At 70.9% G+C, this 55,447-nt stretch carries 57 protein-coding genes, 3 pseudogenes and 1 riboswitch (2 of these 61 running past the window's edge); of the genes and pseudogenes, 21 read left to right on the plus strand and 39 right to left on the minus strand.

What is annotated here, in order from left to right:
- Positions 1-55 carry the final stretch of a hypothetical protein gene (locus tag OVA21_RS11600; protein WP_167457827.1) on the plus strand. 107 nt of this gene lie to the left of the window's left edge, so the window shows 55 of its 162 coding nt (coding positions 108-162); its start codon lies beyond the left edge, outside the window; its stop codon occupies positions 53-55.
- 72 nt (positions 56-127) lie between these two features.
- Here the strand turns inward: OVA21_RS11600 and OVA21_RS11605 are convergent, their stop codons facing one another.
- The 6 genes from OVA21_RS11605 to OVA21_RS11630 all read right to left on the minus strand — a co-directional run bounded on the left by OVA21_RS11605 (position 128) and on the right by OVA21_RS11630 (position 3,923).
- Positions 128-652, minus strand: a complete 525-nt coding sequence (locus tag OVA21_RS11605; protein WP_069390182.1) for an arsenate reductase/protein-tyrosine-phosphatase family protein — start codon at positions 650-652, stop codon at positions 128-130.
- 27 nt (positions 653-679) lie between these two features.
- Positions 680-1,456, minus strand: coding sequence for an enoyl-CoA hydratase (locus tag OVA21_RS11610; RefSeq protein WP_069390183.1), 777 nt, complete (start codon positions 1,454-1,456; stop codon positions 680-682).
- Between the two features lie 174 nt (positions 1,457-1,630).
- Complete coding sequence (locus OVA21_RS11615) at positions 1,631-1,765, minus strand: hypothetical protein (protein ID WP_256385633.1); 135 nt, start codon at positions 1,763-1,765, stop codon at positions 1,631-1,633.
- Positions 1,766-1,820: 55 nt separating this feature from the next.
- Positions 1,821-2,480, minus strand: a complete 660-nt coding sequence (gene rfbC / locus OVA21_RS11620) for a dTDP-4-dehydrorhamnose 3,5-epimerase (protein WP_096906977.1) — start codon at positions 2,478-2,480, stop codon at positions 1,821-1,823.
- Between the two features lie 64 nt (positions 2,481-2,544).
- Positions 2,545-3,096: an LpqN/LpqT family lipoprotein gene (locus OVA21_RS11625; RefSeq protein ID WP_067716929.1), complete on the minus strand. Its 552-nt coding sequence runs from the start codon at positions 3,094-3,096 to the stop codon at positions 2,545-2,547.
- A 20-nt stretch (positions 3,097-3,116) separates the two neighbouring features.
- On the minus strand, positions 3,117-3,923 hold the full coding sequence (locus OVA21_RS11630; RefSeq protein WP_268092441.1) for an SDR family oxidoreductase: 807 nt from the start codon (positions 3,921-3,923) through the stop codon (positions 3,117-3,119).
- Between the two features lie 249 nt (positions 3,924-4,172).
- Between OVA21_RS11630 and OVA21_RS11635 the strand changes: the two genes are divergently transcribed.
- Positions 4,173-5,000, plus strand: coding sequence for an oxygenase MpaB family protein (locus OVA21_RS11635; RefSeq protein ID WP_096906975.1), 828 nt, complete (start codon positions 4,173-4,175; stop codon positions 4,998-5,000).
- 36 nt (positions 5,001-5,036) lie between these two features.
- Here the strand turns inward: OVA21_RS11635 and OVA21_RS11640 are convergent, their stop codons facing one another.
- The 7 genes from OVA21_RS11640 to OVA21_RS11670 all read right to left on the minus strand — a co-directional run bounded on the left by OVA21_RS11640 (position 5,037) and on the right by OVA21_RS11670 (position 11,698).
- Entirely contained in the window at positions 5,037-5,600 is a 564-nt protein-coding gene (locus OVA21_RS11640) for a YdcF family protein (RefSeq protein WP_067716934.1), read from the minus strand.
- A complete protein-coding gene (rfbD, locus tag OVA21_RS11645; RefSeq protein WP_096906974.1) occupies positions 5,597-6,583 on the minus strand; it encodes a dTDP-4-dehydrorhamnose reductase in 987 nt (328 codons plus the stop codon). Before rfbD ends, OVA21_RS11640 begins: the two co-directional genes overlap by 4 nt.
- The gene (rfbA, locus tag OVA21_RS11650) at positions 6,580-7,461 is read right to left on the minus strand and encodes a glucose-1-phosphate thymidylyltransferase RfbA (RefSeq protein ID WP_096906973.1); all 882 of its coding nucleotides are present in this window, start codon (positions 7,459-7,461) and stop codon (positions 6,580-6,582) included. Before rfbA ends, rfbD begins: the two co-directional genes overlap by 4 nt.
- The gene (gene rfbB, locus OVA21_RS11655) at positions 7,458-8,510 is read right to left on the minus strand and encodes a dTDP-glucose 4,6-dehydratase (RefSeq protein WP_067716939.1); all 1,053 of its coding nucleotides are present in this window, start codon (positions 8,508-8,510) and stop codon (positions 7,458-7,460) included. The genes rfbA and rfbB overlap by 4 nt, the downstream gene beginning before the upstream one ends.
- A gap of 22 nt (positions 8,511-8,532) precedes the next feature.
- Positions 8,533-9,444, minus strand: coding sequence for a hypothetical protein (locus OVA21_RS11660; RefSeq protein ID WP_132063085.1), 912 nt, complete (start codon positions 9,442-9,444; stop codon positions 8,533-8,535).
- A gap of 28 nt (positions 9,445-9,472) precedes the next feature.
- Complete coding sequence (locus tag OVA21_RS11665) at positions 9,473-10,546, minus strand: YihY/virulence factor BrkB family protein (protein WP_096906971.1); 1,074 nt, start codon at positions 10,544-10,546, stop codon at positions 9,473-9,475.
- A gap of 78 nt (positions 10,547-10,624) precedes the next feature.
- A complete protein-coding gene (locus OVA21_RS11670; RefSeq protein ID WP_067716947.1) occupies positions 10,625-11,698 on the minus strand; it encodes a YihY/virulence factor BrkB family protein in 1,074 nt (357 codons plus the stop codon).
- A 168-nt stretch (positions 11,699-11,866) separates the two neighbouring features.
- On the opposite strand from OVA21_RS11670, the gene OVA21_RS11675 reads away from it, so the two are divergent.
- Both OVA21_RS11675 and OVA21_RS11680 read left to right on the plus strand, forming a co-directional pair.
- Positions 11,867-12,262: a hypothetical protein gene (locus OVA21_RS11675; protein WP_067716950.1), complete on the plus strand. Its 396-nt coding sequence runs from the start codon at positions 11,867-11,869 to the stop codon at positions 12,260-12,262.
- Positions 12,263-12,473: 211 nt separating this feature from the next.
- Positions 12,474-13,598 (plus strand): NAD-dependent epimerase/dehydratase family protein, encoded by a 1,125-nt coding sequence (locus OVA21_RS11680; RefSeq protein WP_268092442.1) that lies wholly within the window; start codon positions 12,474-12,476, stop codon positions 13,596-13,598.
- Positions 13,599-13,650: 52 nt separating this feature from the next.
- Here OVA21_RS11680 and OVA21_RS11685 read toward each other — a convergent pair whose 3' ends face one another.
- Together OVA21_RS11685 and OVA21_RS11690 are read right to left on the minus strand one after the other, a co-directional pair.
- The gene (locus OVA21_RS11685) at positions 13,651-14,478 is read right to left on the minus strand and encodes a 3'(2'),5'-bisphosphate nucleotidase CysQ (RefSeq protein ID WP_096906970.1); all 828 of its coding nucleotides are present in this window, start codon (positions 14,476-14,478) and stop codon (positions 13,651-13,653) included.
- A gap of 43 nt (positions 14,479-14,521) precedes the next feature.
- On the minus strand, positions 14,522-14,737 hold the full coding sequence (locus OVA21_RS11690; protein WP_067716955.1) for a hypothetical protein: 216 nt from the start codon (positions 14,735-14,737) through the stop codon (positions 14,522-14,524).
- A 250-nt stretch (positions 14,738-14,987) separates the two neighbouring features.
- Between OVA21_RS11690 and OVA21_RS11695 the strand changes: the two genes are divergently transcribed.
- Complete coding sequence (locus OVA21_RS11695; protein ID WP_096907515.1) at positions 14,988-15,929, plus strand: sulfite exporter TauE/SafE family protein; 942 nt, start codon at positions 14,988-14,990, stop codon at positions 15,927-15,929.
- Positions 15,930-15,975: 46 nt separating this feature from the next.
- Complete coding sequence (locus tag OVA21_RS11700; RefSeq protein WP_096907514.1) at positions 15,976-16,458, plus strand: RrF2 family transcriptional regulator; 483 nt, start codon at positions 15,976-15,978, stop codon at positions 16,456-16,458.
- Between the two features lie 40 nt (positions 16,459-16,498).
- On the opposite strand, the gene OVA21_RS11705 is transcribed toward OVA21_RS11700, so the two are convergent.
- From OVA21_RS11705 to cysD, 4 genes are read right to left on the minus strand one after another with little or no spacing between them, the layout of a single operon-like run.
- Positions 16,499-17,773 carry a cation:proton antiporter gene (locus tag OVA21_RS11705; RefSeq protein WP_096906969.1) on the minus strand — a complete coding sequence of 425 codons (1,275 nt, stop codon included), beginning with the start codon at positions 17,771-17,773 and terminating at the stop codon, positions 16,499-16,501.
- Between the two features lie 57 nt (positions 17,774-17,830).
- On the minus strand, positions 17,831-18,739 hold the full coding sequence (locus OVA21_RS11710) for a sulfite exporter TauE/SafE family protein (protein WP_096906968.1): 909 nt from the start codon (positions 18,737-18,739) through the stop codon (positions 17,831-17,833).
- A gap of 4 nt (positions 18,740-18,743) precedes the next feature.
- Positions 18,744-20,684: an adenylyl-sulfate kinase gene (cysC, locus tag OVA21_RS11715; protein ID WP_268092443.1), complete on the minus strand. Its 1,941-nt coding sequence runs from the start codon at positions 20,682-20,684 to the stop codon at positions 18,744-18,746.
- Positions 20,684-21,601 (minus strand): sulfate adenylyltransferase subunit CysD, encoded by a 918-nt coding sequence (gene cysD, locus OVA21_RS11720; RefSeq protein ID WP_067716962.1) that lies wholly within the window; start codon positions 21,599-21,601, stop codon positions 20,684-20,686. Before cysD ends, cysC begins: the two co-directional genes overlap by 1 nt.
- A 166-nt stretch (positions 21,602-21,767) precedes the next feature.
- Here cysD and OVA21_RS11725 point away from each other — a divergent pair, with 166 nt between their 5' ends.
- From OVA21_RS11725 to OVA21_RS11740, 4 genes and pseudogenes are all read left to right on the plus strand, one after another.
- Entirely contained in the window at positions 21,768-22,706 is a 939-nt protein-coding gene (locus OVA21_RS11725; RefSeq protein ID WP_067716965.1) for an IclR family transcriptional regulator, read from the plus strand.
- A gap of 161 nt (positions 22,707-22,867) precedes the next feature.
- Positions 22,868-24,574, plus strand: a complete 1,707-nt coding sequence (locus OVA21_RS11730; protein WP_096906967.1) for a helix-turn-helix domain-containing protein — start codon at positions 22,868-22,870, stop codon at positions 24,572-24,574.
- A 121-nt stretch (positions 24,575-24,695) separates the two neighbouring features.
- Positions 24,696-26,237, plus strand: a complete 1,542-nt coding sequence (locus OVA21_RS11735) for an aldehyde dehydrogenase family protein (protein ID WP_253695621.1) — start codon at positions 24,696-24,698, stop codon at positions 26,235-26,237.
- A gap of 148 nt (positions 26,238-26,385) precedes the next feature.
- A pseudogene (locus OVA21_RS11740) lies at positions 26,386-27,333 on the plus strand (NDMA-dependent alcohol dehydrogenase); the annotation flags it as partial.
- A gap of 46 nt (positions 27,334-27,379) precedes the next feature.
- Here OVA21_RS11740 and OVA21_RS11745 read toward each other — a convergent pair.
- Entirely contained in the window at positions 27,380-28,735 is a 1,356-nt protein-coding gene (locus tag OVA21_RS11745; protein ID WP_069388925.1) for an IS256 family transposase, read from the minus strand.
- 53 nt (positions 28,736-28,788) lie between these two features.
- Between OVA21_RS11745 and OVA21_RS11750 the strand changes: the two are divergent.
- A pseudogene (locus OVA21_RS11750) lies at positions 28,789-28,959 on the plus strand (alcohol dehydrogenase); the annotation flags it as partial.
- Between the two features lie 360 nt (positions 28,960-29,319).
- Here the strand turns inward: OVA21_RS11750 and OVA21_RS11755 are convergent.
- On the minus strand, positions 29,320-30,219 hold the full coding sequence (locus OVA21_RS11755) for an SDR family oxidoreductase (protein WP_069389416.1): 900 nt from the start codon (positions 30,217-30,219) through the stop codon (positions 29,320-29,322).
- Positions 30,209-30,808, minus strand: coding sequence for a hypothetical protein (locus tag OVA21_RS11760; RefSeq protein WP_069389415.1), 600 nt, complete (start codon positions 30,806-30,808; stop codon positions 30,209-30,211). The genes OVA21_RS11755 and OVA21_RS11760 overlap by 11 nt, the downstream gene beginning before the upstream one ends.
- A 108-nt stretch (positions 30,809-30,916) precedes the next feature.
- On the opposite strand from OVA21_RS11760, the gene OVA21_RS11765 reads away from it, so the two are divergent.
- Both OVA21_RS11765 and OVA21_RS11770 read left to right on the plus strand, forming a co-directional pair.
- Positions 30,917-32,524 (plus strand): alpha/beta hydrolase, encoded by a 1,608-nt coding sequence (locus tag OVA21_RS11765; protein WP_187701599.1) that lies wholly within the window; start codon positions 30,917-30,919, stop codon positions 32,522-32,524.
- Between the two features lie 147 nt (positions 32,525-32,671).
- Complete coding sequence (locus OVA21_RS11770) at positions 32,672-32,896, plus strand: hypothetical protein (protein WP_007627087.1); 225 nt, start codon at positions 32,672-32,674, stop codon at positions 32,894-32,896.
- Between the two features lie 105 nt (positions 32,897-33,001).
- Here the strand turns inward: OVA21_RS11770 and OVA21_RS11775 are convergent, their stop codons facing one another.
- The 7 genes from OVA21_RS11775 to OVA21_RS11805 form a co-directional block, all read right to left on the minus strand.
- On the minus strand, positions 33,002-33,646 hold the full coding sequence (locus OVA21_RS11775) for a response regulator transcription factor (RefSeq protein WP_096907512.1): 645 nt from the start codon (positions 33,644-33,646) through the stop codon (positions 33,002-33,004).
- Entirely contained in the window at positions 33,643-34,968 is a 1,326-nt protein-coding gene (locus tag OVA21_RS11780; protein ID WP_268092444.1) for a sensor histidine kinase, read from the minus strand. The genes OVA21_RS11775 and OVA21_RS11780 overlap by 4 nt, the downstream gene beginning before the upstream one ends.
- A 23-nt stretch (positions 34,969-34,991) precedes the next feature.
- Complete coding sequence (locus OVA21_RS11785) at positions 34,992-35,738, minus strand: ABC transporter (protein WP_067716973.1); 747 nt, start codon at positions 35,736-35,738, stop codon at positions 34,992-34,994.
- A complete protein-coding gene (locus OVA21_RS11790) occupies positions 35,735-36,766 on the minus strand; it encodes an ABC transporter ATP-binding protein (RefSeq protein WP_083249812.1) in 1,032 nt (343 codons plus the stop codon). The genes OVA21_RS11785 and OVA21_RS11790 overlap by 4 nt, the downstream gene beginning before the upstream one ends.
- A 126-nt stretch (positions 36,767-36,892) precedes the next feature.
- Positions 36,893-37,390: a hypothetical protein gene (locus tag OVA21_RS11795; RefSeq protein ID WP_096906962.1), complete on the minus strand. Its 498-nt coding sequence runs from the start codon at positions 37,388-37,390 to the stop codon at positions 36,893-36,895.
- A gap of 64 nt (positions 37,391-37,454) precedes the next feature.
- Positions 37,455-37,814, minus strand: coding sequence for a hypothetical protein (locus tag OVA21_RS11800; RefSeq protein WP_096906961.1), 360 nt, complete (start codon positions 37,812-37,814; stop codon positions 37,455-37,457).
- 130 nt (positions 37,815-37,944) lie between these two features.
- Positions 37,945-38,709: a 3-oxoacyl-ACP reductase gene (locus OVA21_RS11805; RefSeq protein WP_268092445.1), complete on the minus strand. Its 765-nt coding sequence runs from the start codon at positions 38,707-38,709 to the stop codon at positions 37,945-37,947.
- A gap of 87 nt (positions 38,710-38,796) precedes the next feature.
- Positions 38,797-38,894, minus strand: a riboswitch (TPP riboswitch).
- Between the two features lie 110 nt (positions 38,895-39,004).
- On the opposite strand from OVA21_RS11805, the gene OVA21_RS11810 reads away from it, so the two are divergent.
- Entirely contained in the window at positions 39,005-39,460 is a 456-nt protein-coding gene (locus tag OVA21_RS11810; protein WP_268092446.1) for a hypothetical protein, read from the plus strand.
- Positions 39,461-39,505: 45 nt separating this feature from the next.
- On the opposite strand, the gene fgd is transcribed toward OVA21_RS11810, so the two are convergent.
- The 3 genes and pseudogenes from fgd to OVA21_RS19350 form a co-directional block, all read right to left on the minus strand.
- Positions 39,506-40,525: a glucose-6-phosphate dehydrogenase (coenzyme-F420) gene (gene fgd / locus OVA21_RS11815; RefSeq protein ID WP_268092447.1), complete on the minus strand. Its 1,020-nt coding sequence runs from the start codon at positions 40,523-40,525 to the stop codon at positions 39,506-39,508.
- A 46-nt stretch (positions 40,526-40,571) separates the two neighbouring features.
- Positions 40,572-41,456 carry a TIGR03619 family F420-dependent LLM class oxidoreductase gene (locus tag OVA21_RS11820; RefSeq protein WP_268092448.1) on the minus strand — a complete coding sequence of 295 codons (885 nt, stop codon included), beginning with the start codon at positions 41,454-41,456 and terminating at the stop codon, positions 40,572-40,574.
- A gap of 39 nt (positions 41,457-41,495) precedes the next feature.
- A pseudogene (locus OVA21_RS19350) lies at positions 41,496-41,795 on the minus strand (SDR family oxidoreductase); the annotation flags it as partial.
- Between the two features lie 339 nt (positions 41,796-42,134).
- On the opposite strand from OVA21_RS19350, the gene pgi reads away from it, so the two are divergent.
- Entirely contained in the window at positions 42,135-43,832 is a 1,698-nt protein-coding gene (gene pgi / locus OVA21_RS11830; RefSeq protein WP_371607110.1) for a glucose-6-phosphate isomerase, read from the plus strand.
- On the opposite strand, the gene OVA21_RS11835 is transcribed toward pgi, so the two are convergent.
- Positions 43,829-44,305 carry an SRPBCC family protein gene (locus OVA21_RS11835; RefSeq protein ID WP_096906955.1) on the minus strand — a complete coding sequence of 159 codons (477 nt, stop codon included), beginning with the start codon at positions 44,303-44,305 and terminating at the stop codon, positions 43,829-43,831. The two genes, pgi and OVA21_RS11835, sit on opposite strands and share 4 nt — an antisense overlap.
- Before the next feature lie 79 nt (positions 44,306-44,384).
- Positions 44,385-44,600, minus strand: coding sequence for a hypothetical protein (locus tag OVA21_RS11840; protein ID WP_096906954.1), 216 nt, complete (start codon positions 44,598-44,600; stop codon positions 44,385-44,387).
- 154 nt (positions 44,601-44,754) lie between these two features.
- On the opposite strand from OVA21_RS11840, the gene OVA21_RS11845 reads away from it, so the two are divergent.
- Positions 44,755-45,054: an EthD family reductase gene (locus tag OVA21_RS11845; RefSeq protein ID WP_096906953.1), complete on the plus strand. Its 300-nt coding sequence runs from the start codon at positions 44,755-44,757 to the stop codon at positions 45,052-45,054.
- 22 nt (positions 45,055-45,076) lie between these two features.
- Here the strand turns inward: OVA21_RS11845 and OVA21_RS11850 are convergent, their stop codons facing one another.
- Both OVA21_RS11850 and OVA21_RS11855 read right to left on the minus strand, forming a co-directional pair.
- Entirely contained in the window at positions 45,077-45,736 is a 660-nt protein-coding gene (locus tag OVA21_RS11850; protein WP_096906952.1) for a TetR/AcrR family transcriptional regulator, read from the minus strand.
- A 56-nt stretch (positions 45,737-45,792) separates the two neighbouring features.
- Positions 45,793-47,631, minus strand: a complete 1,839-nt coding sequence (locus tag OVA21_RS11855; RefSeq protein ID WP_096906951.1) for a flavin-containing monooxygenase — start codon at positions 47,629-47,631, stop codon at positions 45,793-45,795.
- 214 nt (positions 47,632-47,845) lie between these two features.
- Between OVA21_RS11855 and OVA21_RS11860 the strand changes: the two genes are divergently transcribed.
- The 3 genes from OVA21_RS11860 to OVA21_RS11870 are packed head-to-tail and all read left to right on the plus strand — an operon-like array spanning position 47,846 to position 50,275.
- Positions 47,846-48,787 (plus strand): aspartate dehydrogenase domain-containing protein, encoded by a 942-nt coding sequence (locus OVA21_RS11860; RefSeq protein ID WP_096906950.1) that lies wholly within the window; start codon positions 47,846-47,848, stop codon positions 48,785-48,787.
- A 32-nt stretch (positions 48,788-48,819) separates the two neighbouring features.
- Positions 48,820-49,086, plus strand: coding sequence for a hypothetical protein (locus OVA21_RS11865; RefSeq protein WP_067716453.1), 267 nt, complete (start codon positions 48,820-48,822; stop codon positions 49,084-49,086).
- 4 nt (positions 49,087-49,090) lie between these two features.
- Entirely contained in the window at positions 49,091-50,275 is a 1,185-nt protein-coding gene (locus OVA21_RS11870; protein WP_096906949.1) for an NAD(P)/FAD-dependent oxidoreductase, read from the plus strand.
- A 25-nt stretch (positions 50,276-50,300) separates the two neighbouring features.
- Here the strand turns inward: OVA21_RS11870 and OVA21_RS11875 are convergent, their stop codons facing one another.
- Positions 50,301-52,694, minus strand: coding sequence for an arylsulfatase (locus tag OVA21_RS11875; RefSeq protein ID WP_268092449.1), 2,394 nt, complete (start codon positions 52,692-52,694; stop codon positions 50,301-50,303).
- Positions 52,691-53,590 carry a TauD/TfdA dioxygenase family protein gene (locus tag OVA21_RS11880; RefSeq protein ID WP_096906947.1) on the minus strand — a complete coding sequence of 300 codons (900 nt, stop codon included), beginning with the start codon at positions 53,588-53,590 and terminating at the stop codon, positions 52,691-52,693. Before OVA21_RS11880 ends, OVA21_RS11875 begins: the two co-directional genes overlap by 4 nt.
- Before the next feature lie 113 nt (positions 53,591-53,703).
- Here OVA21_RS11880 and OVA21_RS11885 point away from each other — a divergent pair, with 113 nt between their 5' ends.
- Together OVA21_RS11885 and OVA21_RS11890 are read left to right on the plus strand one after the other, a co-directional pair.
- The gene (locus OVA21_RS11885) at positions 53,704-54,288 is read left to right on the plus strand and encodes a TetR/AcrR family transcriptional regulator (protein ID WP_067716469.1); all 585 of its coding nucleotides are present in this window, start codon (positions 53,704-53,706) and stop codon (positions 54,286-54,288) included.
- Positions 54,285-55,253, plus strand: a complete 969-nt coding sequence (locus OVA21_RS11890; RefSeq protein WP_326493470.1) for a formylglycine-generating enzyme family protein — start codon at positions 54,285-54,287, stop codon at positions 55,251-55,253. Before OVA21_RS11885 ends, OVA21_RS11890 begins: the two co-directional genes overlap by 4 nt.
- Here the strand turns inward: OVA21_RS11890 and OVA21_RS11895 are convergent.
- On the minus strand, positions 55,209-55,447 hold the 3' portion of the coding sequence (locus OVA21_RS11895; RefSeq protein WP_067716442.1) for a TetR/AcrR family transcriptional regulator. It continues 466 nt past the right edge of the window; the window shows 239 of its 705 coding nt (coding positions 467-705); its start codon lies beyond the right edge, outside the window; the stop codon is at positions 55,209-55,211. The genes OVA21_RS11890 and OVA21_RS11895 overlap by 45 nt on opposite strands.

Here is a 55,447-nt window from a genome sequence, read left to right on the forward strand (position 1 = left end):
CGACGACCCTGATTTCCTACGGGATCTGGACCGTCGCAAACCGCTGGACCCCTGACGTCGGCAGCGCACGGGTCCCGGCGCAGCCCTGCCCGATGCAGCCCTGCCCGGACAGGTCTCGTCGGCCGGGTCAGTTGCGTGACAGCAGGCGGACGATGGAGTCCACGGCGTCGCTGATCTGCGCCCCCGTGCGGTCGAACACCTCCGGCTCCCGGCCGATCGGATCCTCCACGTCGAGCGCGGGATCGTCGGTGTCGATACCCAACCTCGCCCGCGACAGACCCGCGAGCGTGACGGACTCGTCGGAGTCGGCGAGCCGGGCGGCCTCCAGGATCGTGTAGGTCTTCTTCCACAGCAACGGCGCCAGTTCCTGCACGGCATCGCGGTGCGCCCGGGTCGCGGTGAGGACGAGGTCGCGTCCTGTCAGCAGCCGGGCTGTGAGCAGTCGCGACGCGAAGCCCCCGCCGTCTCCCCCGTACCCCTGCAGCACCCGCAGGGTCTCGCGGTGGATCTCGACGCCATTGGCCGCCCGCGTCCCCGCGGAGTCGACCGACACATCGAGTCCGGCTGCCGCGGTTCGCGCGGCCAACAGACGCTCGGCCAGCGGCGACCGACACATGTTGCCCGTACACACCGTCATCACCGAGATCGCCATGGCGACGATCCTAGTGCGCGCTGCGCGTCACTCCCCGCGCCACTGCGGGGCGCGCTTCTCGAGGAACGCGGACATGCCCTCCTGGGCGTCGCAGGTGACGGCGTTGGTGGCCATGGTCTCGGCCATCTCGCGGTACGCCTCGTCCTGGGGCAGATCGATCTGCCTGTAGAAGGCCTGCTTGCCGATCTCCAACGTCAGCGGGCTGGAGTCGGCGATCTGCAGCGCCAGCTCATCGACCCGAAAACGCAGGTGGCCCTCGGGCACCGCCTCGTTGACCAGCCCCCAGTCCACCGCGGTGGCGGCGTCGATCGTCTCACCGGTCAACAGCATCTGCATGGCCCGCTTACGGCCGATGGAGCGGGAGACCGCCACCATGGGGGTCGAGCAGAACAGGCCGATCTTCACGCCCGGGGTGCCGAAACGCGCGGTGTCGACCGCCACGGCCAGATCGCAGGTGGCGACGAGCTGACAGCCGGCGGCGATCGCGTGGCCCTGCACCTCGGCGATGACCGGCTGCCGGATCGCCTGGATGGTCTCCATGAGCTGCACGCACGTGGTGAAGACCTCGCGCTCCTGCGTGAGGGTGCGGTCGACCATTTCACCGATCTCGTGCCCGGCGGACAGTGCGGGGCCGGACCCGGTGAGCACGACGACCCCACAGTCCGGGTCGTCACCGAGGTCGCGGATCGCCGCCGTCGCCTCCCGCATCATCTGCAGGGAGAGCGGGTTGCGACGCTCGGGCCGATCGAGTGTGACGCGGGCGATCGGGCCGCTGCGCTCGACGAGGACGAAGGGGGTGCTCATGGGGCCTCCGGAGGGGATGAGGGGCTAGCCTCCGCTGGTTCTACCCCGCGGCGCCCGTCGACGGGCCGGGACGGGGCCGGGGCGCCCCCACCGGGGCGTGGCGAGGGGCGTGGCGCTCCCCTCTGGTCACCCCGGGCCCCGGGCCGGGCCCGGCTCGGACCGGACCGGACCGGGTCAGTTCGCGGCGGCCTCGTGCGTGCCGTCGCACCACTGCTCGGCGGGGACGGTGTCCTTGACCTGGTCGACATGCTGACCGCAGCCGTCCCACGTGGTCTTGCCGCAGACGGGGCAGGTGACGGGGTAACACATAAGAATCTCCTCAGATCCGACATCATACCCTAGGGGGTATGCCCGTAAGGGTATGTCAGTTCTCGTCCGGCCGCCACTCGGCGTCGACCCTGGGTGTGGCCTCACGCAGTCGTTCGACGTGGGCCCGGCACTCCTCCCACTGCGGGAGCCGGCCCGCAGCGGCGACGTCGAGCAGGCTCGGGGCGTCGCGGTCGCGCTCGCTCATGACGTGCTCGATCGAGGTGCCGTCGAGGGCCGATCCGGGCCAGTCGATCGCGATCTTGGGATCGAAGGCGTCGATGACGTGCTCGGCCCCGGGCCGCCAGCCCTCCGAACAGAAGTACATCACCGTGGATTGCGGCTCGAGGGCCAGGAAACCGTGCGCCACGCCCTCGGGGATGTAGATCGCCCGCTGCTCCACGGAGTCCAGGATGACCCCGGCCCACTCACCGAAGGTCGGCGAGCCCACGCGGACGTCCACGACCACGTCGAACACCGTGCCGGACGGGCACAGCACGTACTTGGCCTGACCGGGCGGGACCTCGGCGAAGTGCAGGCCGCGCAGGACCCCCTCCCCCGAGACCGACACGTTGACCTGCGCGAGATCGAAACGGTGGCCGGTCATCCGACGGAAGGTCTCGTCGGTGAACGCCTCGTGGAACACCCCGCGGTCGTCAGAGATCTGCCGGGGGGTGATCTCCCACGCCCCCGACACGCTGAGCTCGCGTAGCTGCACTCCGGTCCCGCCTTCCCGTTGTCTATCGATCCCGGTCGCCCCCGGCGCCCGGGTGACGACCACCCTAGCCGCGCATGGCGTCCACGATCTGCGCTGCCGTCCACTCGCCGATCAGCAGGCAGCCCATGGCGTCGTCGTGGACGGAGGCGTCCTCGTCCCAGCCGGTGACGACGAACTGGAAGATGTAGGTGGCCTCGTCGTCGCTCCATCCCACGATCAGACTCGAGGTCGCCATCCGGCCCGGCTCGGCCGTGTACATGCCCCGCAGGTAGCGGTAGACGCTGCGGACGGCGCCGGCGGACTCGTCCCCTTCACCGGCGACCTGCTCGAGCAGAGTCCAGTCGGGCAGTGCGTCGGCGGTGGCGACGATCATCTCGACCGCCTGCTCGGTGTCCATCGCGGGCGCGACACGGGCGCAGGTGGCCACCGCGTTGGGTGAGAACCCGTCACGGTGCGCACCCGGGTCCACGTAGATCACCGCGGACGGCTCGGGCGATTCGATGCGCTGCCACGGCGGGCTGTCCACCCAGGTCAGCGGCTGTGCGGCCACGGCCATCGGTGGGCTCGCCTCGAGAATGCGACCGGTCGACGCGCAGTACTCCTGGATAGAGGTCATGTCCGGGTCCCCGCGCCCCGTCAGCCCTGTAGTCCCGCGCCGACGATGTGCGCGCCACCGTCGACGACGAGGGTCTGCCCGGTCATCCAGTGCGCGTCATCGGACAGCAGGAAAGCCACGGGACCGGCGATGTCCTCGGGCACCCCCAGTCGCCCGGCCGGCAGCGCCGCGGACATGGCCTCCTCGCGGCCGGAATACAGCGCCTCGGCGAACCTGGTCTTGACCACGCCCGGGGCGACGGCGTTGACGCGCACGGCGGGTCCGACCTCTACGGCGAGCTCCTGGGTCAGCCGCATGACCAACGCCTTGGTGGCGCCGTACCAGCCGATCCCCGGCGACGGTGCCAGGCCGGCGATGGAGGCGATGTTGACGACGGCGCCGCCGCGCTCGCCGAGGCCCGAGTGGTAGACCTTCTGCGTCCAGGACAGGGTGCCGAGGGCGTTGACCTCAGTGATCTTGCGGGCCGCGGCCAGGTCGATGTCCACCGTGCGGCCGAATGCCGGGTTGATCCCGGTGTTGTTGACCAGCAGGTCGATGGGCCCGAACGACTCTTCGGCCCGGGCCACGACCTCACGCTGGTGGTCCTCGTCGTCGCTCTTGCCCGCCACCGCCAGCACCCGCTCCGGTGTGCCGAGATCGGCGACGGCGTCGTCGAGCCCCTCCTGGCCGCGCGCCGTGATGACCACCGACGCGCCTTCCGCGAGCAGGCGACGGGCGATGCCCAGGCCGATCCCGCGGCTCGCGCCGGTGACGAGCGCGGTGCGGCCGGCGAAGAGGTCCGGGACGACGGGGCCGGTCCGGGGGGCGGGCAGGGGGGTAGCGGTCACAGCCGTCTCCTTGCGAGGGTCGGAATGCGTCTGGCGTGCGTCGCCCAGCCTAGAGGCCATGTCGGTGTGCCAGGCCGCGCCGGGGCCTCACGGCATCTCCTCAGCGGACCCTCCGGCTTTCCTTCACTACGGCGCCGCCGGGCGCTAGAGTTCGTGACAGGTCCCATCCGGCCGCCCCCTCGGGCGGCTCCACTACCCCGGGGTGTGTGCATGTCACCACTAATTCCACGCGCTGGCGCGGACTCACCCGTGTGCTCGATCCTCGATATCCCGGGCCCGCGGTGGTTCACGGCGAGCGATCCCATCTGGCGGGTCCACGGCGACGTGTCCACCCCGATCGGCATCACGACCGGTCTGCTCATGCTCGCCGCCGACCCCGCCTACTCCGCCGGGATGATCGCGTGCGGTGCGGACGCCGAGCCGTGGACGATGGACGACTACCTGCACGACCTCGTGGAGATCTCGACGTTCGGCACGGTCGACGACGCCATGGTGACCATCGAGCACGCCCGCCGTGACCACAATTCGTTCTCCGGCACCACCGAGTACGGCGACTACTTCTACGGCTCCGACCCCGGGCTGATCGAGTGGTCGCAGGCCGCCATGACGTGGGCCCTGCTCGTCGCCTTCCAGCGCTTCTCGGGGCGTCCCCTGTCCCCCGCCGAATCCGACCGGTACGTCTACCAGTGGGCGGGCCTCGCGCGGCTCCACGGTGCCCGCAGTTTCCCCTCGACCGTCCGCGAACTCGAGCAGCTCCTGCGCAGGTCCCGCGGCCGCGCCCGGCCCACCGATGCCGGTCGCCGCGCCGCGAGGAAGCTCCGGGAGGACGCCCGCGCCTGCCCCGGGGTCACGGAGAACTCGGTGATCGCGCACCGGTCGTGCACGACGGTCGTGGACGCCGCGGCGAGCCTGGTGCCGTCGGAGGTGCGCCGCGCGCTGGATCTCCCGCACCGTCCGATGGACCGCGCGGCCGTGTTCGGGAGGATCACCAGAGCGCACCAGGGCCTGTCCTCGCCGCGGCTCACGACCCGGGCGCCCATCGCGGCCCCGTCGGCGATGCGGGCCCGGCCCGCCTGAGCCCCGCCTCGCGCGGAACACCCCGGCCGCCCGGGGTCACCAGTGGCCGTTGACGCGGCCCTTGATCCATCCGGCGGCCTCCCACACCAGATGAACCGGCAGCATCCCGCGGTCGAGCCGCTCGACGGGCACCATCCGCACGTCCAGCCCGGTGGCGCTGCGCATCCATGTCCCCGCCCGGAGGGTGTGGGGCCGGTTGGTCACCACCAGGATCCGGTCCCACCCGCGCGCCCGCGCGATCGAGGCGACCGCCTGCGCCTCGCCCCAGGTGGTGCGCGGGTCGGGCGAGAAGCACACAACTTCTGCGCCCGAGGGTCGCGCGATTCCGGTGCACAGTCGCCGGGCCACCGTCTCGGAGTTGCCGCCGGGGTTGCTCACGAGCAGCGTGTCGGCGTACCCGGCCTCCACGAGGTCCCGGGCGTACAGGTGGCGACCGTCGTCGGCGCCGGCGAGCATCACCACGGCGTCGGCGCGGACGGGCTCGTCGGCGCGCGGCTGCAGCAGGAACGCGCCCCACGCGGTGAGGGCAAGCGCGGCGACGGCGGCGGCCGCCACCGCGGCGCTCCCGGCCGCGAGCACTGTGCGGCGGGTCCGGTTCACGACCCGGGCCCGGGGAGGCTGCCCCGCTCCCGCTGTCGCTGGGCGATCCAGCCCTCGTGGGCGATCGCGCGGACGAGATCCTGCGTCCAGTCGTCCATCGGCTCCAGCCCGACGGCACGCCACGAGGCATCGGAGAGCACGGAGAAGGCCGGCCTCGGGGCGGGGCGTGGGTACCCCTCGGTGGTGCAGGGTCGCACCCGCTCGGGATCCGCGCCGAACCACGTGAATACCGCCCGGGCGAGGTCGAACCACGTCGCGCGGCCTACCCCTGCCAGGTGCAGGGTCAGGCCCCGCGCGTCGAACTCGCCCCAGGCCTCCCCGCCGACGAGGCCGAGCAGTTGATCGGCCAGCGGCGCCGTGTAGGTGGGCGAACCCCACTGGTCGTCCACCACCGAGAGGGTGTCCCGCTCGCGCTCGAGGCGGACCATGGTGTCGACGAAGTCCGAGCCGCGCAGCCCCTGCCCGTGGCGCACGGGGCCGGTGTACACCCACGCGGTGCGGACGATCGTCGTCTCGGGGTACACCGCCAGCGCCGCCCGTTCCCCCGCGAGTTTGGTGCGCCCGTACGCGGTCACCGGCGCGGTCGGGTCGTGCGGCTCGAGCGCCGGAGCGGTGGCCGGGTCTCCCCCGCCGGGGACCTCGCCCGAGAAGACGTAGTCGGTGCTGATGTGGACCAGCCGGATCCCGCGGTCGCGGCACGCCACGGCCAGCGATTCCACGCCGTCGGCGTTGACCGCGTGCGCAGTGACCTCGTCGGCCTCCGCGCCATCGACGTCGGTGTACGCGGCCGCGTTGATCACGACCTCCGGTGCGTGACGGTCCAGGGCGGAGGCGATCGAGGCCGGGTCGGTGAGGTCGAGCTCGTCGCGGCCCACCGCGACCGCGCCACCGCCGAGCTGACGCCTCGATTGCCTGTCCAGGTAGTGCCCGAGCTGTCCGCGACCGCCCGTCGCGAGGATCCGCGGCCACCGGCCGGCGGTCACAGGTTGCGCCCCTTCTCGCGGCGCAGAATGTCCAGAAGGTACAGGCCGTACCCCGATTTGCGCAGGTTGTGGGCGCGGACGGTGAGCTCGTCGTCGTCGATATATCCCATCCGCCATGCCACCTCCTCCGGGCAGCCGATCTTCAGGCCCTGCCGGTCCTCGATCGTGCGGACGTAATTGCCCGCGTCGAGTAAGGAGGCGTGCGTACCCGTGTCCAGCCACGCCGTGCCCCGTGGCAGCACCTCCACCTGCAGTCGGCCCTCGCGCAGGTAGTGCCGGTTGATGTCGGTGATTTCGTACTCGCCGCGCGCGGACCTGCCGAGCCCGCGCGCCACGTCCACCACGTCGGCGCTATAGAAGTAGAGGCCGGGGACGGCGAAATCGGAGGACGGGTCCTCTGGCTTCTCCTCCAGGCTGATCGCGCGGCCGTCGGCGTCGAAGTCGATCACCCCGTACTCGCTCGGATTGGAGACGCGGTAGGCGAACACGGCGCCACCCTCGGGCTCGACGAAGCGCCGCAGCTGCGTGCCCATGCCCGGTCCGTAGAAGATGTTGTCGCCCAGGATCAACGCCACCGACTCGTCGCCGATGTGCTCGGCACCCAGCACGAACGCCTGCGCCAGCCCCTCCGGCGCCGCCTGCTCCACATAGCTCAGGGCGATGCCGAACTGGCTGCCGTCGCCCAGCAGCCGGCGGAACTGCGGAGCGTCCTGGGGGGTCGTGATGATGAGGATCTCCCGGATCCCCGCCAGCATGAGCGTGGACAGCGGGTAGTAGATCATCGGCTTGTCGTAGACTGGCATCAACTGCTTGCTCGTCGCCAGGGTGAGCGGGCTCAACCGGGTGCCGCTGCCGCCGGCCAGGACGATGCCCTTCACAGCACCGTCTCCGTCCGCGCGTACTTCGCCTCGACGCGCTCCTTGACCGGCTCCCACCAGTCGCGGTGGGCGGCGTACCACTCGATCGTCTGCTGCAGGCCCTCGCGCAGGTCGGTGTGCCGCGGCTCCCAGCCCAGTTCCTCGCGGGTGGCGGTGGCGTCGATGGCATACCGCAGGTCGTGGCCCGGCCGGTCGGTGACGTGATCGAAACCGGGATCCCCCCCGGTGCCGGCCCCGTTTCCCCCGTCGCTGCCGGCGACCCCCATGAGGTCGCAGATCATCTGCATCACCTGCAGGTTCGAATGTTCGCCGTCCGCGCCGATGAGGTACGTCCGGCCCGGCTCGCCCGCGGCCAGGATGCGCAGGACCGCCGCGTTGTGGTCGTCGACATGGATCCAATCCCTCACATTGGCCCCACTGCCGTAGAGGCGGGGCCGGCGACCGTCCAGGATGTTGGTGATCTGACGCGGGATGAATTTCTCGACGTGTTGGAACGGCCCGTAGTTGTTCGAGCAGTTGCTGATGGTGGCCCGCACCCCGAAACTGCGGACCCACGCGCGCACGAGCATGTCGGCCCCGGCCTTGGTGGCCGAGTACGGGCTCGACGGGTTGTACGCCGTGTCCGGGGTGAACTTGGCCGGATCATCGAGCTGCAGGTCACCGTACACCTCGTCCGTCGACACGTGATGCAGGCGCGCGTCGTGCCGCCGGCACGCCTCGAGTACGGCGTAGGTGCCGACGATGTTGGAGTGCAGGAAGGGCCAGGGGGTGGCCAGCGAATTGTCGTTGTGGCTCTCCGCGGCGAAGTGCAGGACGGCGTCGTCCGGCCCCGTCAGCTCGGCGACCAGCCGGTCGGTGACCGCCGGGTCCGCGCAGTCCGCCTCGACCAGCTCCACCCGCTCGTCGGGCAACCCCTTCAGGTTGGCGCGGTTGGCGGCGTACGTCATGGAATCCAGCACCGTGACGTGGGCGTCCGGGTACTCGCGGACCGCGGTGTGGACGAAGTTGGCGCCGATGAACCCGGCTCCCCCGGTGACGACGAGGCGCATGGGTTCAACCCTACCGCCCGGCTCAGTCGTCGCCCGAGGGCTCGTAGCTTGCCGGGTCGTCGCCTGCCGGGTCCTCGTGCCTGCCCGCCTCCCACCGTCGCTTGATCGCCCTCGACCGCCGCGAGTGCCTCACCGCCAGCACCGCGATCACGACGCCCGCCACGAGCGGCACCCACACCTTGCTGTACTCAAGCATGAACTCGAGCCACCCCGGCACCGTGACCTCGGGCAACGAGATCGACGGCAGGGTGATGTCGGGCCGCGGGATGGTCGGCAGGGAGATGTCCGGCCACGGGAGGTCGATGTCCGGGAGCCGCTCGAGGATCCACTCGACGACCGGTTCGAGGACCCGGCCGATCAGCGGCAGTAGGACGAGCACGGCGATGGCCCACCCGGACCGGCCCAGACCGGCCGCGACGGGATAGGCCACGCGCTTCCACGGCGAGGCCGCGATCGCGTCCTGCCTCGCCTCCGCCGCAGAGCCCGGCGGTGGATCGAAGTGGACGACGTCCCTGCCCTCGCGGAAGACCACCTGCCGCACAGCGGTGTCCGTGATGCTGGTCCGTACCTGCACTCGCGGGCCGGAGACGGACGCGGCCGCGGTGCTGTGCTCGCCCGGCTCGGGCGGGTCCGCGTCGAGCGAGAGCTTCGTGTCACTGATCTGCCGCGCCCTGGCCACCGTCACCCCGTCCCTCAGGAGCGCGCAGGCAGGGCTCTGCAGTGGCGAGGACCCTGCCGTCTCCCCCTCGGGTTTGCGCCGGAGGGGGTAACCGGGGTCGACCGCGTGCACCTCGTCGGATCGGCCGACAGCGAACTCGAGCCTGCCGTACTGCGGGTGGTCCAGCCGCCAGATCTCCGGTCGCGTGCCGGAGGCGGGGCCCTCCGGCACGCCCTCTGCGGGTTTCGGTCCGGGGTCTCGGTCTCGATCAGACACTGTCGGCACCCTACCTCCCTCCCGCGCGCTACTTCTGCGCGTCGGCGGGCTCGGTGTCGGCGGGCTCGGTGTCGGCGGGCTCGGCGTCTACGGTTCGGGAGTCGGTGTCCTCACGCCGCAGCTCGCGGTACGCGGCGAGCATCTTGGCGCGGCGTCGGTTGTGCGCCTCAAAGGCCGAGTTGTCGCGCGGGGTCACCCGGACCGCCTCCTCCGCGGGGATCCCGGCGCGCAACTGCCGCACCCGCAGTACCTCCGCGTCCAGGCGGGCGCCGTACACCACCGCCATGTTGACCAGCCACAACCACAGCAGGAACACGATCACGCCGGCGAGCGAACCGTAGACCTCGTTGAAGTTGCCGAACCGGGAGACGAACAAGTCGAAACCCGCCGTAGCCACGCCGATGATCGCCAGGGCCGCCACCGCCCCGAGCGAGACCCAGCCGAGCTTGCGCTCCGTGACGTTCGGTGCGAACCGGTAGAGGAATGCCAGTGCGAGGATCGCCGAGACCAGCCCGGCCGGCCACTTGGCGATCTCCCACGTCGCCAGGGCCGTGTCCCCCAGCCCTATCCACCCGCCGACCGTCTCCGCCACCGGCCCGGTGAACACCAGCGCGAGGCCACCGACCGCCACGAGAAGAATGAGCAGAGCCGTGAGGATCACCGCGGAGGGCAGCAGCCGCCACAGCGGGCGCCCCTCCTCCACTCCGAAGACCGCGTTGATCGCCCGACCGAGCGCCCAGACGTACCGCGAGGCCGACGCCAGGGCGACCACCGTTCCGACGATGAGCGCGGTCCCGGCGGCGGGCGTGGTCACCAGCGTTTCGATCGGCCCGCGCACCGGGTCCAGGATCTCCGGCGGGGCGACGTCCGAGAGCATGTCCATGACCGCGTCGACCGTCCGGTCGCCCTGGCCGAACACGCCCAGCAGCGACACCACGACCAGGACCGCGGGGAACAGCGAGAGCACCCCGTAGAAGGTCAGCGACCCCGCGAGGTCCGGGCCCCGATCACGCAGGAACTCCGACACCGACCTCGTGAACACCATCCGCACCGTTCGCAACCGTCTGCGGATGGTCGCGACGGGCCCGCCAGAAGTGCTCATGCACTGATTGTGACCTCCCGGGCGGGGCATGGGGCGGACGCCGCGCCCACTGGCTGATCCGTCGGGGCCGGGCGGGGGTCAGTCGCGGTGGCGGGCCTGGTCGACCTGGGCCTCGCGTCGGACGTCTGCAGCCTCGTCGATGGCCTTCTGCTGCTTCTCGGCCGCCTTGTCGCTGGCGGTGGTGTCGCGCGGCGGGAGCTGGATGGTCTCCTCGGCGTGCATGCCCGCCTGGAGCTCACGGGCGCGCTCCATCTCGGCGTCCACCTCGGCACCGAACAGGAAGGCGTTGTTGGTGATCCACAGCCAGAGCAGAAAGACGATGACGCCGGCCAGCGAACCGTAGGTCGCGTTGTAGCTGCCGAAGTTGGTCACGTAAAAGAAGAAGCCGACGGTCGCGAGGCCCCACACCACCAGCGCGACCACCGCGCCGAGCGAGATCCAGCGGAACTTGGGCTGCTTCACGTTGGGGGCGAACCCGTAGAGGACCGCCAGGATGACGACGACGACGAGGACCAGCGCCGGCCACTTGGCGATGCCCCAGACGGTGACCGCCGTCGAGCCGAGACCGATGAGATCCCCCACCCACTCGGCGATCGGCCCGCTGACGACCAACATCACGCCGGCCAGGGCGACCAGGATCAGCAGCACGGCGGTGAGAAGGATCATCAGCGGCTTGAGCTTCCAGAAGGGGCGCCCCTCCTCGACCTCGTAGATGCGGTTCATGGCGCGACCGAAGGCGCCCACGTATCCGGAGGCCGTCCAGAGCGCGCCGAGAATACCGGTGATCAGGGCGATCCCGGCGGCCGGAGTGTTGACCAGTCCCTCGATCGGCCCGCGGAGTTCGTTGAGGGTCTGCTCCGGTACCGAACCCTCGACGAGGCCCATCACCGCGTCGACCGTGGCCTGCCCCTGGCCGAACACACCGAGCAGCGAGACCACGGCGAGAAGCGCCGGGAACAACGAGAGAACGGCGAAGTAGGTGAGCGACGCCGCGAGGTCGGTGCAGTTGTCCTTGGAGAACTCCCCTGCGGCGCGTTTGAGGCCGACTTTCCAGGCTCCGCCGGTGAGCTTGGTGGGCGACTCGGGCTTGCCGGTGTCGGGGTCGGCATCCGTGTGGGGCTTGTCGGTGATGTCGCGGCTGCTCGTACTCATACCAAGCACCTTTCCACCACCGGGCCTCCCCCGCATCCGGCCCGGCCGTCCCCCCGCGGGATTACGGACGCCGCTCTGTGCGTTACCCTCTTTGATGTCACGTCACCAAAGTGTCGTATCAACAACTTCGATTTCGTCGACCGTCACCGCACCAGAGGGAGAAACACAGTGAGTCTGTCCAACGCCATCCTCCGTGGAGTCACCGGGGCCTTCGTCCTCAACTCCGGCCTGAGCAAGCGCGGCATGCCGACCGAGGCCGCCCAGGGTCTACAGGGCTTCGCCGCGACGGGAGTGCCCGCCGTGAACAACCTGGATCCCGATTCCTTCGGCAAGTTCGTCGCCTACTCCGAGATCGGCATCGGCGCCGCCCTCCTCACCCCGGTCGTGCCCCGCCAGATCGCCGGCGCCGCCCTCGGCGTCTTCTCCGCCGGCCTGCTCGCGATGTACTTCCGCAACCCCACCATGACCGAGGCCGACGGCATCCGCCCCAGCCAGGAGGGCATGTCCCTGGCCAAGGACGCGTTCATGGCCGCCATCGCCGGCGCACTGGTCACCGACCGGTAGCCTCCCCCGCCGGCGGGCACGAGCCCCCACGGCGCCCGGCCCTGCCGGCGCTACGGCACCCGGCCCTGCCGGCGCGACGGCCCGGTCCCGCAGCACGCGGGGCCGGGCCGCTCGCGTTCCCGACACACGCGCGTTCCCGGCACACGCGCGGACACCTGCCACACACCCCGGACCGGATGCGCGGCCCACGCGGGTCGCCGACCATGGTGCGATGACGCAGAACCCGGAATCCGATACCCCGGCCCGCCGGATGCGGGTAGTCGTCACCGGTGCCAGCGGCAACGTCGGCACCCCGCTCGTGCGGCGTCTGCTCTCCGACGGTCATGACGTGGTGGGACTGTGCCGCCGGATCCCCCCGGCCACGCCGCCCTACGACGGCGCGCGGTGGCATCGGGTGGACCTGTCGTACGCCCGCGCGGAGGACCTGGTGGAGGTCTTCCGCGGCGCGGACGCGGTGATCCACCTGGCCTGGGGCTTCCAACCGACCCGCGACGTCGCCCACCACCGCCGACTGGGCGTCGGGGGAACCGCCGCGGTCGTCACCGCCTGCCGACTGGCGGGAGTGCCGCATCTCGTGCACCAGCCCTCCGTGGGCGCCTACGCCCCGGTGTCCGACGGCGGCCCCGGGGTGTCCGTGGACACCCGCGTCAGCGAGGGCGCCGAGCTGGGTGGCGTGCCGACCGCCGCCTACAACCACCACAAGACCGCCGCCGAGCACCTCCTCGACCAGCATGAGCGCGAACATCCGGGAACCCCGACGATCGCCCGCATGCGGGCCGCGTTCATCGTCCACGCCGAGGCGGCATCGGGACTCGCCCGGTACTTCAGCCCCGCTCTCGCGCCCCTGCGGCTGATCCGGGCCCTACCGGTCCTGCCCGTGGACCGTCGCCTCACCGTCCCTCTGGTCCACGGCGACGACATGGCCTCGGCGCTCGCCGCCGCGGCCACGACCGGCGCGCAGGGCGCGTTCAACATCGCGGCCGAACCGCCCGTCACGCGCGACATGCTCGCCCGCGAGCTCGGCGCCGTTCCGGTCGGGCTCCCGTTCGGGATCCTGCGGAGGCTGGTACACGTCAGCTGGCTGCTCCACCTCCAGCCGCTCAGCATCGGCTGGGTGGACCTCGCGTTCGGCGTCCCACTCATGCACACCACCCGGGCCCGCGCCGAGCTCGGCTGGCACCCCACGGTCGCGGCCGACGAGGCCCTGCGCGAGATCGTCGACGCCATCGCCGCCGGACGGGCCGGGACGTCCCCGCCCCTGCGCCCGCGAACCCTGCGGGACGCGCTGGCCTCACTGCGCCGCGGCGGCCCCGTCGACGTCAGGCGCCTGCCCTGACAGACGCGGGACCGTCGTTGACGACCGTCCGCGCGGGCCCGCCGCGTCGTAACTAGCGCTTCGTCGCGCCCTCGTCCGCGATGGCACCGAGGATCGCGTCCGCCAGGTCGGCGCGGCACACGACGAGGTCCGGCAGGTAGGTGTCGGACACGTTGTACTCCAGCGGGGTGCCGTCGATCCGCACCGCGACGAACCCGCGGGCCAACGCCACCCCGGCCGGCGCCGCGGAGTCCCACTGGTACTGCCCGCCGGCGTGGATGTAGGCGTCCGCCTCACCGCGGACGACGGCCGCCGTCTTGGCCCCGGCCGACCCCAGCGGCACGAGATCCCCGCCCACCGCCTCGGCGACCGCATCCGCGAATCGAGGCGGACGGGAGGCCGAGAGGACGATCCGCGGTCGGGAGCCCGTTCGCGGGGGAAGAAGGCCACCCCCGTCGACCCCGCCGTTGCCCACGGGTGCGGCGTAGACCTCGTCGTCGTCGACCCCCGACACCACTCCGAGCGCCGGGAGCCCGACCGCCGCGGCGGTGAGTCGCGACAACGCCGGGTCCCCCGCGCGCTCCCACAGGGCGACGTGGACGGCCCAGTCCGGCCGGTCGCCGAGGCCGTACTCGCGGGTGCCGTCGACGGGGTCGATGATCCACACGCGGTCGGCGTCCACCCGGGCGAGATCGTCGGCGGACTCCTCCGACAGGACCGCGTCGTCCGGGCGCGCGGCGGCGAGCCGTTCGAGGAGCAGCGTGTTGGCGCGGCGGTCGCCGATGTCGCCGAGCTCCCGTCCGGTGGGGCCGGAGGAGCGCAGGTCCACCAGCAGTCTCCCGGCCTCGATGGCGAGGTCGACGGCGAGTTGCTGGTCCGGGGTACGTGTGGCGGCGGTCATGCCCCCAGCCTAGGAGGCGCACTCCGGGCGCGGCGCGGGACGCCTACCGACGGCGCGACCGCAGCCCCCGGCGCCGGCCACTCCCGTACTGGCGGACGACGCGGGCGGGCTCGTCCGGACACCGGTGCGCGTCGGCCGCGACCCGGGCCGCGCCCCGGGACGGCAGGACACCGCTGCGGGCGTCGCAGCGGTGACAGCCCCAGACCGCGCCGTCGGCCGTCTCCTCGACGTAGCACTGCCGCTGTCCGACCTCGTTCATCGTTCCCCCCCGGGAGAAACTGCGCCAACCTCCCGCCGGCACATAGATCGCTATTGTGTCATAAATTTTTACTACTGGACAACGAAAACATCACTGCGCCCGGCGCCCCACCTCAGCGATGCCCGATCCCGTCCTGGACGGGCGATCGAATCGCACCCGGCCCTCACTGGACAGGTCGGTCTAGACAGTGCCCCTTCCTTATGTCTACTGTACTGATCGACTTAATCGATTCACTATTCTAGGGATGCTCGTGAAGACACTCATCGTGCTCGGCGTCGTCGGCGCCATCGCCCAACTCATCGACGGGTCTCTGGGCATGGCCTACGGCGTCACGTCCACGACGCTGCTGGTCGCGGCCGGTATCGCGCCCGCCGCCGCATCGGCGTCCGTGCACTTCGCGGAGATCGGCACCACCCTCGCCTCCGGCGTCTCCCACCACCGACTCGGCAACGTCGACTGGCGGATCGTGCGCATCCTCGCGGTGCCGGGCGCGATCGGGGCGTTCGCCGGTGCCACCCTGCTGTCCAGCCTCCCCGCCGACGTCGCCAAGCCCGTCGTGGGGGCGATCCTGCTCAGCCTGGGCCTGTACGTCCTGTACCGGTTCCTCGCACTCGGCGGCCGTCGCCCCGAGTTCCGCGGGCGGGTCCGCACCGGGTTCCTCGTCCCGCTCGGACTGGTCGGCGGCACCCTCGACTCCCTCGGCGGCGGTGGCTGGGGCCCGGTCGGCACCACCTCGCTGCTGTCCTCGGGCCGGGTCGAGCCGCGCAAGGTCGTGGGCTCCATCGACACCTCCGAGTTCGTCGTGGCCGTCGGCGGATCGCTCGGCTTCCTCGTGGGCCTGGGCGCCGCCGGCATCAACTGGGGTTACGCGCTGGCGCTGCTGGTGGGAGGTGTGCTCGTCGCACCGCTCGCGGCGTGGCTCGTCAAGCACCTGCCCGCCCGGGTGCTCGGCACGGCGGCCGGCGGCCTGATCATCGTCACCAACTCCCGCACCCTGCTGGTGTGGGCCGAGGTTCCCGCGTCGGCGACCACCCCGATCCTGCTGTCCCTGGTCACCGTGTGGATCGGCCTGGTCACGTGGGCCGCGCTCGCCGAGCGGAGGGCCTCCGGCGGCGACGACGACGAGGCCGGCATCGACCCGGTCGGTCCCGCCCCTGCCGCGGCCGCCGCATCCGCCCCGGCGCAGGACTGATCCGGGCGGACGCCCGGTGGGGTGGACCCTCTGGGACACTGTCGGCATGAGGGTCACCGCCAAGTCCGACTATGCGTTGCGCGCACTCGTCGAACTCGCGGCGGCACAGCTCGCCAGCCCCGACGACGATCCCCGCGACAATCCGCTGAGCGCCGAAGAACTGGGGCGGCGGCAGGACATCCCGCACGGGTTCCTCCAGGCGATCCTGTCGGACCTGCGGCGGGCCGGGATCGTGACCAGTCGCCGGGGCAAGACGGGCGGATGGTTCCTCGGCCGGGAGGCGCGGGACATCTCGGTCGCCGATGTCCTGCGGGCGGTTGACGGCCCCTTGGTGAGCGTCTACGACGTCCGCCCGGAGTCGGTGGTCTACAACGACCGTGCCGCGATCCTGCAGCACGTGTGGATCGCCTCGCGCGCGGCCCTGCGCCGGGTGATGGACGCCGTGACGATCGCCGACCTGGCCGCCGGGCACCTGCCGGGCGAGGTCCACGAGCTGACCCTCGACACCGACGCGTGGGAGCCCCGCTAGTCGGACGCCGGTTCCGCCGCCCGGTCCGCTCCCGGCGGCATCAGGGCGCCGGAGTCCGCCCGCGCCCTCGCCCGCGGTGGCGGTCGAGCCAGGACACGGCCGGGGACGACGCCGCGCCGTGCAGGACGTTGGACGCGACGATGACCAGCGACACCGCGGGCCACAGCGACCAGCCGTCCTCCTTGGAGAAGTACCCCATGGCGTAGCAGAGGTAGAACAACGACCCCACGCCACGCACCCCGAACGCCGAGACGAACAGGCGCTCCGGGGATCGCAGTCTGCCGTCGCCGATCAGCGCGATCCAGGCGGTGAGGGGCCTGATTACGAACAGCACCCCGGCCGCGACGACGGCGTGCGACCACTCGAGCCGGAAGACCGCGTCGGAGATGAATGACGCCCCGATCACGAGCAGGACCAGCAGGGTGAGCAGGTGTTCGGTGTACTCGATGAACTCGTGGAAGTGGGCGTGCCGCTCGTCCTCGCGCTCAGCCGACCGCGCACCGAGGGCGGCGAAGAACACGGCGAGGAAGCCCCAGCCACCCACGAGTTCGCCGACCCCGTAGGCGAACAGCAGCGTGGCCACCGCGGCCGCGGGTTCGGCGTAGCCGATGAGCTGGTATCCCCCGACGCGGTGTCGGTAGAGCACAGTGGCGATCAGCCGGCCGATCACCCACCCCGCCACGGCGCCGATGACCGTCTTGCCCACGAGATCCCAGACCAGCCAACCCCACAGCCAGCCCCCCGGCCCGCCCTTGGTGGCCAGGTAGATGGCGAGGTAGACGAAGGGGAACGCGAACGCGTCGTTCAGGCCGGCCTCGGAGGTGAGGGCGAAACGCGCCTCATCGTTCTCGTCGTCGGCGGCCTCGCCCGTCCCGGGGCCCGCCACCTGCACATCGGAGGCGAGGACCGGGTCGGTGGGGGCGAGCACGGCGCCGAGCAGGACAGCGACAGCGGGGGTCACCCCCAGTACCCACCACCCCAGGAGCGCGACGCCGGCGATGGACAGCGGCATCCCGATGGCGAGCAGCCGCCACGTGGTGGTCCAGCCACGGAAGGACAGGGGGCGGTCGAGGGCCAGTCCGACGCCGAAGAGCGCCACGATCACCGTGATCTCGGCCATCCGTTCGGCGAGTTCCGCGTGTTCGATCACGTCCACGAGCTGGGACTCGTTGGGCATGAGCCAGCCGATGAGCATGCCGACACCCACCACGATGATCGGGGCGGACAGGGTGCGCTCCCGGAGCAGTCGCGGAAGGAGCGAGCCGAGGAGCAGCGCCGCGCCGACGACCGCGTAGATGAGGTCGGTGTTCGTCACGAACGAAAGTGTGGGCGCTCCTGGTGCGGCGGCGCCACCGAACCGGTCGGGAACCCGTCAGGCGCGGGAGACGGCCGGTTGGTCGGCGCGCGCGGAATACCTGCTCACCAGCACCCGCCACACCAGCGGCCCGCCCACAACGAGCACCAGCGTGATCACGCCGATCAGCGCCGGCGGGGCGCCCAGCATCGCCGAGGCGGTCACGGCCAGCACGATCGTGATGCCCCGGCGGATGAGCCCCTGCGGGACGCAGCTGGCGAACTTCGAGCCGAAGAACGTGCCGACCGCCCCACCGATCAACAACGGGACCAGCAGGTTCCAGTCGACGCCGGTGACCAGGACGTGCCCGATCGCCGCCGCGATCACCAGTGGGACCGCCTGCACCAGGTCGGTGCCCACCAGCCGCAACGCCGCCAGGGTCGGGTAGAGCAGCATGATGCACATCATGATGACGGTGCCCGAGCCGACCGACGTGATGCCGACCATCAGGCCGCCGATCACGCCGACCAGCAGGGTGATCAGCGGCTTGACCGGCGGGTCGGGGTCATCGCCGGTGCGGATGCGCCCGGACATCTCGAAGAACGCCCGTAGGAAGTAGGCGGTGGACGCCACGATCAGCGTCGCACCGATGGCCTTCTTCAGCAGCCCCTGTACGTCGTCGGCGCCGATGGCGTGGACGAGCCACGCCCCGAGGTAGGCCGTCGGCACGGATCCCAGGATGAGCCAGAACGCGATCTTGAGGTTGGGTTTCCCGTGCCGCCAGTGCACGCCCGCGCCGATGACCTTGTTGACCGCGTTGACCACCAGGTCGTTGGCGACCGCCGCCGTCGGCGGGATGCCCACGAGGATGAGCGCCGGCGTCATCAGGGCGCCGCCGCCCATCCCCGTCAGACCGATCACCACGCCGATGACGGCGCTGACGACCAGCAGCCCCAGCGAATCGTAGGTCCAGAGGGCCTCGGGCACCGGCTCAGATTCCCAGGATGGAGCTGAGGATCCGCTGCGCGACCTCTTCCGCGGTCCCGTCCTCGGGGCGGATGTGCAGGTCGGGGGTCAGCGGCGGCTCGTACGGAGCCGACACCCCGGTGAACTCCGGGATCTCGCCGGACCGGGCCTTGGCGTACAGGCCCTTGGGGTCACGGGCCTCGCACTCGGCCAGCGGGGTGTCCACGAAGACCTCGGTGAACGGCAGGTCGGCCTTGGCGTGGACCTCGCGCGCCGCGTCGCGGTCGGCGCGCATGGGCGAGATGAGGGAACAGACGACGACGACGCCGGCGTCCGCGAACAGCGCCGCGACCTCCGCGGTGCGGCGGATGTTCTCGGCGCGATCGGCGGCCGAGAACCCGAGGTCGGCGTTGAGGCCGTGCCGCAGGTTGTCGCCGTCGAGGATGTAGGCGGGGTGCCCGGACTCGATGAGCAGTCGCTCCACCTCGGACGCGATCGTGGACTTGCCCGAGCCCGACAGGCCGGTGAGCCACAGTGTGCGGCCCTGTCCCCGGTCCCCGCGCTGGACGGCCCCGGCGTGCCAGACCACGTTGGACCCCGTGGTGGCGGGCCCGATGATCATGCCCGCGCCCACGGTGTTGCCGGTGATCTCGTCGACCATGATGAACGCACCGGTGTCGCGGTTGCGCCGGTACGGGTCGTACATCAGCGGGGTCTGCGTGCGCAGTCCGATGCGGCCGATCTCGTTGAGGTCGAGCTCTGTGGAATCCGGGTCGCGGTGCAGGGTGTTGACGTCGAGCCGGTACTCCATCCCCGTGACGATCGCCTTGGTGTCTCGGGTGGTGTGCTTGATGACGTAGCGCTTGTTCTGCTGCAGCGTGGTGGCGTCGTCGAACCAGCAGACCATCGCCTCGAGTTCGGTGCCCTGGTGCGGACGGTTGCCCGGACGGGCGATCATCTCGCCGCGGACGATGTCGATCTCGTCGTTCAGTGCGATCGTCACGGCGGCGGGCGCGGCGGCCTCGTCCAGCTCCGCCCCGCCCGGGCCCCAGATCGCCTTGACCGTGGACTGCCGACCGGACGGCATGACCACCACGTCGTCGTCGACCTTGACGATGCCGCCCGCGACGGTGCCGGCGAACGAGCGGTGATCCAGGCCGTCGGCGCGCTGGGGACGGATCACGTACTGGACCGGGAACCGGACGTCGGTGAGGTTGCGGTCCGAGGCGATGTGCACGTTCTCGAGGTGGTCCAGCAGCGCCGGCCCGGTGTACCAGGGCATGGAATCAGTCGAATCGACGGCCCCGTTGACCACATTGTCGCCCTTGAGCGCGGACAGCGGCACGAACGTGACGTCGTGGACCTCGAGCTTGGCGGCGAAGTCGGTGAACTCGGTGCGGATGGCCTCGAAGGTGGCCTCGTCGTAGTCCACCAGGTCCATCTTGTTCACGGCCACGACCAGGCGCGGTATGCCCAGCAGTGCGGAGAGGAAGGCGTGGCGGCGCGTCTGCTCGAGGACACCCTTGCGGGCGTCGACGAGGATGATCGCCACGTCGGCCGTCGAGGCGCCGGTGACCATGTTGCGCGTGTACTGCACGTGGCCCGGGGTGTCCGCGATGATGAACTTGCGCCGCGGGGTCGAGAAGTAGCGGTACGCCACGTCGATCGTGATGCCCTGCTCCCGCTCGGACCGCAGCCCGTCGGTGAGCAGCGCGAGGTCGGTGTACTCGTCGCCCCGCTTGGCGGAGGTGGCCTCGATGGAGGCGAGCTGGTCCTCGAAGATGCCCTTGGAGTCGAACAGCAGCCGACCGATGAGGGTCGACTTGCCGTCGTCGACGGAGCCGGCGGTGGCGATGCGCAGCAACTGGGCCTGGTCGGACATGGTGTGGCCGGTCTCCACGGTGGCGGCCTCGGGGTTCGGGACCGCGGTGGTGGGGGCCGAACCGGCGGTGGTCGGGGTGCTCATCAGAAGTAGCCCTCCTTCTTGCGGTCTTCCATTCCGGCCTCGGAGATCCGGTCGTCGGCGCGGGTCGCGCCGCGCTCGGTGACGCGGGTGCCCGCGACCTCGGCGACGACGGCGGCGTTGTCGGCGGCGTCGGACTCGACGCAGCCGGTGCAGGTGGCGTCGCCGACGGTGCGGAAGCGGACCAGTTCGGTGCGGGCCTCCTCGCCGGGCAGCGTCTCGAGGAACCGGGTGTTGGCCAGGAGCATGCCGTCGCGCTCGATGACCTCACGCTCGTGGGCGTAGTAGATCGGCGGCAGGTCGATGTCCTCGCGCTCGATGTACTGCCAGATGTCCAGCTCCGTCCAGTTGGACAGCGGGAAGACCCGGATGTGCTCGCCCTTGCGGTGGTTGCCGTTGTAGAGCTTCCACAGCTCCGGGCGCTGCGCGCGGGGGTCCCAGGCGCCGAACGCGTCACGGAACGAGAAGACGCGCTCCTTGGCGCGGGCCTTCTCCTCGTCGCGGCGGGCACCGCCGAAGACCGCGTCGAAGCGGTTCTCCTGGATGCCGCGCAGGAGGGCGGTGGTCTGCAGCCGGTTGCGGCTGGTGCCCGGACCGGTCTCCTCGACCACGCGGCCGGCGTCGATGTCGTCCTGGACGTGGGAGACGAGCAGCTGGACGCCGGTCTCCGCCACGACCCGGTCGCGGTACTCGATCACCTCGTCGAAGTTGTGTCCCGTGTCCACGTGCATGAGCGGGAACGGCATCGGCGCGGGCCAGAAGGCCTTGCGGGCGAGGTGGAACATCACCACCGAGTCCTTGCCGCCGGAGAAGAGCATCCCCGGGCGTTCGAACTGCGCGGCTACCTCGCGGAAGATGTGGACGGACTCCGCCTCGAGCGCGTCGAGATGCGAGAGCGTCACCGCCGACCTCGTCGTCATGCGACCTCCAGTGTCGTGGACCGTCCGGGGTACCGGGCGGCTGACGGCAGACAGATCTGTCTGCCATCGGGCATCCGCACCATCGTGCGCCCGCCGAGCCGCGATATGCACCTCGGCGAGGGCATCTGGCATGCCCCTGTCGAATAACAGGCATACCCTGTCGACTATGCGACACGAACCGACCCATCGGGCGCTCTCGGTGATCGAGGCCCTCGCGAACGACGGCCCTCCCCTGCCCCTGGCCGAGCTCGCGCGCGTCGCCGGCGCCAGCCGGTCGACCCTCCACGCGGTGCTCTCCGAGATGGAGTCCCAGGCCTGGGCGGAGAAGGTCGGCGGCGGGTGGCGTGCCGGGCCGAGACTGCGCGAGGTGGGCACGGCGCTGGGCGCCGAGGTCGATCTCGTCCGGGCGGCCCGCGAGCCCCTCGAGGCCCTGGCCGACGCCACCGGCATCGCCGCCGTGGTCTTTGAGCTCCGCGACGGGATGGCCGAGGTCGTGGACTCGGTCGGTGCCGGCATGCGCACCGCCTCCCGGGAGGTCATGCCCGTCGGTCATGTGGTCCCGGTGCGTGCGCCCTTCGCCCGCGAACTGGCGGCCCGCCTCCCCGTGGTCGAGCAGCGCCGCTGGCTCGCCGACTCCGCGGGGCTCACCCCCGCCGCACGGGATCGACTCGAGACTGTCCTGCCGCAGATCGCGCGACGCGGGTGGTCGATCGAGCGACTGACCCCCGCACGACGCGAACTACTCCGGATGGCCGACTCCCTCGAGGCGTCCGGGATCGGTGCCCTGGTCCGTGACCGCGTGTCCGAACTGTTCGTGGAGCTGTCGGAACTCGACGTGACCAACGCGGAGCTCGACGCCGCCGCGGACCTGGCGGTGGCCTCGATCGCGGCACCGGTCCTGCGTGCGGACGGCCGCGCGATCGGATCGGTGGCCGTCGCCCCGGGCCGACGCATGACCGGTCGGGCCGTCGCCCGTGCCACCCGGGCGGTCAGCGCGTGCGCCGACTCGGTCTCCGCCCGGCTGGCCTCGCGCCCGGGCCGCGCCCCCGCCGTCGGCCTGCCCCCGCACCTCGTCCACCCGGCGCACGCGGCGCGCCACCCCTGAGCCCGGACCCGCCTGCCGCCGCCCCCACACCCGCCCGACCCCGCCCGACCCTCGCGGGCGCGACGACCTCCCGACCAACCGCCCACTACCGGGGGCATCACGCACGCCGCCGCGGCCGTATGGTGTAGATCACACACCCCCCGACCGGCCGGAGGCGCCCTGTGACCCAGACCGTCCGCCCCTCCTCCCCTGCCCCCGGTGAGGACCACATCGATCTGTCCTGGCGCAGATCCGCATCGTGCGGACTCACCCCGAAGAGCGCCCGGCCCGGGGCTCCCGACCCACGCGCCTCCCGCTCCCACCGGCTCGCGGAGGCCGCCCGTCCGGTCATGGACGACCTGGACGAGGTCCTCAAGGACACCGGGGCGATGCTCCTGCTCGCCGACCGTGAGGGTCGGGTCATCCGCTCGGTGCGCGACAACGCCCGGATCTCCCGCATGCTGCTGCGGCGAGGGGTCGACGACGGGGCGACCCTGACCGAGGACGCGGTGGGCAACAACGGAATCGGCACGGCCCTCGAGACCCGCGCCGGGGTGTTCATCCACGGCGAGCAACACTTCGCCGAGGTCCTGCGCGACTTCGCCTGTTACGGGCACCCGATCATCGACCCGCTCACGCGACGCCTGGTCGGCGCGGTGGATCTGACGGGTATGAGCGCCGACGCCTCCCGCATGTTCGCGCCGTTCGTACGGAAGATCGTCGCGGACATCGAGGCCCGCTACGTCGACACCGCCCGTGCCGACGACCGCGAACTGTGGCACCGCTTCGTCGAACGCACCCGCACCTCCGACACCGCGACCTGCGCGTTCGGCGACGAGGTCGTACTGGCCTCGCACTCGAGCCTGGAACGGCTGGACTCCCGCGACCTCGGCAGGCTCCGGCGCCTGGTCGACCGGGACGAGCTGGGCGACTCCGTGGAGCTGTCGGTGGGTACGGTCGGGGTGCTCTCGAGCCGTGTCGGCCGCCGTGGGCACCTGCTCGACCTGGTGTTCCCGGACCAACAGCACCCGGCCGTGCCCGTCCTGGGCAGCACCCGGCCTGCCTCCACTGCCGCCATGGCCGCGTCCACCCCGGGGAGGTCGGCGATGCCCGCCGCGTCCACGCCCGGCTCCTCCAGCGGGGCCACCGGGCGGGCCCACGCCGTGGTCGGCCCCTCCGGGTCCGGACGATCGACGACGGCGCGGGACATCGCCGGCCCGGGCGCCCTGCACGTCCGTCTCGCGGAAGCCGACAGCGCGGACGCCGCGTGGATCGGGCTCGTGGTGCCCGCCCTACGTGACCAGGGCGATCAGGGCAGGCCGCTGGTCCTGGACGACATCGACCTCCTCGACGACGCCGACCTGCGCCGCCTGGCAGCACGCCTACGGTCGGCGGAGGCCGCCCTCGTCGTCGTCACCAGTCGCGAGGACCCCCGCGCGGCGGTGACGGAGGCACTGGACGCGTGCGGGACGAGGACCGTTCTGCGGCCGCTGCACGAACGGGGGGCCGAGAGCGCCGAGATCGTCGCCCGGATGGTGACGGAACTGACCGCCGAGAAGGGGCTCGGCCCGACCGTGCCCACAGCGCGCTTCACGGACGCCGTCTGCGCCCTGGACCTGCCCAACGGACTGATCTCCCTGCGGTCGATCCTGAGCGAATGCCTCACCGAATCCGGGCACAGGGGATCGACGACCCTCGACGTGGACTCACTGCCGTCCCGCGCCCGCACCGGACGCCCGCCCCGGGCCGGGGTGCTGGCGAGAGGCGAGTACGACGCGATCGTCGCCGCCCTGGCCGAATGCGACGGCGTCCGGTCACGCGCCGCCAAACGGCTGGGCATCAGCAGGACCACCCTGTACGCCCGGATGCGGGAGTTCGGGCTGTCCTGACGCGCACACGGCGCCCGCCGTCACCGTGTCCAGAAACTGAACACTCCGGAGGGCCGACTCGCCCCCAGGATGAGTTGTGATCAGCCTCACAACCGAGGCGGTCGGATCTTCGGAGGAAATTATGACCGGCACACTCTCCCGCGACACCGGCTCGGGCACCGACTCCGGCGCGCACGTCGACGAGCGCCTGGGCGCCGAGGCCCGCGACTTCCTGGCCCGTCCGCATCGCCTGCTCATCGGCGGACAGTGGGTCGACGCCGCCGACGGCCGCACCTTCGCCACCCACGACCCTGCGACCGGTGCCGAGATCACCCGGGTCGCCCACGGCGGGCCCGAGGACGTCAACCGGGCCGTGGCCGCCGCACGCCGCGCATTCGACGACGGCGCCTGGGCCACCATGAAGCCGCGCGAGCGCGAGCAGATCCTGTGGCGCATCGGCGACCTGCTCGACGCCAAGGCCGAACTGTTCGGTCAGATCGAGGCGCTCGACAACGGCAAGTCCGTCGCGATCGCCACCGCCGTCGACGTGGCCTGGGCCGCGGACGTGTTCCGCTACTACGCCGGCTGGGCCACCAAGATCGAGGGCTCCACCGTCCCGGTGTCCATGCCGTTCGCCGGTGACAAGCAGTTCCACGCCTACACCCAGCGCGTGCCCGTGGGCGTGTGCGGGCAGATCATCCCGTGGAACTTCCCGCTGCTCATGGCCGCGTGGAAGCTCGGCCCCGCCCTGGCCACCGGCAACACCCTCGTTCTCAAGCCGGCCGAGCAGACCCCGCTCACCGCCCTCCTGCTCGGCGAGGTCTGCCAGGAGGCAGGCGTGCCCGACGGCGTGGTCAACATCATCACCGGCTTCGGCGACGCCGGCGCCGCCATCTCCGGCCACGACGACGTGGACAAGGTGGCCTTCACCGGCTCCACCGAGGTCGGCAAGCTCATCGTGGACGCCGCCAAGGGCAACCTCAAGAAGGTCTCCCTCGAGCTGGGCGGCAAGAGCGCCAACATCGTCTTCGCCGACTGCGACTGGGACGCCGCCGTGGCCGGCTCCGTCGCCGCGTGGATGTTCAACCACGGCCAGGCGTGCACCGCCGGCACCCGCCTCTACGTGGAGGACTCGATCTACGACGAGTTCACCCAGGCGGTGGCCGACGCCGCGTCCCAGGCCACCATCGGCCACGGACTCGACCCCGACACGGTGCTCGGACCCGTCGTGGACCAGGACCAGTTCGACAAGGTCTCCTACTACCTGCGCGCCGGCATCGAGGACGGCGGCCGCGCCCTGACCGGCGGGGCCCGCCATGGCGACACCGGCTTCTTCATCCAGCCGACGGTGTTCGTGGACGTCAAGCCCGAGGACCGGGTCGTGAAGGAGGAGATCTTCGGCCCCGTCGTGGCCGCCCTGCGGTTCTCCGACGTCGACGACGCCGTCCGCCAGGCCAACGACTCGATGTACGGCCTCGCCGCCGGCGTCTGGACCAAGGACCTGTCCAAGGCCCACCATGTCGCCAGCCGCCTCCAGGCCGGATCCGTGTGGGTCAACCAGTACAACGGCTTCGACACGGCCATGCCGTTCGGCGGGTTCAAGCAGTCCGGGTGGGGTCGCGAGCTCGGCGCCGGCGCGCTCGACCTCTACACCCAGACCCGGTCGGTCAACATCCAGCTCTGACACGACCGGCCCGCCCAGACCGGACCGCCCCCAGACCGGGACCCGGCGTCCCCGTGACCACTCCGGGGACGCCGGAGTCCCCCCCTTCCCACACCGTCGCCCTTCCCACACCGTCCCCTTCCCGCACGCCCCCGAAAGGACCACCACCGTGAAGACCAAGGCCGCCGTACTGTTCGACACCCACAAGCCGTTCGAGATCATCGAGCTCGACCTGGACGACCCGGGCCCCGGCGAGGTGCTCATCAAGTACACGGCCGCGGGCCTGTGCCACTCGGATCTACACCTGTCCGATGGCTCACTGCCGCCCCGCTTCCCGATCGTCGGCGGTCACGAGGGCGCCGGGATCATCGAAGCCGTCGGCGAGGGCGTCACCAAGGTCAAGCCCGGCGACCACGTGGTGTGCTCGTTCATCCCCAACTGCGGCGTCTGCCGCTACTGCTCGACCGGCCGGCAGAGTCTGTGCGACATGGGCGCCACGATCCTCGACGGCCACATGCCCGACGGCACCTTCCGCTTCCACTCCGGCGGGCAGGACTTCGGCGCCATGTGCATGCTCGGCACCTTCTCGGAACGCTCGGTCATCTCACAGCACTCGGTGGTCAAGGTCGACGACTGGCTGCCGCTGGACAAGGCCGTGCTCGTGGGATGCGGGGTGCCCTCGGGCTGGGGCACCTCGGTCTATGCCGGCGGAGTCCGTCAAGGCGACACCGTGGTGATCTACGGCATCGGCGGCCTGGGCATCAACGCCGTGCAGGGCGCCGTTCACTCCGGCGCCCGCCACGTCGTGGTGGTGGACCCCGTGCAGTTCAAGCGGGACGAGGCGCTGAAGTTCGGCGCCACCCACGCGTTCGCGAGCGCGGCCGAGGCCCACGCCGAGGTCGAGAAGCTCACCTGGGGTCAGATGGCCGACCAGGCGCTGATTCTCGTGGGCACCGTCGAGGAGCAGGTCGTCTCCGACGCGTTCGACGTGATCGGCAAGGGCGGCCGGGTGGTCATCACCGGCCTGGGCAACATGACGGACAAGACCGTGCAGGTCAGCGGCACCATGATGGCCCTGTTCGGCAAGACCATCACCGGCACGCTCTTCGGCTCCGCCAAGAGCTTGTCAAGATAATTGTGTGAGTTTTGGTTAGTGATGTCTGTCACATGTGGGGGTCGAAGCGTTCCGGGTAGGCCAGTGCGAGTTCGGCCAGTGCGGCTCGCCAACCGTGGATGGTGGCGCCTTCGACGAGTCTGGGGATCGATTTCCGGGGGCCTGCGTGGCCGTCTGCTCGGCGTTGAGCGTCCTTGGCGCGTTCTCGGTCTCGTCGGTCCTCGATGTTGCGTATGGCTAGCCATAGCAGCTTGATCGCGGCGGCATCGCTGGGGAAGTGCCCGCGGTTCTTGGTGATCTTGCGCAGCTGGTAGTTCAGCGACTCGATCGAGTTCGTGGTGTAGATCAGCTTGCGTGTGGCTGGGCCGAAGGCCAGGAACGGGATGAACCGCTCCCAGGCGGCCTCCCACGACCTGACGGCGGTGGGGTACTTGGCGCCCAGCGGCGATTCGGCGAAGGCCTCCAGTGCGGCTCTGGCGGCCTCGGCGTTGGCGGCGGTGTAGATCGGCTTGAGTGCCTTGGCCACGTTCTTGCGGTCGCTGTAGGACACGAACCGCATCGAGGCCCGGATCAGGTGCACCACGCAGGTCTGCACCTCGGCGAAAGGCCAGGTCGCGGCAATCGCCTCGGACAGTCCGGTCAGCCCGTCGCAGGCCACGATCAGGACGTCTTTGACGCCGCGATTGGCCAGTTCGGCGCACACGCTGGCCCAGAACGCCGCGCCTTCCTTGGCCTGCACCCAGATGCCGAGCACGTGCTTGACGCCCTCAAGATCGACCCCGACCGCGATGTGGGCAGCGCGGGTCTTCACGTGGGCTCCATCGCGGATCTTGATGTGGATCGCGTCCAGGAACACCACCGGGTAGAACGCCTCCAACGGGCGGTGCTGCCAGGCGGCGACTTCGTCCAGGACCGCGTCGGTGACGTTGGCGATGGACTCGTGCGACAGCTCCACCCCCAGCGTCCGCGCGAGGTGGTGCTCGATCTCCCGGACGGTCATCCCGCCGGCGTACAGCGAGATGATCTGGTCCTCCAGCCCGCCGAGCCGGCGGGCGCCCTTCGGGACGAGCTGGGAGGCGAACGAGCCCTGCCGATCGCGGGGCTGATCCAGCTCCACCGGGCCGACCTCGGTGGCCACGGTCTTGCGCGAAGTGCCGTTGCGGTGGTTTCCGTCCCCGCCACGGGCGTGGGCATCGCGGCCCAGATGCTCGGTCAGCTCGGCGCCCATGCCCCGCTCAAGGACGGCCTTGAGCATCTCGTTCAAAAAGCCGTCCTTGCCAGTCAACTCCAACCCTCGCGAACGGGTCTCGGCGAGTACGTGATCAATCAGCGCATCCGAGAACACCTCCCGGCGAAGCCCAGCAGCATCTGATACATCCGTAGCGTCGTGGTCGTCAACAGCCATAGCGTTCATGATTCCTCCTCCGGATCAACTCACACAGACCATCTGACACGCCCTCCGCCAACCCGCAGTACGACATCGTCAAGCTCCTGCGGCTGTACGACGAGGGCAAGCTCAAGCTCGACGAGCTCATCACCACCACGTACACGCTCGACCAGGTCAACGACGGCTACCGGGATCTGCAGGACGGGAAGATCATGCGCGGCGTGATCATCCACGACACCTGATCCGGCGGTAGGACCCATAGACCGGAGTCGGTCGGGCCGGGCGGGACGGCGCACCCGCCCTCCCCATCCGACCGACTCCCCCCCCTCCCCCCCCGGCGCGCGCCGCCCTCCCCCTGGGCTGCGCGCGTCGGTGCGTCAGCCGGCAGCCGCTCCCGCGGATGGCGTCTTGCTCCCGCCGCTGCCCGCCCAGCCCGCAGCCGCTCCTCGCCATGGCGTCCCGCTCCCGCCGCTGCCCGGCAGCCGCTCCCGCGGATGGCGTCTTGCTCCCGCCGCTGCCCGCCCAGCCCGCAGCCGCCCCTCACCATGGCGCCTCGCCCACCCTTCGGTGCGCGCGAGACGCCATCCCGGCGTGCGGCTGCGTCAGGGTGTGGGCGCGCCGCCGGTCACCGAGAGCGTGTTGCCGGTCGTGTACGACGACTCCTCGGAGGCCAGATATACGTACGCGCCGGCCATCTCGACCGGCTGCCCCGGCCGACCGAGCGGGTTCTTCTGCCCGAAGTACGGCAGCTTCTCCGGCTTCTGCCCGCCCGTCACCTGCAGCGCGGTCCAGAACGGGCCCGGCGCGACGGCGTTCACGCGGATCCCCCGCGGCGCGAGCTGCTGCGCCAGCGCCTTGGACATCGTGTTGACCGCGGCCCGCGAGGTCGCGTAGTCCACCAGGCCCGGCGACGGCGTGTAGGCCTGCACCGACGAGGTGAAGATGACGCTCGCACCCGGCTGCAGATGCCCGAGTGCCTCCTGCATCATCCAAAACGGCGCCGAGATGTTGACGTTCATGGTCTCCGCCCACTGCTCGGAGGTCAGGTCCTCGAGGCTCTCGACGTAGGTCTGCCGGGCGGCGTTGAGCACCAGCACGTCGATCCCTCCGAGCCCGGCCACGGCGTCGCGGACGATCCCCCGCGCGACCTCTTCGTCGCCGACGTCTCCGGGCAGCAGGACGCAGGTGCGGCCGGCCTCGCGGACCAGCCGGGCGACATCCTCGGCGTCGGACTGCTCGGAGGGCAGGTAGCCGATCGCCACGTCGGCCCCCTCGCGGGCGTACGCGATCGCCACCGCGCGACCGATGCCCGAGTCGCCACCGGTGATGAGCGCGCGGCGACCCGTGAGCCTGCCGTGTCCGACGTAGGACGTCTCACCGTGATCGGCGGGCGGCTCCAGCTCGGAGGCGAGCCCCGGCACCGGCTGCGACTGCATCGGGATGTCGACCTCGTACTTGGTGGTGGGGTCGATGAGCGGCTGGGCGTTCGGGTCAGTGGTCACGGGAGGCCTCCTCGGAAGTCGGAATCTCGACCGTACGCTCGCCCACCCCGGCGGAAGCTGAACCGACACTTCTCCGCGCGTGCGCCCTGTCCAGCCACGCCAACTCCTCTTCGATTATCGAGGTCCGCATGAGAAAGCGCGCTATCCCGCCCGGCGCCCGCGACTTGATGCCCGGCTTTCGCGAGATGTACACCTTCATGATCTCCTGCTTGAGAATCCAGGACACGAAGAACATCACAATTGCGCCCACGAAGAACACATTCGTGAGCACCAGAACCGCAGGGCCCGTCTCCCGACCAACAAGAGGGCTCACGATGTAAACGGTCGACAGCAACATCGTGTAGAACGCCGAGAAGGTCCCGAGTATGGTGAGAAATCGTACAGCCTGAGCCGCGCGATACCGGGCAACCGCCTCCGCGCTGAGCGATTCCAACTCCGCTTCCAGATGAGCGCGTCCGCTGACCCGCTCGAGCGCGGCCGACAGCCTGTCGATCTTCTGGGAGAACCGCTCTCGACCCACGGAGGCTGTGATTAAGGCCCCCACCAGAGCGGGAATCGCCACAAGAAGAGACTCGGGAATGCTCGTCATGCGGCGACGCTAACTTGGCGCTACGACATCGCTATCGTCCCCTGACAGGCAATGGCAATGTCGGACGGTCGGCAGCAACGGGGGCGCCATCCTGAAAGACTGGGCGACATGCACAGCCGCCGTTCAGCACTCCTCCCGTCCGCCGCTCGTCACGTCGCCTCGGCAGTGGCGTCGGTGCTCGTGGCGGCGGGACTCGTCGTCGTCCAGGGCGCCGCCACCACCGCACCGGCCGCGCACGCCGCGCCCACCTGGGGCGCGTGCCCCGACACCGTGTCCACTCCCGGCGCGGTCTGCACGACGGTGACCGTCCCGCAGGACTACTCGCGGCCGGATGGCGAGACCATCGACGTCACGGTGTCCAAGCTCCCGGCCCGCGACCCGGGCGCCCGGCGCGGGGTGCTGTTCGGCAACGCGGGAGGACCGGGCGGGGACTCCCTGACCTACTTCGACGACAACGAACTCTTCACCTGGCCCGATGCCCTGCGCGATGAGTGGGATCTGATCGGCGTGCAGCCCCGGGGACTCGCCCACGCCGGGCCCCTGCAGTGCGCTCCGCTGAACCCGGCGGACGTCCTGATGTTGGCGACCAACGTCGGCGGAGCGCACCGGGCGGCGTGCGAATCGGTCAGCGGCGACGACTGGCGACACCTGACCACCGAGAACACCGCCCGCGACTGGGAGCAGGTGCGACTGGCGCTCGGCGAGGAGCGGATCTCGATCCACGGCCTGTCCTACGGCACCCTGCTCGGATCCACCTATGCGACGCTGTTCCCCCAGCACACGGACAAGGTCGTGCTGGACTCGGGCGCTCACCCGGACTGGATGTGGAACCAGGTCCTGCTCGAGCAGAACGAACCGCACAAGCGGCGGGTTCACGACATGTTCGACTGGATCGCGGCCAACGACGCCACGTACGGCCTGGGCGACACCCCGCTCAAGGTGTATCAGCGCTGGACGGAGCGGGTGCTCGCCGAGGCCGGCACCACCCCGACACTGGCTCCACCGCCCGCGCGCGTGGGCGATGTGCCGGCGGAGTGGCAGGCCCTGGCGCAGGCGTGGATCGACGGTACGACGCTAACCGGCCCGGCGCGGGCGCAGCTGGAGGGCCTCGCGCGGCAGCTGCTCAACCCCGGCGCGATGCAGTCGCAGTCGATCACGCTCGCCGCGACCCGGAGCCTCGCGCCACAGTCGCAGGGCTGGCCGATACTGGCGGCGGCCCTGCGCGACGGCACGCCCTTGGGCATGGTCGATCCGGAGATGCCGGCCGTCCCCGCGGAAGCGCTGATCGCGGTGAACATGCAGTCGGCGATCCTCTGCAACGAGAACCGCGTGGCCCCGCGACCACTGGACTACCCGGCCTTCCTGTGGACCCAGTTCGTCACCGGCGACATCTTCGACGCCACCGGCCTGATGTTCAGCTCGGGCGCGGCGTGCGCGGGAGCTCCCGCCGTCACCACGCCCGTCGAGGTGAGCGGTGACGCGCTCGAGGTGCCGCCGCTGCTGATCAACTCGGTGGCGGACCCCCAGACCCCGCTGCACGGCGCCCGCGCGCTGGGGGACCGGATGGGCGCACACATGATCACCGTCGACGGCGGCGATCACGGGCAGGTCGCCAAGGGCAACGACGTCGTCGACGACGCCGTGGTCGAGTACCTGCGCACCGGGCACACCGAGACCACCTCGGCGCCCGCGCCGCCGGCACCCGTCGCGCGGTGACAGCCCGCCGTGCCCGCCCGCGGTGGCGGGGCGACCGTTGCGAGGCGGCCGGGCCGCGCGGTCGACAGGCCTCGACCGGATGCGAGACGGCGCCGGATCACCCAGACTGCGGAGACGACCGGATTCCATCGATTCGAAGGAGCACGCATGCCCCGTTACCGCGTAGTGGACCCCGACCAGAACGTGATCGAGGAGAAGGAGTTCGCTGACGACACCAAGGCTTACGACTGGTTCAAGACGGTCGAGGTGCCCGACGACGCGCTCGGGTACGCCATGGAGGTCGACATGGACGGCAAGTGGACCCGGTTCGAGATCAACGACGGCGGCACCAACACCTCCCCCGCCGCCGACGAGGGCACCGGTACCCCCTGATCGTTCACGACACGATCTGACGCGGCCGGCCGCACCCCGCTCCACCGCGGGTCGGTCGGCTCTCGCGTGTCCGGGGCCGGGGCCCGCGCCTCCGGGGCCGGGCCGTCAGAGCCAGCCGCGCGCCTGGGCCTCCCGCGCCGCCTCGCCCCGCGTGGACGTATGGGTCTTGGCGATCGCCGAGGACAGATGGTTGCGCACGGTGCCCTGCGACAGGACCAGCTCGGCGGCGATGTCGGCGACGCGGGCCCCGGACAACGCGTGACGCAGGACGTCCTTCTCCCTGGGCGTGAGGGGGTCGGGGCCGGCGACCATCGAGTCGCGGGCGAGCACCGGGTCCACGACGGTCTCACCCGCGTTCACCCTCCGCACCGCGTCCGCCAGCTCGCCGGCGGGCGTGTCCTTGACCACGAAGCCGCCGGCCCCCGACTCGAGCGCGCGGCTGACGTAGCCGGGGCGGCCGAAGGTGGTGACGATCAGGACGCGAACGCCCGGGTGCTCGTCGCGGATCCGGCGGGTGGTGGTGATGCCGTCCCCGCCGGGCATCTCGATGTCCACCACGCAGACGTCGGGCCGCAGGCGCTCGACCGCCGCCAGGAGTTCGTCCCCGCGGCCCACCTCGGCGACCACGTCGATGTCCCGTTCCAGGGCGAGCAGCGCCGCGAGACCACCTCGGACGAGCGCCTGGTCGTCGGCCAGGACGAGTCGGATCGGCGCCGCCGCGGGGGCGGAGCCGGACACGGTCTCGCTCATCGCGCCCACCCCACTGCCACGATGGTCCCGGTCTCGCGTGTGTCGGACCCGGGCCCGCCCGCCCCGGGTCCAGCCGACCCGACCCCGGCCGCCCCGACCCCGGCCACGGCGGTGCTGCGGTCACACACCTCGAACCGCGCGCCGGCGTCGGCGGCCCGCGCCGCGAGCCCCTCGAGCCCCCGTCCCGCCGTGTCGGAGCCCGCAGTGCCGGAGCCGGCCTCCCGGCGGGCGCCGATCCCCCGGCCGTCGTCGGTGACGCGCACGCCGCCGGCGGTGAACTCGACGGTGACGCGGCGGGCCCCGGAGTGTCGGGCGATGTTGGTGCCCGCTTCCCGTAGCGTCCACGCGACGAGCACCGCGTACTCCGCGGGAACGAGATCCGGGGTGCCGTCCACGCGCACGTCCATCCCGGCGGCGCGGAGGGATGCGGTGAGGTCCGCGAGCTCGCGCGCGGGATCGGCGACGCGCATCCCGGACACGGTCTGCCGCATCTCCGCCAGAGCGGTGCGGGTGAGCATCTCGATGTTCTCCAACTCGGCGCGGGTGATGTCCGGGTCGGAGTCGAGTCGGGCGCGGGCGAGCTGTGCGCGGATGGTCAGGGCGGTGAGGGTATGGCCGAGCACGTCGTGGAGGTCCCGGGCCATCCGCTCGCGCTCCTCCACCACCCCCAGCGCGCGCCGGTAGTGGCCTTCGCGGTCGCTGATGCCCACGGAGATGCGGGTGCCGATCATCGACAGGACCACCGGGATCACCAGGAAACACGGGATGAGCATGGCGACGTTGCTCTCGAACAGCGCCGCGCCACACCCGATGAGGATCAGCGCCACCGCGGCGGGCACGCTGCGTCGGAGCGGCCAGGCGGCGGCGATGAAGCAGGCGATGAACGGCAGGAAGTTGGTCGGGCCGTTGATCCCCGCGGCGGGCAGGGTGCCGAACGCGCACACCACGAGCCCGGCCAGGTAGCCGAGGCCGAGCGGCGCCGGAGGCTCCGCCGGGGGGTCGAGCCAGTTCTCATCCGCCGCGAGCGGCGACTCACCACGGGCCGCGAGCGTCGACGCATCTCGGGTGGGGCGCGCCGTCCTGCGCAGGTGTAGCGGGTAGTCGCGGGTGACGGCGGGCGAGGCGAAGCCGGCGAGGTAGACGGCGGAAAAGACGGCGACGGAGGCCAGGCCCAGCACCGTGGGTGCGGTGGGCGCGCCGGAATAGACGACGGCGAGGACCGGGTAGATCAGAAAGACCTGCCAGATCAGGGAGAACAGGACATTCGGGCTGGTGAGGGCGTCCCGGACCCGGCGCCAGGTGGTTCTGCTGCCCGTCGTCATCGACCCGACCTCCCCTGCCGTCTCTAGTCCCGGCCCCGACGGCGACGCACCAGAACTGTTGCCGTCGTCCCCAGTATGAGGGCCCACGCGGTCACATTGAGCAGCGGAAGCCACAACGGGTCGGTCACGGACTCGGTCACCACCCCGCCGGTGAGCGGGAAGCGGGCCAGCGCGTTGATCCCGTACAGCGGCGTGAACCGGGCGAGCTCCAGCGCGGTCCCCGACAGCGGGATGAACAGGTTGCCGGCCAGGGCGAACAGGACCAGGCTCCCACCGGCCACGCCCAACGCGGATTCGGAGCGGAACGCCATCCCGGCGGTCAGTCCGTACCCGGCGAACACCGCCGACCCGATCCACGCCGCGGCCAGGGCCAGCACCCACGCGAGCGGCGTGGCTTCAGCCCCCGTGAGCGCGCCGACGAGCCCCACGGAGAGGACGGGCACAGCCGCCACCGTCATGGCCACGGCGGACTTGGTGATCACGAAGCCGGTGCTGCTCCACGGGGTCAACCCGAGTTGACGTCCCCAGCCCTGGAAGCGTTCGAGAGCGGCCCCGCCGCTGATCGAGGTGGTGGCGGTGACGGCGCCGTAGACGGCCATGGAGATCATGACGACCGAGCCCACGTTGCCGTGTGCGACGGGCTCGTCCCGGTAGGACTGGGCGCTGCCGAACACCAGGTACATGATGAGCGGCAGTCCGGCGATGAAGAAGATGTTGGTGATGTCGCGCAGAGTGCGGCGCAGGTCGATGGCCCAGTAGGTGGCGTTCATCGGGCGGCCTCCTGGTCGGGGTCGGTCGTGTCGGGGTCGGTGGTGTCGGGGGCTGTGGTGTCGGGTGCGGCGGTGAGGGCGACGAAGGCGTCGTCCAGCGACCGCGGGCTGATGGTGAGGTCACGGGCGGCGGTCCCGCGCAGCAGCGCGCCCGCGGTGGCGTCGCTGTCGGTGCTGGTGAGGATGACCCGGGTGGGTGTGCGTTCCACCGCGGTGACCCCGGGCAGGTCGTGGGGTGCGGGTTCACCGGGCCCGGGGGTCCAGACCGCGGTGACGCGGGTGCCCGTGGCCATCGCACGGATCGCCTCGACCGGGCCATCGGCCACGATCCGGCCGCGGGCCATGAGCACGATGCGGTCGGCGAACGCCTCGGCCTCCTCCAGGTGGTGGGTGGCGAATAAGACGGTCGACCCGGACGTGGCCTCGGCGTGCATGGTGGACCAGAACTCACGGCGCGTGCCCACGTCCATCGCGGCGGTCGGCTCGTCGAGGATGAGCAGGTCGGGATCCGGCAGCAGCGCCAGGGCGAAGCGGAGTCGTTGCTGTTCGCCGCCCGAGCAGCGGGAGACCTTCCGGCGGCCGATCGTGGCGATCCCTGCCCGGTCGAGTACCTCGCCCACGGAGAGCGGGTCCCGGTACAGGGCCGCGATGGCCCGGACGGTCTCCTCGACCGTGAGGTCGGACAGCAGTCCCCCGGTCTGGAGGACGGCGGCGATCCGCCCGTCGGCGACGGCCTGTCTGGGGACGGCGCCGAACGCTCGGGCCCGCCCGCCGGTCGGCTCGGTGAGGCCGAGCGCGATGTCGAGGGCGGTGGTCTTGCCGGCACCGTTGGGGCCGAGCAGCGCCACCACCTCGCCGGGGTCGATCCGCAGGTCGATGCCGCGGAGGGCGTGGACCGTCTCGGCGCGAGGCCGGGTGAACGTCTGGGTCAGGTCGTGGAATTCGAGGGCGGGAGCGGGCGCGTCGGTGTCGATCACCGCGCCGACGCGGCCTGGGTCCCGGGGGCGGGTGGAGCGGTGGATAACCATGCTTCCACCCTCGCTTACCTGCGATGACGTTCGGAAGGATCGCCTGTCACGACCTCACCGGTGACAACTGTCACGGGTCCGCCGCATGGGGCCCCTCACGAGCGGTCGGGACGAGGCGGGGCCGGTTCAGCGGAAGAGCGCGCCCGGGCCCCGACGCCGCGGGGGCCGCGCACGGTGGATCCGGGTGCGGATCTCGAGCGTCATGGCGTCGATGCGGGCGGCCTCCTCGAGCAGGTCCGCCACCGAGTCCGGCTGCTGCGCGGGTCCCGCCATTGTGGTCTCGTTGGCCTGCTCGAGGACGGCGCGGAACCGCGGGTCGGGGTCGACCTTGCTCTGTATCTCCGGGTAGACCACCTCGAGGGCGGTGCCGATCCCCTGCGTCTCCCGCAGGTCGTACCACGCGTCGACGGTCGCGCCGAGCGCCTCGAACGCCAGTGCATACGACCGGCGGGCGGAGCCGAGCGCCTGCTGGGCGGTCAGTTGCAGCGGGTCGGTGCCGCGCAGGAGCCGCCGGCGGCGTGCGAGATCCTCGAGCCCGGAGCGGATGAGCCATCCGGTGGAGCCGATCCACACGACCGCTCCGGCGATGAGCGCCACCACCACGATGGCGAAGATCAGCGGCACGACGTCACCTCCTTTCCGGTCCGAACGCCGGCCCACCCGGGCCGCAGACCCGGCATCCTGCTTCTCATCCCACCGCCGCCAGGACGAGCGAGATCGGCAACGACAACAGCACCACAGCCGAGACTGCACCGCCGATCACCTTGCCGATACCGGACCACCACAGGGTGGAGCACTCCGCGGCGAGGGCGTTGGCGGACAGCGGCGCCGCCTGCTGCCCGAGCGCGGTGGCGTCGGCGACGGCCACCGCCGGCCAGGTCCCGGGCACACGGCGCCGCGGGTTCGTCCCGAGGTCGTCGGCGACGAGGGCGGCCCGCTGGGCGTCCCACTCGGAGAGCTGCCGGGTGAAGCGGGCGACGGACTGCTCGGCGAGGGCTGTGCGCCGCCCCTCGGCCGTTCGCGCGAGGCCCGTGGGCACCGTTCCCATACGGAATCCCTCCTGCGTGTCACCGTCCGGGCCGCGCCCGGTCCTGTCGTCGGGACCCGAACCCGGGCCCTACGTCGAACCTAGTCCAGCACCACGACACGCAGAACCCCCGCGAGCGGGCCCGGCCGACTCAGCCCTTGACCAGGCCGCCGTCGAGGATGAGGTTCTGCCCCGTCACCGCGCGCGCCCACGGGGAGGCGAAGAACAGCACCGCGTCAGCGAGCTCGGCAGGAGTGATCGCGCGCCGCAGCGGGGTCCCGGAGGCGATGAGGTCGAACACCTCGTCAGGCGTAGCGGCACTGGCGTCGGTGGTGCGCAGCAGGCCGCCCGAGACCATGTTGACCGTGATGCCGTCCGGCCCGAGGTCGGTGGCGAGGGTGCGGGTCAGCGACAGCGCGGCGGCCTTGGCGGCGGTGTAGTCGTGGTACGGCACCACCGGGTGCTGGAACAGGTTGGTGCCGATGGTCACGATCCGCCCGAACCCCGCCTCGCGCATCCCCGGCAGCGCGGCCTGGGTCGTGGCGAGGGTGGCCTTGACCGCGCCACGCAGCTGGGAGTCGAAATCCTCCCAGGTCAGGGTCTCCGGCCGCGGCCTGGCATCGCCGTTGAACTCGAAGTCGGCCAGCGCGTTGTTGACGACCGTGCTGATCGGTCGACCGAAGTGGGCGCGGGCCGCGTCGAAGAGGGCGCGCACCTCGTCGTCGTCGGTCACGTCCGCGCGTAGTGCGACGGCGCGGTCCTCGCCGAGCTCACGGACGAGGTCGGCGGCGGCGGCCTCGCTGCGTCGATAGTTGACGACGACGAGGGCGCCCTCGCGGGAGAAGGCGCGGATGATGTCCACGCCGAGTCCGCGGGCTCCGCCGGTGACCAGGACGACCTGCTCGTTGATACGCATGCCACTCGCTTCCCGGTGGTTCCTCACGGGGAGCGCGATGCCCACCTGCCCGCCGCACGATGACCGCACGAGAGGCGACGACGCCCGGGGCGACGCGCACGACATTCCTCCGCTGGAACTACCCAGTTCAGGTTCGACGGGTGTGTTCTCAGCCGCCCGGATGGGCGGCACCCCGTGTCGAGTGCGAGCCTAGGCCACCCGCGGCCGGCTGAACGCGAAGCCACACTGCCGATCTGTCCCGCGTGGCTGGACAACCGTCCTAGGATCGGCGAACGCCCCCGACGATCGGAGCCCCGTGACCGCCGCCCTGCCGACCTCGCTCGGCCGATTGCGCGCCCTGTTCTCGCAGGCCACGCCGCCGACCGATCTGCCCGCCCCGGGCGACTACCTCGTCACGTTCGTCGGCCCGGCACCGCTGAGGGTGGTGGCACCGCGCGCTATCGCCCTCGGCGGGATGCCGGGCTGGCAGGGCAAGCGTTTCGCCCCCGGGGGCGGCGCGATGAACCTGGTCGACGACGACGAGGGCCGCCCGCCACGGGAGACCCTGCCGATGCGGGTGACGCTGGAATCCTCGTGGTTCGACGGCGGTCAGGTGATCGTCTGCTCGTACGGCGCCTCGAGCCCGGTGCCGTGGCGCTGGGTGCGGGACGAGTTCCGGCCGCTCGACGACCGGCGCCTGATCGGCCTGACCTTCGCGGGCGGGCCCTGGTCGCGGTTCGCGGCGGCGCCGCTGCTGCTCACCCGGGCCTGAGCCCGGGGTGAGTGGCCGGGCGGGTCACCGGCCCGCCCACGGCGCCTACGCGAGGCGACGCAGACGCGGTTCGAGGTCGGTTTTGAACAGGTCGAGGAAGCGTTTCTGGTCGTGGCCCGGGGCGTGGAAGACCAGATGGTTCAGGCCGGCGTCGACGTACTGTCGGACCTGCTCGACGGCCTCGTCGGGGTCCGAGGCGACGATCCACCGCTTGGCGACCTGCTCGATCGGCAGCTCGTCGGCCAGCCGCTCCATCTCCCGCGGCGAATCCACCGAGTGCTTCTGCTCCGGAGTGAGGCTGAGCGGGGCCCAGAAGCGGCAGTTCTCCAACGCCGCCTCCGGGTCCGGGTCGTAGCTGATCTTGATCTCGATCATCCGATCGATCTGCGCCGAGTCCCGCTCGTTGATCTGCGCGCCCTCCTCGACGGCCGGGAGCAGCTTGTCGGTGTACAGCTCCATCCCCTTGCCGGAGGTGCAGATGAACCCGTCGCCCACCCGGCCCGCGTACTTGGCCACCACCGGACCACCCGCCGCCACGTACACCGGCACGCCACCCTCGGGCACGTCATAGAGGAACGCGTCCTTGGTCGAGTAGTAGTCACCCTCGAAGTTGGTGGTCTCACCGGTCCACAGCTCGCGCATGAGCCGGACCGACTCACGCAGGCGCGCGAACCGCTCCTTGAACTCCGGCCACTCACCCTGGTGGCCGGTGGCGATCTCGTTGAGCGCCTCACCCGTGCCCACCCCGAGGAAGATGCGGCCCGGGTACAGGCACGCCATCGTCGCGAACGCCTGGGCGAGCACCGCCGGGTTGTACCGGAACGTCGGCGTCAGCACGGAGGTGCCCAACTGCAGCCGCTCGGTACGCTCACCCACCGCCGTCATCCACGCCAACGAGAACGGCGCATGACCACCGTCGTGACGCCAGGGCTGGAAATGATCCGACACCGTCGCCGAATCCATCCCCGCCTGCTCCGCCAGCACGGCGAACTCCACCAGATCACGCGGACCGAACTGCTCGGCCGACGCCTTGTAACCGAGCTTCAGGGACGGGGTGTCGGGCATGTGGGGCTCCTTGGGGTCGTAGCGGTGTGGTTGATGTGTGTCGAGGTCATGCGCTGATGTACTTCTCGCCGAACCGGGCGATAGCGTCGCGCTTGGCGTCCAGGGGGGCGTCGTATCCGTGGCCCTCGATCAGCCACGGGATGACGATGACATCGGTGACCCCCGCCTCCTCGAGTTGGGCGAAACCGCGGGTGCCGTACCGGTCGGTGCAGGCCACCTGAATCTCGAACGGCCGGCCGTCCCCGCGGTCGGCGAGGGAGCGGCCGTCGGCCTCGAGCAGTTCTCCGAGGCGGGTGATGGTGGCGGCGATCTCGTCGAATCCCATCATCGCCGAGGTCCACCCCTGGCCGACCCGGACGGCTCGGCGTAGCGCCGGAGCGGTGTGGCCGCCCACGTAGAACGGCACCTGGGCCACGGGCGGCGGGTCCAGTGTGAGGCGGTCGAAGTCGAAGTGCTCACCGTGGTACTCGAACCACCCGCCGTTACCGGCCAGGCGAATGATCTCGAGCATTTCGTCGACCCTCTTGCCACGCCCCGGGTAGGGGACTCCACACCACGCGAACTCGTTGGGGTCCCATCCGATCCCCACCCCCAGGTCGATGCGTCCGCCAGTCAGGTGGGAGACCGTGGACAACTGCCGCGCCAGCAGCAGGGGCTGACGGGGTCCGAGTTTGAGGACCTGCGGGCAGAACCTGATGGTCGAGGTGGCGACGCCCATCGCAGCGATCGCGGTCAGGGGTTCGACCCACGGGGTGTGCTCGTCCCACATCCGCGCCCCGTCGGGCGTGTACGGGTAGTCGGTGTCCTGCCGGTGGGGCAGGAACAGCGAATCGGGAAGCGTGACGCGGGCGAAGCCCGCGTCCTCGGCCGCGCGGGCCAGGCCGAGGAGTTGGTCGATCGGGCTGAACGCGACCGGAACGGAGAACTGCATGATGTGACCTCTTCTGTCGGAGAAATGTGGATGTGGTGATCAACCCCACCGGGACTGACCGCCGTCGAGCGGAATGGTCACGCCGGTGAGGTAGGACGCCTCCGCCGTGCACAGCCACGCCACGGGCCGGCCGATGTCTGCCACGGGGTCGCCCACCCGCCCGGCGGGTATGCGGGCGATGAACCGCTCGGCCTCCTCCGGGTTGTGACGCATCCACCAGTCGAGTCCGGGGCTGTGGGCATGGGGGGCGACAGCGAGCGCTCGGATCCCGTCAGGACCCCGTTCACAGGCTGCCGCCCGGGGGAGCGATCGGATCGCCTCCTTTGCCGTGCGGAACGCGGCGTCCGAGTACTCGTCCAGCGGCATCGGTTCCGCGAGCAGCACCACCGCGGCTCCGGATTCGGCCAGCGCGAGGGCTATGCCCCGGCCCACCCCCTGACCGGCGCCGGTCACGACGGCCACCTTGCCGGACAGGCGGGCCGCAGCACGGGCGGGGATCATCGTCGTGCTCGTGGTGGTCATCGAGGCCTTTCACGTCGGTGCAGCCGGGCGGGTGCGTCGACCCGCCACCGCCACTGTAGTCACCTGTGTACGGAAACTGTAGTCAACTGTGTACACCACGGTATCGTCAGCCTCGCCCCCCTCCGCCACCACACCGAAGGACTGCCCGTGAACAGCATCGACATGGACATCAGCACCACCGATGAGTGGCGAGCGGTCGAGGGGCTGGCCGCCTCGACGGGTGAGACCACCCTGCGTGAGTTGTTCGACCGAGACCCCGACCGCGGGAGCCGACTGGGCGTGACGGCAGGCGATCTCTACATCGACCTGTCCAAGAACCTGGTCACCGATGAGGTCGTCTCCGCGCTCCTCGGCCTCGCTCGCGTCGCGGACCTGCCGGTCCGCCGAGCAGCCATGTTCCGCGGCGACCGCATCAACACCACGGAGGACCGTGCCGTCCTGCACACGGCCCTCCGACGAGATGCCGATGACACGCTGACCCTGGATGGTTGCGACGTGGTCGTCGACGTCCACGAGACCCTCCGGATGATGACCGCCTTCGCCGAGCGGGTCCGGAGCGGGGAATGGACCGGGTACACCGGCAAGAAGATCACCACCGTCCTCAACATCGGCATCGGCGGATCGGATCTCGGGCCCGCGATGGTCGACCGGGCCCTACGCCCCCTGCAGACCGGCGGGATCACCGCCCACTACGTGTCGAACGTCGACCCCCGCGACCTCGACTCCACCCTGGCCGGGATCGACCCCGAGACCACCCTGGTGATCGTCGCCTCCAAGACGTTCACCACCCAGGAGACCCTCGCGAACGCCCACGCCGCCCGTCGATGGTTTCTCGATCGCCTCGGCGCGGAGGACGCCGTGGCCGCTCACTTCGTCGCGGTCTCGACAGCCTCCGACGAGGTGGCCGCGTTCGGCATCGCCGAGGAGGCGGTGTTCGGCTTCTGGGACTGGGTCGGTGGCCGTTTCTCCGTGGGGTCCGCGATCGGGCTCAGCTGCATGATCACCCTCGGGCCCGGGGTCTTCACCGAGTTCCTGGAAGGCATGAACTCGATGGACGAGCACTTCGCCACCGCGGCGGATGACCGCAACGCGCCCCTGCTCATGGGGCTGCTCGGCGTCTGGTACACGAGTTTCCTGGGGGCCCAGTCCAAGGCCGTCATCCCCTACGCGCACGATCTCGCCCGCTTCCCCGCGTACCTCCAGCAGTTGACCATGGAATCGTTGGGCAAATCGGTCCGGCTCGACGGCTCCCCGGTGGCTCACCCCACCGGGGAGATCTACTGGGGTGAGCCGGGGACGAACGGCCAGCACGCGTTCTTCCAACTCCTGCACCAGGGCACTCACCTCGTCCCCGTCGACTTCATCGGCATCGCCCGCCCCTCGGACGGAACGATGGCGGCCGACGACCGCGTGGCCATGCACGACCTGCTCGTGAGTAACATGTTCGCCCAGTCCCGGGTGCTGGCTTTCGGCCGGACCGACGCCGAGCCGCGCGCCGACGGCATCGAGGCCGCTCTCCGCCCTCACCGGGTGATGCCCGGAAACCGTCCCTCGACGACGCTCCTCGCGCCCTCGCTGTCCCCCGGCGTCCTCGGGCAGCTCATCGCCCTGTACGAACACGTCGTCTTTGTCCAGGGGGCGATCTGGAACATCAACGCCTTCGACCAGTGGGGAGTCGAACTGGGGAAGAAGCAGGCCCGCGACCTCTACCCGGCACTCGCCTCCGACGAACCCGGCGGTCCCGAATCCAGTGGTGCCGAATCCAGTGGTGCCGACACGGATTCCTCCACAGCGGCCCTCATCGCCCGCTACCGGGCCGCACGCGGCCGTGACCGGGCGGCGGACCGCGGTTAACCCGCGGTCTCGTACTTCGCGGCCAGGCGGGAGAGCGTCTCGGTGATGCCGGACGCGTTCTGGTCGGCGACGCCGATCTTCTCGAAGACCTTGCCGATCTTCGAGGGCCGGGGATCGAAGCACTCGGTGACCTCGGTACGCCCATCCGCGGTCGGGGTGAACTCCCAGCGCCAGCGGTGGCCCGCGGGGTGCGCCCACTCGATGACCTTCTGGTCGGGCGTGTCGATGTACTCGGTGACCGTGCTGGTGATGCGGTACGGGACGCCGTACATGCGCATCGAGGTGGTGAACTTGGCGCCCTCGGACAGGGTCGACGGCCCCTTGACGTTGCTCTTGACGGTCCCCGAACCGTCGACGAGCCCGTGCTTGCGCGGGTCGGTGACGAGCCCGAACAGCTCCTCGGCGGGGGCGTTGACGGTGACACTGCGGGCGACGACGCGGGGGCCGCGGTCGACGGTGGTGATGGCGGTCATGGCAGATCGGTCCTTCCGGAGTTCTCGGGATCGGATCACACCACGATAGGGCCGCGGCCGGTACCGCGGTGGTCTGTGATCAGTGCGCGGTGGGCGTGGGTCCGTGAGCTGTTCGGCGTGCCACGTCACGCCACAGTTCGGCGACACTCCCCACGACCACACCGATGCCTGCGCCCATCACCATCCAGGTGGCCAGGTTCGGGGCGCCGGCGATCACGACTCCGAGGACGGTGCCCACCCCGGCCCCGTAGAGGAGCCCCAACCCGACCAGCGGTCCCGCCGCGTGCGACCTCATGGGTCCACGCTAGAACCAGCCCGGGACGGGATCAACGGATCAGTGCGGACTCGCCTGACGGACCGGACCCGGGGCGCCGTGGACTGGGGCATCATCACCGCTACGACACCCCACGGCCGGCCATCGTGCCGGGCGCCCCTCGAAAGGAAACCCCTTGATCACTCTCACCGTCCTCTACGGCACCCCCGACGACCTGGAGAAGTTCGACGAGTACTACACCGGGACGCACATTCCCCTCGCCCTCAAGGTGCCCGGCCTCGAGGACGCCAAGGTCACGCGCTTCCTGCCCGGCCCGGACGGATCCGCACCCGAGTTCCATCTCATGGCCCAGTTGTTCTTCGCGGACGCCGAGGCGATGGGTGCCGCGATGTCCACCGAGGAGGGCCGGGCCCTGGCCGCGGACGGCGCCAACCTCGGCGTCACCCCGACCATGCTCGTCGGCAGCACCGAGTAGTCGGTAGCGCCGGGACACAGCCTCACCGGACCTCCGCCACTCCCCACGCCCCCAACCAGATCGCCTTGATGGACGCCAGCATCCGGGCGGACTCGGCTTCGGCGGGCTTGAGCGACCGGTCCTGGTAGAAGGCCATGACGATCATGTCCGTCAGCCTGTCGACGATCGCCCCGTGGTCATCGGACAACGGGGCGATCAGCCCGGCCTCCGCGTCCTGCCCCATCTGCTCCGAGAGGTGGGCGTTCAACCCCGTCACCAACTCGGTCCAGCGGGACCTCACCTCGTCGTCGTATCCGGTCGCCTGTACTCCGGCCACCATCACCTGGTCGTGTTCCACCCACGCGGCGTAGGACTGGCCGAAGAGCCGGTCGAAGTAGTCGGAGTGCGATTCCCCGGCCCGCCGGTGGTAGCTCCCGACGGTGTCGATCCAGGCGTCCCAGGCCCGCCCGACCAGCTCCCCCAGCACCTCGTTCTTGGACTCGAAGTAGAAGTAGAAGTTCGGCCGCTTGATCCCCGCGGCCTCGGTGATGTCCTTGACCGAGATGTCCGATGCCGGCATCTGCTCGAGCAGTCCCTCGAACCCGTCGAGGATGACCTGCCGCTGGACCTCGCCTTTAGGGATACGCCTGCGACGGCCGTCGACAGCGTCGGAGGCCGGTGTCGGTGACGGGCCGGAAACCATGATCGCCAATCCTAGGGTCGCGGGGCGCGGGGTCCGTCAGGCGTGCGGCCCGTCGCTCAGGCGACCGGGACCGCGGTGCGGGACGACTCGAAGACCAGGCCCTCGAAGCGACCCGAGTTCCACCAGTCCTCGATCATGTTCCAGAAGTCGATCTCCGACGAGTTGTACACGTCGCGGAACACGGCCTTGGACACCTCGCCCTGCCCGTTGTAGTACCCCGGAGTGCACCCACCCCAGTACGCCTCGCGCGGCTCGTTGGACCGGCGCACCTCGGCGACCCAGTCGGCCTCGGCCTCGGCCGTCGGCTCGAAAGTGCCGAGATCGTTGTCCAGCAGGTGCTTGACCAGCCGAGCGGCGTGCCGGGCCTTGCGGTCGAGCATGTAGACGAAGTTGACGTAGTAGGCGGTCTGCGACATCCCCAGCTCGACGAAGTTCGGGAAACCGTGCGTGAAGAACCCGTGGAAGGTCCGGGCCCCCTCGGAAAAGTACTCCTGCATCGAGTGACCCTCGCGCCCGATCACGTCGTAGCCGTAGATGCCCGCCGGGCCGGACCCGGTCTCGAAGCCGGTGGCGAAGATGATGCAGTCGACCTCGTAGTGCGTGCCCGCCACCACGATCCCCGTGGAGGTGATCCCGTCGATCCCGGTCGGCGACGCGGCCAGCGTGACATTGGGCCGGTTGAACGTCTGCAGGTACTCGTCGTTGAAGCAGGGGCGCTTGCACATGTAGCCGAACCACGGCTTGAGACCGTCGGCGGTCGCGGGATCCGTGACGATCGAGTCGACCCGCTGATGGGCGCCCATGAGCAGCTTCATGTCCGCGAGCTCGGCGACCAGCGCCTGGTCCGCCTCCGGGAGTTCACCGACGGGCGTGTCCACCAGGGGCTGGCCCGTCAACTGCGGGAACAGGTGGGTCCAGCCGTCGTCGACCAGGTTCCCGTCCACCTCGTGCCCGGAGATGATCCCGTTGAAGTTGTCGTGCCGCTCGTACTGCCAACCGGGCTGGAGCGACTCGGCCCACCGCGGGTCGGTCTTGCGGTTGTTGCGCGGCTGCACGACGCTCGGCGTGCGCTGCACCACGATCAACTCCTCGGCGTCCTCACCGAGGTAGGGCACCACCTGCACGCCGGTGGCGCCGGTGCCCACCACGGCGACGCGCTTGTCGCGCAGGTTCTCCAGGTTCCCGGCCGCCGATCCGCCGGTGTAGTCGTAGTCCCAGCGGCTGGTGTGGAAGATCTTGCCCTCGAAGTCCGCGATCCCGGGCACCTTCGGCAACTGCGGCTTGGTCAGTGCGCCGTTGGAGCGCATGAGGACGCGAGTGCGGAACCGGTCGCCGCGGTCGGTGGTGACCTCCCATCGCTGGGCCTGCTCGTCCCACTGCGCGTGGGTGGCGCGGGTCTGGAAGTAGGTCTTGTCGTAGAGGTCGTAGTGCCGGCCGATGCGCTGGGCGTGCTCGAAGATCTCGGAGCCGTCGGCGTACCGCTGGCTGGGGATGTACCCGGTCTCCTCGAGCAGCGGCATGTAGATGTGCGATTCGATGTCGCACTGGACGCCCGGGTAGCGGTTCCAGTACCAGGTACCGCCGAAGTCGCCGCCGTACTCGACGATCCGGAAGTCCTCGACGCCGTTCTGCGTGAGGTAGGCACCGGCGGTCAGCCCCCCGAACCCGCCTCCCAGGACCAGGGTGTCGAGCTCCTCGGTGACCGGCTCGCGGGTGATCGGGTCGGAGAACGGATCGGCGTCGTCCACCTCGAGGAGGTCCTCCAGGCCCTGGAACTGGGCCAGTTGGTCCCGGCGCAGGCGGGCCTGCTTGTCCGCCTCGAAACGCTGACGGAGGTGGTCGGGGTCGAAATCGATGTCGAGGGGGATCTGCGATTCGGGGAGGGTGAAGGCCATGCTGGTGTCCTTTGGCGAAGGGTGCGTCCGCGGGCAGGGGTTCCGTGGACGGGGTGTCGATCAAACTTGACGCTCCGTCAAGTTGTGACGAGCATTACATACACTGTGTGATGTGCGCAACAGGCCAACGGGGATTCGGGCGGGCCGGACAGGTGGCCGGCACGTCCCACACCGACAGGTCCCGGCTGATCAAAGTAGGTACGGTGGCCTCACCATGACCCCTCCGCGCTCCCCCTCGCCCGACCCGGCCGGTTCCGCGGCGAGCCCGGTCGATGTGACCGGCTCAGCCGATCAGGCCGCGCGCACCCGGCCGCTGGTGGTCGCCGTGATCGGTGCCGGCGCGATCGGCGGCGCGGTCATCGAAGCACTCGAGCGGGGCGACGTCCCCGGGGCCGGGCTCGGCGATGTGCTCCGCTCCCGCAGCACGGACGAGGAGATCACCGACGCCATCGAGGCGGCCGACGTGGTGGTTGAGGCCAGCAGTGTTGACGCTGCCGAGGAGTTCATCCCGCGAGTGACGGCCGCCGGCACGGACATGATCGTGTGCTCCTGCGGGGTGTTCGCCCGCCACTCGGACCCCCTCGAGCTCCTCGCCCGCGGGCCCGTCTCCGGTCGCGTACTCGTCCCCGCCGGGGCGGTGGGCGGACTCGACATCCTCTCGGCGGCCGCACTCGCGGGCACCGACGACGCACTCCTGCGGCACTACACCATCAAGAGCCCGGCCGCGCTGGACGTCGACGAGCAGCTCACCGAGCGACGGGAGGTGTTCCGCGGGTCGGCCCGCGAGGCGGCGCTGGCGTTCCCGCTCACCTCCAACGCCTCGGTCGCGCTCGCGCTGGCCACGCTGGGATTGGACCGGACCGAGGTGGTCGTCGTCGCCGACCCGGAGGTCCGTCGCACCCGCCACGTCGTGGAGTGGGTCTCGCCGATGGGTCGCTACGAGCTGCAGTTCGAGAACGCCGTGGACCCCGACTCCGGCGGCCGCACCTCGGCGATCACCGCGTGGTCGGTCGCGGAGGTCCTCTCCGGTCTCGCGGCCGGGGCGGGGCCGGGCGTGGTGGTGCTCGGCCAGGACCCGGGCCGCGGTTCGCGTCGAGAGGCGAAAGACCGGCCGGTGACAGGCCGACCGGTGGAAGCTCGACCGCCGAGCCCCTAGCGTGTGGGTCCCAGTCAACGAGAGGTGCGACTATGACCAACGCCCGACCGTCAGACCCGGATCCCGCCCAGAGCCCGGACGTGGATGACACCGGTTCCGCCCCCGCCGGGGTGACGCCGGACTCCGACTCGACCTCGTTGCAGTCGGACAGTGCGGCCAGGAAGCAGGCCCCCACGGAGCGGCAGAGCCCGACTCCTCAGCCGGGACGCACGAGTCCCGTCGTGTGGATCGTGGTCATCGCCATCGTCGTCCTCCTCCTGGTGGTCGGCCTCGTCGGCTACGCGTTCGAGGTGTTCTAAAGCCATGCCCGCCGCGTTCGACACCGTGATCGTCGGGGCAGGCAATGCCGGGGTCTCCCTGGCGGCCCGCCTCAGGCGCGATGGCGTGGGCGGCATCGCGCTCATCGACCCCAGCCCGGTGCACCGCTACCGGCCGATGCTGAACTACGCCGCGGCCGGGCAGGCACGCATGTCCCGCTACGAGCGGGCCATGGCGACCGTGGTCCCGGACGGGGTCGAACTCGTGCCGCACGCGGCCACCCGCGTCGATCCCGACGCCCGGACCGTCACCCTCGACAGCGGCGCGTCCGTCAGCTACCGCGACCTGGTGTTGTGCCCCGGTCTCACCCCGCACTGGGAGGAGATTCCGGGACTGCAGGAGGCCTACGTCGACGGCTGGGCGGTGTCCGCCCACGTGCCCGAGTACGCCGGTCGGGCATGTGCCGCCCTCGTGCGTGAACGTGAGGGCACCGTGGTGTTCTCGGTTCCGCCCGAGCCGGCATCCTGCGGCGGGACGGTGCTCAAGGCGATGTTCCTGGCGTGCGACCGGTGGCGGCGGGCCGAGGTGCTCGACCGGATCGACGTGCACCTGGTGACCCCGTTCGGCGGACTGCTCGGACTGGAGAAGATCGACTCCCGATTGCAGCCGTTCATCGAGGACTACGGCATCACGGTGCACGCCGACACTCGGGTGACCGCTGTGGACCACGCCGCCCGGACCGTCTCGCTCGACGGCCCCGCCCCGGTGACCCTCGAGCACGTCAACCTCGCCTACGTCACCCCGGACAGCCGCGCACCGCGATTCGTCGCCGACTCGGGCCTGGCGACGGGCGACGCCGCCACGCTCGTCGAGGTGGACCCCCGCACCCTGCGCCACACGCGCCACGAGACGGTGTGGGGACTGGGGGACGCCGCGACCGTGGACACCCGCCCGTCCGGTGGCGCGTTGCGCGACCAGGTCGCGGTGGTGGCCGACAACCTGCGCGCCGCCCGCGACGGTGGGCCGCTGAAGGAGTACGACGGCTACACGGTCATCCCCGTGGCCGTGAGCAGGGGCCGACTGGTGCTCGACGAGCACGACCGGGACGGCCGGCCGGCCCCGTCGGTGCCGGGGATCGACCTCTTCGCCCCGCGACGGATGACGTACGCGTTCGACCGGTTCGTCCAGCCCGTCGTGTACTTCCGCAAGCTCCTGCGCGGCCGGGTCTGACCCGGCGACCGGTCCGTCGCCGAGGTCAGTGGGTGGCCAGTTCGATCTCGTCCCGTCGCGCCTGCGGGAGTTCACTGCCGCGACCGAGATCCACCTGCACGTGGTGGAGCGTGGCGCCGCGGACCGGGAACGATCCCTCGTACGCGGTGCTCACCGCGCTCCCCCGACTGCGCCCGATGTCGAGGGTCTCGTTCATGCTGAACATCGCGGGCGCCGTCACGGCGATCCGCCCGTGCCCCACCTGCTCACCGTCGACGAGCAGGCGCAGGTCCGCGCCCGCCGCGATCCCTCCGTCGTAGGCGAACTCGAGCTCGACGGTGCGCGCACCCGCGGCGAGCGGTTCGCTGCCGGCTGCCCGGCCGTGGTGGCGACCGAAGAAGTTGTACTCGAAGACGGGCACCCCGTCGACGATGTACAGCGTCATGCCTCCGAAGCGGCCACCCAGGCTGAGCAGCACACCCTCGCAGGACCCCGCCGCGGGGGAATCGCCGCCGTGGACCTCCAGCGACGCCGTGAGCCGGAACGCACGGTTGAGCAGCTTGGGCGCGGCCTTCTCGTTGAGCCCGTCCATGTGCGGGTACAGGGTGATCGACGAGCGGCCGCCCATGGGGTGGGGTGAGCGGTTGTCGACGCCGGCCTGGCGTCCCACGGTGCTGTCGTCCAGCGGCAGCACGTCGTACCGCGCGGCCTCGGCGATGAACTTCATCGTCAACCGCTCGAGGATCTCGGGGTGCTCGGCGGCCAGGTCACGGGACTGCGACCAGTCCGCGCGGGTGTCGTAGAGCTCCCATGTACTGTCCGCCAGCGGCGTGAGGTCGACGCCGGAGGTGGCCATCAGCCAGGGCGCCCGTTGCGCGGTCACGGCGGTCCACCCGTGGTCGTAGATCCCGCGGTTGCCGAAGATCTCGAAGTACTGGGTGGTGTGCCGGTCCGCGGCGTCGGGCTGGTCGAAGGTGTAGGTCATGCCCATACCCTCGAGGGGCTTCTGCGCCACACCGTCCACGGTGTGCGGCATCGGCAGACCCGCGGCCTCGAGGATGGTGGGGGCGATGTCCACGCAGTGGTGCCACTGGTGGCGCAACCTGCCCGGCTCGGCGATCCGGCCCGGCCAGTGCGCGACGAGGGCGTTCCGGGTCCCGCCGTAGTGGGAGGCGACCTGTTTGGCCCACTGGTAGGGGGTGTTCAGCGCCAGCGCCCAGGACGACGGGAAGTGCGGGTACGAGTCGGGGCCGCCGAGATCGTCCCACTTGGCCAGCAGTTCCTCGGTGGTCGAGGGCAGCCCGTTGAGTCCGGCGAGGTAGTTGAACGCGCCCAGCCGGCCGCCCTCCGTGGAGGCGCCGTTGTCCCCGACCATGTACAGGACCAGGGTGTTCTCCAGCGCACCCGTCGAGTCGAGATGGTCGATGAGTCGCCCGACCTGGTCATCGGTGTGCTCGAGGAACCCGGCGTACAGCTCCATGAGTCGGGCGGCGACCTTCTTCTCGTCGTCGTCGAGCTCGTCCCAGTGCGGCAGACCGGGCGCCCACGGTCCGAGCTCGGTGTCCTCGGGGACCACTCCCAGTTCCTTCTGGCGCGCCAGGGTCCGCTCGCGCAGGGCGTCCCAGCCGTCGTCGAACTCGCCGGCGTACCGGTCACGGTAGGACTCGGGGACGTGCAGCGGCGCGTGGACCGCGCCCAGCGGCAGGTAACAGAACCACGGCATGTCGGGGGCCACGGTGGAGACGTTCTCGACCCACTGGACGGCGTGGTCCACCAGGTCCTCGGTGAGGTGGTATCCCTCCTCCGGCGTCCGGGGCGGGTCCACCTGCCGACGCCCGTCGTAGAGGACCGGGGTGAAGTGGTCCGCCTCGGCGCCCAGGAACCCGTAGAAGGTGTCGAACCCCTCCTCGGTGGGCCAGCGGTCGAACGGCCCGGCGGCCGTGGTCTCCCACGGCGGGGTCTGGTGCATCTTGCCGAACGCGCCGGTGGCGTACCCGTTGCCGCGCAGCACCCGGGCGATGGTGGCCGCGGAGTCGGGCCGCATGCCCGTGTATCCGGGTGCGCGGGTGCTCATCTCGGTGATCACGCCCATGCCGACGCTGTGGTGGTTGCGCCCGGTGAGGGTCGCGGCGCGGGTCGGCGAGCACAGCGCGGTGGTGTGGAACCGCGTGTACCCCGCCCCGTTGTGGTTGAGGCGCTCGATGGTCGGGGTGCGGCAGGGGCCCCCGAACGCCGAGGACGTGCCGAGCCCCACGTCGTCGAGCATCACCAGCAGGACGTTGGGCGCCCCCTGCGGTGGGCGGATCTGCTCGACGCCGGGGAACCCGTCCTGCTGGTCGCGGCGGTCCATCTCGGCGGGCACCCGACCGGCGAGCCGCCGCACGGGCAGGACGTGACGGTCGAGACCGGCCTCGGGGAACGCGTCGCCTGACGGGCTCATGCCGGCACGTCCCCGACGATGGCGACGCGCTCCATGACCCGACGATGGGGGAAGTAGTCACTGCACGCGTAGTGCTGGGTGGCCCGGTTGTCCCAGAACGCCACCGTGCCCGGGGCCCAACGCAGGCGTGCCTGGAAGTCGGGCATCTTGACCTGGTCGAGCAGGCGCCGCAACAACTCCCTGCCCTCGACCGGGTCCATGCCGTCGATACCGGTGGTGAACAGGCTGTTGACGAACAGGAGTCTGCGGCCGGTCTCGGGGTGCGTGCGGACCACCGGATGGTGCTGCGGCGGGTAGCGCTTCTGCATCTCGGCGAGCTTGTCGGGGGACATGCTCCGGCCGAACGACGGCGTGAAGTCGTGTGTGGCCGTCAGCCCGTCGATCCGCTCCTTGATCTCGTCCGGCAGCGCGTCGTAGGCGTTGCCCATGTCCGACCACAGGGTGTCGCCGCCGGCATCGGGGACCCGGATCGCCCGCAGCACCGAGCCCATGGGGGGCCGGTCCTGCCAGGTGACGTCCACGTGCCAGATGTTCTCCATGCCCGGGTTGTCCTGTCCGCGGTCGAACCTCACGACCTCGGGGATCTCCCCCTGGTCGAGGAGCGGGTGGACCTCCAGGTCGCCCCAGTGGGCGGCGAAGTCGCGGTGCTGGTGGGCGGTGACGTGCTGTTGGTCCCGGAAGAAGAGCACCTTCCTCTCGAGCAGCGCGGTCCTGAGTTCGGAGATCTGCTCGGGTGACGGGGCGGCGAGGTCGACGCCCTCGATGTCCGCTCCGATGAACGGGGTGACGGGCCGCACGCCGATGTGGTGGTAGGTGGCGGGCGGGGCATCGTCGGCCGTCAGCCGCATCCGCTTGGGGCCGAACTCGATGTCGTGATCGCCGATCGTGACCTGCATGGGGGTTCCTTCCGTGGCCGGTGGGCCTGATCGAGGGGACGACGCGCGAGGCGTAGACATCTGTCTACAGCGTGCTCAACCGTGACTGTAGACGATCGTCTACAGTGGCGTCCATGGATCTCCCCGAATCGGATCGCCCCGTCGGACGAGACGCAGTACGCCGCGCCGTTCTCGGCACCGCCCGCCGGATCTTCGCGGCCCGCGGGCCACGGGCGCCCCTGCGCCTGGTGGCCGAGGCCGCGGGGGTGAACCTCGGCCTCATCCACCGACACATCGGGAACAAGGACGACCTGCTGTCGGCGGTGCTCGAGGACGGCCTGCGGCACGGCACCGCCCGGGTGGGAGACCACGACGATGCCGGCCGGGCCGTCCACTCCATGCTCACCGGAGCCGTCGACAACCCGGATTTCAGCCGCCTCCTGGTGTGGCTTGCCCTGGATCCGGGCGCCGTGTCGCGGCCGCTGATCGACGCCTCGGTCCGGCCCGCCGGCGCGGTGTCCCGCATGACCGATCCCCCGCCGGCCGGCGAACTGCACCTCGCGCTCGCCCTCACGGTGATCTATGCCTGGCCGGTTCTGCGCGAGCAGATCCTCGACGTCCTGGACGTCGCAGCCGCCGACCGTGAGGACGTCGACACGCGGATGGCGGAACTCCTGTCCGAGGTGGTCACGGGCCGGGGAGCCGGGGAAGGACGATGACGACGACGAGGGCCTGCTGCGCACCGGGCGCCCCGCCCCCTCCCGACGGGCCGAACCTGCGGGGCCCGCGGTCCCCGGGCCGTGGAGCCGACCGTCCCCGCCGGCAGGTCCTGATTCCCGGCGGGACGTCGGTGATGGGCGACCACTTCGACGAGGGGTACCCCGACGACGGGGAGCTACCCCTGCACGAGGTGAGCCTGCGCTCGTTCCGGATGGACGAGTGCGCCGTAACCAACGCCCAGTTCGCCAGGTTCTGCAAGGACACCGGGTACGTGACCGACGCGGAGGACCTCGGCGTCTCGCCGGTGTTCCATCTCGCCGTGGAGGCCGACCCGGCCGACGTCCTCCACCACCTGGATTCCACGCCGTGGTGGGTGGCCGTGCGGGGAGCCGACTGGCGCCACCCCGGCGGGCGCCGGTCCTCGATCACCGCTGTGCAGAACCACCCGGTCGTGCACGTGTCCTGGAACGACGCGACGGCCTACTGCGAATGGGCGGGGGCCCGCCTGCCCACCGAGGCGGAGTGGGAGTACGCGGCACGGGGCGGCCTCGCCGGGGCCCGCTTCCCGTGGGGCGACGAGCTGACCCCGCGTGGTCGGTGGGGTCTCAATGTGTGGCAGGGACGGTTCCCCTCCCACAACACGCTCGACGACGGCCACCTGACGACCGCCCCGGTACGCGCGTTCCGGCCGAACAGATACGGCCTGCACCAGATGGTCGGCAACGTGTGGGAATGGTGCGCCGACGTGTTCGACCCCGGCTACTACGCGGTCTCGCCCCGAGAGGATCCCCGCGGTCCGCGCCCCGACGGGAGCCCGGGCGACGAGACGTGGCGCGTGATGCGGGGAGGTTCCTACCTGTGCCACGAGTCGTACTGCCACCGATACCGGGTGGCGGCCCGATCCGCGAACACCGCCGGTTCAGCTACTGCCAACCTCGGCTTCCGGTGCGTCCGCGACGTGTGACTCCCCTGGTCCGACCCCTGCACGCAGCGCGGCCTCGACCATGTCGTAGAGATGGGCGACGACCTTGTCGAAGTCGGCGTTGACCACGGCGTTCCGGGCGTCCCGACGGTCCTCGTAAACGGCCAGTGCACCGGTGAACATCTGGGTGGCCAGGTCGATACGTTCGAACGCCACCCGCCGCGGCAGGTGGGAGA

The organism is Dietzia sp. SL131 (assembly GCF_026672565.1).
GTDB lineage: Bacteria > Actinomycetota > Actinomycetes > Mycobacteriales > Mycobacteriaceae > Dietzia > Dietzia kunjamensis.

Coding starts and splice junctions, on each gene's coding strand:
- OVA21_RS11605 (WP_069390182.1), bottom strand. CDS start 652: ATGGCGATCTCGGTGATGACGGTGTGTACGGGCAACATGTGTCGGTCG.
- OVA21_RS11610 (WP_069390183.1), bottom strand. CDS start 1,456: ATGAGCACCCCCTTCGTCCTCGTCGAGCGCAGCGGCCCGATCGCCCGC.
- OVA21_RS11615 (WP_256385633.1), bottom strand. CDS start 1,765: ATGTGTTACCCCGTCACCTGCCCCGTCTGCGGCAAGACCACGTGGGAC.
- OVA21_RS11625 (WP_067716929.1), bottom strand. CDS start 3,096: ATGACCTCTATCCAGGAGTACTGCGCGTCGACCGGTCGCATTCTCGAG.
- rfbB (WP_067716939.1), bottom strand. CDS start 8,510: ATGCGCCTCGTCGTCACCGGGGGAGCCGGGTTCATCGGCGCCAACTTC.
- OVA21_RS11665 (WP_096906971.1), bottom strand. CDS start 10,546: ATGAGCACTTCTGGCGGGCCCGTCGCGACCATCCGCAGACGGTTGCGA.
- OVA21_RS11670 (WP_067716947.1), bottom strand. CDS start 11,698: ATGAGTACGAGCAGCCGCGACATCACCGACAAGCCCCACACGGATGCC.
- OVA21_RS11680 (WP_268092442.1), top strand. CDS start 12,474: ATGACGCAGAACCCGGAATCCGATACCCCGGCCCGCCGGATGCGGGTA.
- OVA21_RS11685 (WP_096906970.1), bottom strand. CDS start 14,478: ATGACCGCCGCCACACGTACCCCGGACCAGCAACTCGCCGTCGACCTC.
- OVA21_RS11690 (WP_067716955.1), bottom strand. CDS start 14,737: ATGAACGAGGTCGGACAGCGGCAGTGCTACGTCGAGGAGACGGCCGAC.
- OVA21_RS11700 (WP_096907514.1), top strand. CDS start 15,976: ATGAGGGTCACCGCCAAGTCCGACTATGCGTTGCGCGCACTCGTCGAA.
- cysC (WP_268092443.1), bottom strand. CDS start 20,684: ATGAGCACCCCGACCACCGCCGGTTCGGCCCCCACCACCGCGGTCCCG.
- cysD (WP_067716962.1), bottom strand. CDS start 21,601: ATGACGACGAGGTCGGCGGTGACGCTCTCGCATCTCGACGCGCTCGAG.
- OVA21_RS11725 (WP_067716965.1), top strand. CDS start 21,768: ATGCGACACGAACCGACCCATCGGGCGCTCTCGGTGATCGAGGCCCTC.
- OVA21_RS11735 (WP_253695621.1), top strand. CDS start 24,696: ATGACCGGCACACTCTCCCGCGACACCGGCTCGGGCACCGACTCCGGC.
- OVA21_RS11745 (WP_069388925.1), bottom strand. CDS start 28,735: ATGGCTGTTGACGACCACGACGCTACGGATGTATCAGATGCTGCTGGG.
- OVA21_RS11760 (WP_069389415.1), bottom strand. CDS start 30,808: ATGACGAGCATTCCCGAGTCTCTTCTTGTGGCGATTCCCGCTCTGGTG.
- OVA21_RS11765 (WP_187701599.1), top strand. CDS start 30,917: ATGCACAGCCGCCGTTCAGCACTCCTCCCGTCCGCCGCTCGTCACGTC.
- OVA21_RS11770 (WP_007627087.1), top strand. CDS start 32,672: ATGCCCCGTTACCGCGTAGTGGACCCCGACCAGAACGTGATCGAGGAG.
- OVA21_RS11775 (WP_096907512.1), bottom strand. CDS start 33,646: ATGAGCGAGACCGTGTCCGGCTCCGCCCCCGCGGCGGCGCCGATCCGA.
- OVA21_RS11780 (WP_268092444.1), bottom strand. CDS start 34,968: ATGACGACGGGCAGCAGAACCACCTGGCGCCGGGTCCGGGACGCCCTC.
- OVA21_RS11785 (WP_067716973.1), bottom strand. CDS start 35,738: ATGAACGCCACCTACTGGGCCATCGACCTGCGCCGCACTCTGCGCGAC.
- OVA21_RS11790 (WP_083249812.1), bottom strand. CDS start 36,766: ATGGTTATCCACCGCTCCACCCGCCCCCGGGACCCAGGCCGCGTCGGC.
- OVA21_RS11800 (WP_096906961.1), bottom strand. CDS start 37,814: ATGGGAACGGTGCCCACGGGCCTCGCGCGAACGGCCGAGGGGCGGCGC.
- OVA21_RS11805 (WP_268092445.1), bottom strand. CDS start 38,709: ATGCGTATCAACGAGCAGGTCGTCCTGGTCACCGGCGGAGCCCGCGGA.
- fgd (WP_268092447.1), bottom strand. CDS start 40,525: ATGCCCGACACCCCGTCCCTGAAGCTCGGTTACAAGGCGTCGGCCGAG.
- OVA21_RS11820 (WP_268092448.1), bottom strand. CDS start 41,456: ATGCAGTTCTCCGTTCCGGTCGCGTTCAGCCCGATCGACCAACTCCTC.
- OVA21_RS11835 (WP_096906955.1), bottom strand. CDS start 44,305: ATGACCGCCATCACCACCGTCGACCGCGGCCCCCGCGTCGTCGCCCGC.
- OVA21_RS11840 (WP_096906954.1), bottom strand. CDS start 44,600: ATGAGGTCGCACGCGGCGGGACCGCTGGTCGGGTTGGGGCTCCTCTAC.
- OVA21_RS11850 (WP_096906952.1), bottom strand. CDS start 45,736: ATGGTTTCCGGCCCGTCACCGACACCGGCCTCCGACGCTGTCGACGGC.
- OVA21_RS11855 (WP_096906951.1), bottom strand. CDS start 47,631: ATGGCCTTCACCCTCCCCGAATCGCAGATCCCCCTCGACATCGATTTC.
- OVA21_RS11860 (WP_096906950.1), top strand. CDS start 47,846: ATGACCCCTCCGCGCTCCCCCTCGCCCGACCCGGCCGGTTCCGCGGCG.
- OVA21_RS11865 (WP_067716453.1), top strand. CDS start 48,820: ATGACCAACGCCCGACCGTCAGACCCGGATCCCGCCCAGAGCCCGGAC.
- OVA21_RS11870 (WP_096906949.1), top strand. CDS start 49,091: ATGCCCGCCGCGTTCGACACCGTGATCGTCGGGGCAGGCAATGCCGGG.
- OVA21_RS11875 (WP_268092449.1), bottom strand. CDS start 52,694: ATGAGCCCGTCAGGCGACGCGTTCCCCGAGGCCGGTCTCGACCGTCAC.
- OVA21_RS11880 (WP_096906947.1), bottom strand. CDS start 53,590: ATGCAGGTCACGATCGGCGATCACGACATCGAGTTCGGCCCCAAGCGG.
- OVA21_RS11885 (WP_067716469.1), top strand. CDS start 53,704: ATGGATCTCCCCGAATCGGATCGCCCCGTCGGACGAGACGCAGTACGC.
- OVA21_RS11890 (WP_326493470.1), top strand. CDS start 54,285: ATGACGACGACGAGGGCCTGCTGCGCACCGGGCGCCCCGCCCCCTCCC.